General features: G+C 72.5%; 36 protein-coding genes. 12 read left to right on the top strand and 24 right to left on the bottom strand.

Annotated features, from left to right (window positions below; all coding sequences use genetic code 11):
• Positions 1-2,123: ATP-binding protein (locus AB1460_RS19755; RefSeq protein WP_368963139.1), on the bottom strand; the 2,123-nt coding region annotated here is incomplete at its 3' end.
• Positions 2,124-3,200: 1,077 nt separating this feature from the next.
• Here AB1460_RS19755 and AB1460_RS19750 point away from each other — a divergent pair.
• A complete protein-coding gene (locus tag AB1460_RS19750; protein WP_368963138.1) occupies positions 3,201-3,950 on the top strand; it encodes a GNAT family N-acetyltransferase in 750 nt (249 codons plus the stop codon).
• Positions 3,951-4,086: 136 nt separating this feature from the next.
• Complete coding sequence (locus AB1460_RS19745; RefSeq protein ID WP_368963137.1) at positions 4,087-4,623, top strand: glutathione peroxidase; 537 nt, start codon at positions 4,087-4,089, stop codon at positions 4,621-4,623.
• Between the two features lie 129 nt (positions 4,624-4,752).
• On the opposite strand, the gene AB1460_RS19740 is transcribed toward AB1460_RS19745, so the two are convergent.
• Positions 4,753-5,199 carry a winged helix-turn-helix transcriptional regulator gene (locus AB1460_RS19740; protein WP_368963136.1) on the bottom strand — a complete coding sequence of 149 codons (447 nt, stop codon included), beginning with the start codon at positions 5,197-5,199 and terminating at the stop codon, positions 4,753-4,755.
• A 646-nt stretch (positions 5,200-5,845) separates the two neighbouring features.
• Between AB1460_RS19740 and AB1460_RS19735 the strand changes: the two genes are divergently transcribed.
• From AB1460_RS19735 to AB1460_RS19720, 4 genes are all read left to right on the top strand, one after another.
• Entirely contained in the window at positions 5,846-9,055 is a 3,210-nt protein-coding gene (locus tag AB1460_RS19735; RefSeq protein ID WP_368963134.1) for a DUF2309 domain-containing protein, read from the top strand.
• Complete coding sequence (locus AB1460_RS19730) at positions 9,052-11,313, top strand: proton-conducting transporter membrane subunit (RefSeq protein WP_368963133.1); 2,262 nt, start codon at positions 9,052-9,054, stop codon at positions 11,311-11,313. Before AB1460_RS19735 ends, AB1460_RS19730 begins: the two co-directional genes overlap by 4 nt.
• On the top strand, positions 11,307-12,752 hold the full coding sequence (locus AB1460_RS19725) for a proton-conducting transporter membrane subunit (RefSeq protein ID WP_368963132.1): 1,446 nt from the start codon (positions 11,307-11,309) through the stop codon (positions 12,750-12,752). The genes AB1460_RS19730 and AB1460_RS19725 overlap by 7 nt, the downstream gene beginning before the upstream one ends.
• A gap of 109 nt (positions 12,753-12,861) precedes the next feature.
• Positions 12,862-14,097: a PP2C family protein-serine/threonine phosphatase gene (locus tag AB1460_RS19720; protein WP_420497319.1), complete on the top strand. Its 1,236-nt coding sequence runs from the start codon at positions 12,862-12,864 to the stop codon at positions 14,095-14,097.
• Between the two features lie 76 nt (positions 14,098-14,173).
• Here the strand turns inward: AB1460_RS19720 and AB1460_RS19715 are convergent, their stop codons facing one another.
• Positions 14,174-16,510 carry a protein kinase domain-containing protein gene (locus AB1460_RS19715; protein WP_368963131.1) on the bottom strand — a complete coding sequence of 779 codons (2,337 nt, stop codon included), beginning with the start codon at positions 16,508-16,510 and terminating at the stop codon, positions 14,174-14,176.
• A 955-nt stretch (positions 16,511-17,465) separates the two neighbouring features.
• Here AB1460_RS19715 and lpdA point away from each other — a divergent pair.
• Positions 17,466-18,866 carry a dihydrolipoyl dehydrogenase gene (gene lpdA, locus AB1460_RS19710; RefSeq protein ID WP_368963130.1) on the top strand — a complete coding sequence of 467 codons (1,401 nt, stop codon included), beginning with the start codon at positions 17,466-17,468 and terminating at the stop codon, positions 18,864-18,866.
• Positions 18,867-18,902: 36 nt separating this feature from the next.
• On the opposite strand, the gene AB1460_RS19705 is transcribed toward lpdA, so the two are convergent.
• The 5 genes from AB1460_RS19705 to AB1460_RS19685 form a co-directional block, all read right to left on the bottom strand.
• The gene (locus AB1460_RS19705) at positions 18,903-19,562 is read right to left on the bottom strand and encodes a GTP-binding protein (protein WP_368963142.1); all 660 of its coding nucleotides are present in this window, start codon (positions 19,560-19,562) and stop codon (positions 18,903-18,905) included.
• 69 nt (positions 19,563-19,631) lie between these two features.
• A complete protein-coding gene (locus AB1460_RS19700) occupies positions 19,632-20,057 on the bottom strand; it encodes a DUF742 domain-containing protein (RefSeq protein ID WP_368963129.1) in 426 nt (141 codons plus the stop codon).
• Between the two features lie 73 nt (positions 20,058-20,130).
• A complete protein-coding gene (locus AB1460_RS19695) occupies positions 20,131-20,580 on the bottom strand; it encodes a roadblock/LC7 domain-containing protein (protein WP_368963127.1) in 450 nt (149 codons plus the stop codon).
• A gap of 7 nt (positions 20,581-20,587) precedes the next feature.
• A complete protein-coding gene (locus AB1460_RS19690) occupies positions 20,588-22,510 on the bottom strand; it encodes an ATP-binding protein (protein ID WP_368963125.1) in 1,923 nt (640 codons plus the stop codon).
• A 621-nt stretch (positions 22,511-23,131) separates the two neighbouring features.
• The gene (locus tag AB1460_RS19685) at positions 23,132-23,758 is read right to left on the bottom strand and encodes a hypothetical protein (protein WP_368963124.1); all 627 of its coding nucleotides are present in this window, start codon (positions 23,756-23,758) and stop codon (positions 23,132-23,134) included.
• Between the two features lie 15 nt (positions 23,759-23,773).
• Between AB1460_RS19685 and AB1460_RS19680 the strand changes: the two genes are divergently transcribed.
• A complete protein-coding gene (locus AB1460_RS19680) occupies positions 23,774-23,986 on the top strand; it encodes an AfsR/SARP family transcriptional regulator (RefSeq protein WP_368963122.1) in 213 nt (70 codons plus the stop codon).
• Between the two features lie 20 nt (positions 23,987-24,006).
• Here AB1460_RS19680 and recQ read toward each other — a convergent pair whose 3' ends face one another.
• From recQ to AB1460_RS19645, 7 genes are all read right to left on the bottom strand, one after another.
• Positions 24,007-25,866, bottom strand: a complete 1,860-nt coding sequence (gene recQ, locus AB1460_RS19675) for a DNA helicase RecQ (protein ID WP_368963121.1) — start codon at positions 25,864-25,866, stop codon at positions 24,007-24,009.
• Between the two features lie 137 nt (positions 25,867-26,003).
• Positions 26,004-27,224, bottom strand: coding sequence for a phosphotransferase family protein (locus AB1460_RS19670; protein ID WP_368963119.1), 1,221 nt, complete (start codon positions 27,222-27,224; stop codon positions 26,004-26,006).
• Positions 27,225-27,317: 93 nt separating this feature from the next.
• Complete coding sequence (locus AB1460_RS19665; RefSeq protein WP_368963117.1) at positions 27,318-28,358, bottom strand: LacI family DNA-binding transcriptional regulator; 1,041 nt, start codon at positions 28,356-28,358, stop codon at positions 27,318-27,320.
• Positions 28,355-29,854: a GH1 family beta-glucosidase gene (locus AB1460_RS19660; protein ID WP_368963115.1), complete on the bottom strand. Its 1,500-nt coding sequence runs from the start codon at positions 29,852-29,854 to the stop codon at positions 28,355-28,357. Before AB1460_RS19660 ends, AB1460_RS19665 begins: the two co-directional genes overlap by 4 nt.
• Before the next feature lie 14 nt (positions 29,855-29,868).
• Positions 29,869-30,711, bottom strand: coding sequence for a carbohydrate ABC transporter permease (locus AB1460_RS19655; protein ID WP_368963113.1), 843 nt, complete (start codon positions 30,709-30,711; stop codon positions 29,869-29,871).
• On the bottom strand, positions 30,708-31,754 hold the full coding sequence (locus AB1460_RS19650) for a carbohydrate ABC transporter permease (RefSeq protein ID WP_368963112.1): 1,047 nt from the start codon (positions 31,752-31,754) through the stop codon (positions 30,708-30,710). Before AB1460_RS19650 ends, AB1460_RS19655 begins: the two co-directional genes overlap by 4 nt.
• A gap of 93 nt (positions 31,755-31,847) precedes the next feature.
• Positions 31,848-33,116 carry an ABC transporter substrate-binding protein gene (locus AB1460_RS19645; RefSeq protein WP_368963110.1) on the bottom strand — a complete coding sequence of 423 codons (1,269 nt, stop codon included), beginning with the start codon at positions 33,114-33,116 and terminating at the stop codon, positions 31,848-31,850.
• Positions 33,117-33,548: 432 nt separating this feature from the next.
• Between AB1460_RS19645 and AB1460_RS19640 the strand changes: the two genes are divergently transcribed.
• Positions 33,549-34,754 carry an ABC transporter ATP-binding protein gene (locus AB1460_RS19640; RefSeq protein ID WP_368963108.1) on the top strand — a complete coding sequence of 402 codons (1,206 nt, stop codon included), beginning with the start codon at positions 33,549-33,551 and terminating at the stop codon, positions 34,752-34,754.
• A gap of 21 nt (positions 34,755-34,775) precedes the next feature.
• Here AB1460_RS19640 and AB1460_RS19635 read toward each other — a convergent pair whose 3' ends face one another.
• Entirely contained in the window at positions 34,776-35,414 is a 639-nt protein-coding gene (locus tag AB1460_RS19635; RefSeq protein WP_368963107.1) for a TetR/AcrR family transcriptional regulator, read from the bottom strand.
• A gap of 106 nt (positions 35,415-35,520) precedes the next feature.
• Between AB1460_RS19635 and AB1460_RS19630 the strand changes: the two genes are divergently transcribed.
• Positions 35,521-36,318 carry an SDR family NAD(P)-dependent oxidoreductase gene (locus AB1460_RS19630; protein ID WP_368963106.1) on the top strand — a complete coding sequence of 266 codons (798 nt, stop codon included), beginning with the start codon at positions 35,521-35,523 and terminating at the stop codon, positions 36,316-36,318.
• 29 nt (positions 36,319-36,347) lie between these two features.
• Here the strand turns inward: AB1460_RS19630 and AB1460_RS19625 are convergent, their stop codons facing one another.
• On the bottom strand, positions 36,348-37,241 hold the full coding sequence (locus tag AB1460_RS19625; protein ID WP_368963105.1) for a helix-turn-helix transcriptional regulator: 894 nt from the start codon (positions 37,239-37,241) through the stop codon (positions 36,348-36,350).
• A gap of 27 nt (positions 37,242-37,268) precedes the next feature.
• The gene (locus tag AB1460_RS19620) at positions 37,269-37,490 is read right to left on the bottom strand and encodes a toxin-antitoxin system HicB family antitoxin (RefSeq protein ID WP_368963103.1); all 222 of its coding nucleotides are present in this window, start codon (positions 37,488-37,490) and stop codon (positions 37,269-37,271) included.
• Between AB1460_RS19620 and AB1460_RS19615 the strand changes: the two genes are divergently transcribed.
• Positions 37,489-38,679 carry an RNA-guided endonuclease InsQ/TnpB family protein gene (locus AB1460_RS19615; protein WP_368963102.1) on the top strand — a complete coding sequence of 397 codons (1,191 nt, stop codon included), beginning with the start codon at positions 37,489-37,491 and terminating at the stop codon, positions 38,677-38,679. The genes AB1460_RS19620 and AB1460_RS19615 overlap by 2 nt on opposite strands.
• 142 nt (positions 38,680-38,821) lie before the next feature.
• Positions 38,822-40,321: an MFS transporter gene (locus AB1460_RS19610; protein ID WP_368963100.1), complete on the top strand. Its 1,500-nt coding sequence runs from the start codon at positions 38,822-38,824 to the stop codon at positions 40,319-40,321.
• On the opposite strand, the gene AB1460_RS19605 is transcribed toward AB1460_RS19610, so the two are convergent.
• The 6 genes from AB1460_RS19605 to AB1460_RS19580 all read right to left on the bottom strand — a co-directional run bounded on the left by AB1460_RS19605 (position 40,308) and on the right by AB1460_RS19580 (position 50,336).
• Positions 40,308-40,949, bottom strand: coding sequence for a class I SAM-dependent methyltransferase (locus AB1460_RS19605; RefSeq protein ID WP_368963140.1), 642 nt, complete (start codon positions 40,947-40,949; stop codon positions 40,308-40,310). The genes AB1460_RS19610 and AB1460_RS19605 overlap by 14 nt on opposite strands.
• A 404-nt stretch (positions 40,950-41,353) precedes the next feature.
• Complete coding sequence (locus AB1460_RS19600) at positions 41,354-46,372, bottom strand: diguanylate cyclase (protein ID WP_368963098.1); 5,019 nt, start codon at positions 46,370-46,372, stop codon at positions 41,354-41,356.
• A 210-nt stretch (positions 46,373-46,582) separates the two neighbouring features.
• A complete protein-coding gene (locus tag AB1460_RS19595) occupies positions 46,583-47,320 on the bottom strand; it encodes a DUF4232 domain-containing protein (protein ID WP_368963096.1) in 738 nt (245 codons plus the stop codon).
• A gap of 239 nt (positions 47,321-47,559) precedes the next feature.
• Entirely contained in the window at positions 47,560-48,801 is a 1,242-nt protein-coding gene (locus tag AB1460_RS19590; protein WP_368963095.1) for a hypothetical protein, read from the bottom strand.
• A gap of 271 nt (positions 48,802-49,072) precedes the next feature.
• Complete coding sequence (locus tag AB1460_RS19585; RefSeq protein ID WP_018635162.1) at positions 49,073-49,219, bottom strand: hypothetical protein; 147 nt, start codon at positions 49,217-49,219, stop codon at positions 49,073-49,075.
• Between the two features lie 148 nt (positions 49,220-49,367).
• Complete coding sequence (locus AB1460_RS19580; protein WP_368963093.1) at positions 49,368-50,336, bottom strand: pirin family protein; 969 nt, start codon at positions 50,334-50,336, stop codon at positions 49,368-49,370.
• Positions 50,337-50,492 lie beyond the last annotated feature (156 nt).

Raw genomic sequence — 50,492 nt, 5'->3', positions numbered from 1 at the left:
TGGGTGCAGTGGTGTGTGTGGTACAGGTGTTGTGCTGGGGCTGTGGACGTGGGGTCTGGCGCCTGGCGCGGAGCGGGGTGGTGTGCGGGTTCGGGTGCGGGCGCGGGTGCGGTGTCGTCCGGGCCGTTGCTGGCGGCTGTCGTCTCGGCGGGCGCTGATTCGACGGGCGTCGCCTCGACGGGCGTGGGCACGCCGGCGACCTCGCCGGATGATGCGGTGAACGGTGTCGTCGGTGCCGGGGTCACGGGCGATGACGCCGTCGGTACCGGGGTCAGGGGCGACGGGGCTGAGGCGGACTCCGCCGGCGCGGGAGCTGGGCGGGCGGGCGTTGTCCGTGTGCTGGCGGATCCCGCCGGGCGCATGGCCCGGCGGAACGCCGCGAAGTTCGCGATGGAGCTGCGGCGGGCCCGGTGCGAGCGTGGACGGGTGGTCGTCGGCGCGGCGGCCCGGCTGGTGCTGGCGGTGAGGGACTGGCCGCGGGCCCGCTTGGGCAGGGTGATCCGCGCGGTCACGGCGCCCGCGTCCACGGCACCGAGCCCGCCGACGGCGCGCAGCGTGCCGCTCATCGCGAACGTTCCCGCGGTGCCGAGATCGGCGGTGGTGGAGACGTCCCCGTCCAGAGCGCGACGGGGCGTGCCCTGGACGTCCGGTGGCAGGTTCCTGGTGGTGCCGCGGTGCTGGAACGCGCCGTGCCCGCGGGTCGGCAGGGATCCCTCGGCCGTCGCGGCGAACGGCCGGTCGGTCCGCTCGGGCTGGTCGGTCCGCTCGGGCTGGTCGAATCGCTCGGGCTGGTCGGTCCGGTCCGCCCGGTCGGAACGCCGTGGCGGGAGGCTGAGGCCACGTAGGTCGGCTCCGCCCGCCGGCCCGGTGCGCGGGACGAGAGTGCTCGCCGCCGCCGCGGCGGCGGGCGCGGGGGGCAGGGCCCGCGGGGCCCTGGCCGTGACGGTGGTGCGCAGGCCGGTGGTGGTCGCGTCGGTCGTGTCCGCGAGCGCGGGCGGGGGCTCCACGGAGCGGGGGGCGGTGATGAGCTGGCGCGGGATCATCAGGATGACCCCGGTGCCGCCCCGGGACGAGGGACGGAAGGACACGGTCAGGCCGTGCTTGCGGGCGAGGACGCCGACCACGGCCAGTCCCAGGCGTGTGCCGGAGAGAGTGGTGAGGTCGAGCGCCTCCGCGGAGACCGCGCGCTCGGCTCGGGCCAGTGCCGCCTGCCCCATGACCAGGCCGCCGTCCTCGATCGTGATGACGACGCCGGTCTGTACCTCCTCGACGTAGACGTGCACTTCCTCGGAGGGCGGGGAGAAGCTGGTGGCGTTGTCCATGAGCTCGGCCAGCGCATGCATGACGCCTTCGGCGGCGTAGCCGACCACCGCCACCGTGCTGGTCGAGTGCAGCCGGATCCGCTGGTAGGCGCTGATCCGTCCCATCGCCCCGCGCAGGATGCTCTCCATGACGATCGGCTTCGTCCACCGGCGGCCGGAGCGCCCGCCGGTGAGCACCGCGATGCTGTCCGCGAGCCGGCTGGCCTGGGCGGTGAGGTGATCGAGCCGCAGCAGGTCGCCGAGGACCTCCTCGCTGTGCCGCTCCTCCATCGCGCGCAGGTCGGCCAGCATGCTGGTGCTCAGCGCCTGCATGCGCCCGGCGGCGCTCGCGCAGGCCGCCATCGCGGCGGATCGCATGCGCTCGCCGCGGCTGACCTCCTCGGCCACCGTGCGCAGGATGTGCAGGTGGGCGTCGTCCGTGCCGCGCGGCGCCTCGGCGAGGGCCGTCTGGACTGTGGTGCCCTCACGCAGACGGGTGACGACGAGGGGGAGAACCTCGCGGGAAAGGCGCTCGGTGTGTGCGGACGAGGTCCTGGCCCGCGACTCGAGGGTGACGATCCGGTTACGTAGCTCGCGGGCGAGCTGGCGGTTGCGGACGGCCATGACGGTTGCCAAACCGACGATCATGGCGGCGACGCAGGCGCAGAACAGCACCGGCCCGCGCGCCCCGGCGGGCGAGGAGGCAGCAGTGGCGAGGCCGATGAGCATCACGGCGAGGACCGACGCGACCGGCGGCCCGATCAGCTCACGCGCGGTCGGTGGCCGCTGCACCTGATGACGAGCGATTGCGTGTTCTGACATCGATCAGGTCCTCGTCGTCGGTGGTCGGTGGCTCAGGACCGGTCCGCCGCGGTCCGAAACAGCCACGGTGAATGCATTCGGCCGCAGCGTGTTCCCGACCTGACCGGTGGCCCCGGAGCCGCTTCCGGGGGGCGCCCCGGAATCCCGATGAAGCGTCCCCGGCCGGTCACAGGCGCTTTTGTTCCAACGTCTGCCGCCGGCGTGGACGAATATGTCTCCCTGGCCGTTCCGCGGTGCATTCCGGTGCTGGTGAGCACCGGTTTGGAGCCCGTCTTCGGCCGTGCTGACCGCGTCGATCTTCGCCCCCTCGCCGTCGCCCCGATGCGCCGCTGCGTCCGGGTCGGTCCCGAGCCGAAACCGAACCATCAGTGCAGGTCATATGCGCGTTGCACATGCTAGGGACAGGTCGGACGGGTTGCCTGGCGGGCGCTTCGGCCCCGCGACGGGCGATAGCCGAAAGTGGTATCAGAGTGTTTCCGTTGTGTTTCTGTAGTGATGGTGGATTGGTTCTGTTTTGCTGGAATCCCGCGCGATCGCCCGGATCGAACGGCCACGGCCGCATGCGGAGTTGACAGTCTGGCATTCTTGCTGGCCGCTCTGGCACGACCGTGTTGTCTGGCGGCTAATCTGGCGACCTGTTTACGCCTCGACCGGCCGCGCCGCTTATGTGCTAAATTCGTTCTCAGTTTCCGCCGACCACGCCACGGGCGGGGCCGCGGCGACGCGGGATTCGCCTGATCCAGGCACAATTCGGGCGCGGTTTCGGCGGGTGGGGTGACCGCGGGCACCTCTGGACGGGGGTACCCGGGCCGGTCCGGAGGAGCCTCGAGCGCCCGAGGTCGGAGGGTTCGGCTGTCGCGTGTCAAGCGTCGTGCGTCCGCGCGGCGCGGCGTGTCGCCGGTCGGAACACCACCTGCGGTCGCCCCCCGGTTGGCTCAGGCGGGCGGCAGGGGCGTCCGTGCGCGGGCTCGTGTGCCGGCGCCCGTGTTACCGGGGTGGGCCTTTCGCGCCGATTCGGCGGCGGCGCATAGTCTGACCGGGGGCGTCCTTCGGCGCCCGTCGCCGGCGGGAGGTTGGATGGGTCCGACGGGCGCGAGCCCGAGCGCGTTGCCGGAGCCACTCGCCGGATCGGTGGCCGTCACCACCCCGGAGTCCGCGCTCGACAACCCGGTCTGGGCATCGCTGTCAGGCGTCCACGCGCATGTCGCCATCGCTCACGGGCGGGCGGCGCGCTACCCACCCGAGATGTCGCCGTTCGCGGCGGTGAGTGACGACAAGGACCCCGACGCCTGGGGAGACCTCGCCGCGCTCGTCGGGCCCGGGGCACTGCTCGGCTTCGCCGGCCTCAAGTCGCTGCCGCCGCCCGGGTGGGACGTGGTGACCGCGGTGCCCGCCGTCCAGCTGCTGGGTGATGATCTGGCGCCCCGGGCCGACCCGGAGGCGGTCCGGCTCGGCGTGGCGGACGTCCCGGAGATGCTCGACCTGGTCGCGCGGACCCAGCCGGGGCCGTTCGGGCGGCGTACCGTCGAGCTCGGCACCTACCTCGGCATCCGCCGTGGCGGCCGGCTTGTCGCGATGGCGGGGGAGCGCATGCGCTTCCCCGGCCGGACCGAGATCAGCGCCGTGTGCACCGATCCGGCGCACCGCGGCGAGGGGCTCGCCACCCGGCTCATCCTGGCGACGGCTCTGCGCGTGCACGCCCGCGGCGACCGGCCGTTCCTGCACGTCGTGGTGTCGAACATGGATGCGATCCGGCTGTACGAGGCGCTCGGTTTCACCGCGCGGCGGGAGATGTCGTTCGTCCAGATGCGCACGCCGCTGGCCTGACGGGCTGCCCGCAGATTTCGCCACCATGGCGGTGACAGAATCCTGGCGGTGCAGGTAGCGTCCGATGTGTCCGCGCCTGTTCGGCGCCCGCCGCCGGGCCCGCCGCCGGGTCCGCCCATCGAGAGCCAGGTCGACCATGACTGTCCATGACTTCACCGTCGAGGCGACGGACGGCGCCCCCCGCCCACTGCGTGACTTCGCCGGCAGGACGCTGCTCATCGTCAACGTCGCCAGCAAGTGCGGCCTCACCCCGCAGTATGAGGGCCTGGAGGCGCTGTACCGCGAGCTGAACGGGCGCGGCCTGGAAATCCTCGGCTTTCCGTGCAACCAGTTCGCCGGGCAGGAGCCGGGCACCAACGCCGAGATCCAGGACTTCTGCTCGACGAACTTCGGCGTGACCTTCCCGCTGTTCGCCAAGATCGAGGTCAACGGCCCCGGCGCGGACCCGCTCTACACCTACCTGCGGGAACAGGCCCCCGGCGACTTCGGGCCCGACTCCGGCTTTCTTTTCGAGCACATCCAGCGCTCGCGGCCCGAGGCGATCGGAACCGACGAGGTGAAGTGGAACTTCACCAAGTTCCTGGTGGACGGGGACGGCAAGGTCGTCCGCCGCTTCGAGCCGAACGTCACGCCCGAGGAGATCCGCGGCGAGCTCGACTCCGTTCTCGCCTGAGCCGGTTCTTCGGAACCCCGAGCGGATTCCGAAGAACGGACAGGCAACAGACGGGCAGGTAGGTCGCCGCCCGGCTCGGCCGGGCGGCGGACCGCGGGCACCCGTCGGCGCGGCCGGGCTACGGGCGGGCTACGGGCGGGCCCTCACCTCACCGAGCCGGGTGACCGTCGTCCTCCGCATGTCCACCTGCTCCCCGCAGTGCGCGCAGACGCACCGGGGGCGCAGCTCCGCGCCGCACTCGTGGGTCCACACCGTCGGCGGCGGGCCGGTGGTCACGTACCGGTCGCCCCAGTCCATGAGGCCGAGCAGCACCGGCGTCAGCGCCCGGCCGGCCTCGGTGGCCGCGTACTCGTGCCGCGGCGGATGCTCGCTGTACTGCTTCTTCTCCAGCACACCGGCCTCGACCAGGGTGCGCAGCCGCGCTGCCAGGATGTCCCGACTCGCCCCGGTGTTCTCGACGATCTGGTCGAACCTGCGCACCCCGAGCAGGATCTCCCGCAGGGTGAGCAGGCTCCACCGCTCGCCGACGACAGCGAGCGCGTTCGCGATCGAGCACTCCCGCGCGGTTCGCCCCATCGTCGGCCTCCTCGCCCGGCCGCGCCCCGGCGCCGGGGCGGCGTGGGCTGCCCGGGGCCGGATCGGCCATGGTCCATACGAAAATCAAACTTACCACCCCCGTAGCCACCTTCCGTTCTCCGGCGCTGCCGATGATGTGGGGCGGGACCTTCGCGCAATCCGCCGGCGGTGCTTGCCGTAAAGCATTGTGCAAGGTCACGCCCTCGACGGGCGACGGAATGCACGGGAATTCCCAGGTGGCCCGGGGCGATGGTCGCCGAAAGCGTTCCGGTGATTCTCGCCACCGCGATGATCGGCACGTGCCGAGTGGGCCCAGAGTCCCCCATACTGATACATGTCGGGCGACCGGAGCGCCGCTGGCGCACCGGTCAGCCTGGTCGGCCCTGGGGTGGGGTGGAGCCGGCCGCGCATTTCTCGCGGGATGCGCGGCCGTCTTCGGCAGGGGTTTTCCGCAGCGCAGCGGTCCCGGTCGGCTCCGCCGGCGGGGAAAGACCGGTGCGGGCCTCCCGTCACCGGCGGAAAAGGCCAGTCGGCACCGTTCCCAGGGCGCCGGGAGGCGCGTATTCGTCCCAGATCACGCGGTACCTGCGGGATCTGGGAGAAAACCGGAGAACCGGGCCGCCACCATCGGGGGACGGGAGGGGACATGGCTCACGTCGAGGACCAGAGCGAGCTGATCACCTGCATTGTCGAGGAGGTGGCAGAGCTTCTGCCGCCGCAGGCCCCCCTCGGGTACTTCTCGCATCACAACCCGCTGCACGCCCTGGAGGAGCTCCCGTTCTCGCGCGCGGTCGAGCACGCCTCGGCGATGCTGGGCACGCAGGCCTTCCAGACGGAGGAGTCGTTCGCCGCCCACCTGTCCTCCGGCCGCATCCTGGCCCGTGACCTCGTCGCCGTTCTGGCGCAGCACGACAGTTCCGCCCCGGCGATCGGGGGCACCGGCACCCGTCCTGGAACCGAGATCGTCCCGGGCGGGCCCAGCTGGGACGACTTCCGGCTCGCCCGGCTCGGGCTGTTCGTCGACGTCCCCCGTGCCGCCGGGGTTCCGTGGCGGCTGTCGGACGGCGGGGAGCTGCGTGAGTTCCACCCGCTGGTCTCCGCGGCGCGCCGCGACGAGCTGACCCGGCAGGCCCGGCGGCGCTTCCCGTCCGAGCGGCGGCGCACCCGGCTGGGCCGCACCACCGCACGCGCCGCCCTGCGGGCCCGGCTGCTGACCGAACTGTGGGCCGACCTGGCGCGTCACGCCCCGCCGGCCGTCCCGCGGCCCGCCCTCCCGCGCCGCCGCGACCAGCTGCTCGAGCGTTTCGGCGTGGACGTCGACGAGGCTGTCCACCCGGTGCTGACAGCGCTGTGCGCGGCCTTCCTCGACCAGGGGATGGCCGCCTGGGACCTGCCGCATCGCGAGCAGGGCCTGCTCACCGCGTTCCGGCACCTCTACGGCACGATGGGCGCCCCTCACGACCCGCTCTGGGCCCTGCTCGGCGGCCATCTCCGTCAGCAGCTCCGGGGCGACTGGTCGGCGCCGCGGACGGTCGCCTGGGCGCTGTGGTCGCTGGGCGTGCCGGTGCATGCCTGGGCGGGCGCGATACGGGCAACGCTGGTGTCGCTGCGCGGCTGGGCGGGGATGGTCCGCCAGTTCGAGTGCCACCCCGACCGGGCCCCGTCCCAGCCGGCGCCGGCGCGCCTCATGGACTATCTCGCCGTCCAGCTGACGCTCGAGGCGGTCGCCACCCACAACCTGCTCGGACGCCTCGTCGGCCCCGATGCCGGCCCCGAGGTCCTTGGCCCCCTCGGCCTCCTTGGCCCCGGCGCGCAGAGCGGGGCGGACCTGGAGCTGGTCTACGAGGCGTTCGTCCTCGCCCAGATCATGGACGTCGACACCGAGCTGCTCGGCGACCCGCGGTGGGCGGGGGCCTGGCTCGGCGCCGTCGCCGGGCTCGGGCCGCGGGAGCGGCGCTGGCTGCTGCACCTCGCGTACGAGCGGCGCTACCGCACCCAGATCCTCGACGCCCTCATCGCGCACGACCAGCGCCTCCCCGGTATCGCCCCGCCCGCCGACTTCCAGGCCGTGTTCTGCATGGACGAGCGGGAGGAGTCGCTGCGCCGGCACCTGGAGGAGATCCACCCGCGGGTCCGCACCTTCGGCGCCGCCGGATACTTCGGTGTCGCGATGGCCTACCAGGGCCTCGACGACGTCCGCCCGCGGGCGCTGTGCCCCGTGGCCATCACGCCCGACACCCTGGTCGTCGAACGTGCCGTGGAGGCCGGCGAGGTGGCGGCCTACGAGCGGTCACGGCGCCGTGACGCCCACCGCCACCACATCCTGACGGCCGCCCGCGGCCGCTCCGGACGTCCCGCCGGGTACGCCGCGGTGGCCGGGCTCGCCGGGCTGGTCCCGCTGGCAGTCGGCGCCGTCGCGCCGAGGAGCGCCGGTGAGCGGGGCCGGCCGCGGGCCAGCGATCACCGGGCCAGCGATCACCGGGGTGACGATCGCCGGGACGGCGAGCGCCCGCGGACGCGCCTCGCCCTCGAAGCCGCCGAGACGGCCGAGGCCGTGGAGACGGTCGGCCTGGTGCCCGGTGTGGGCTCGCGTCCGCTGCGGCCGGGGTTCACCGTGGCGGAGATGGCCGAGATCGTCGACACGCTGCTCACGACGATCGGCATGACCGGTCCGGCAGGGCCACTTGTCTTCGTGATCGGGCACGGCTCGTCCAGCGTGAACAACCCGCATGCGGCGGCCTACGACTGCAGCGCCACCGGCGGCGGCCGCAGCGGCCCCAACGCGCGGGCGTTCGCCGCCATGGCGAACCACCCGCGGGTCCGCGCCGAGCTGGCGCGCCGGGGACGCCCGATCGGGCCGGGCACCTGGTTCGTCGGCGGCCACCACGACACCTGCGAGGGCTCGCTGGCCTGCTATGACACCGACCTCGTGCCCGCGCACCTGCAGGCCCCGCTCGCCCGGGCCACCGAGGCGCTGCGGTCGGCCGTCGAGCTCGACGCGCACGAGCGCTGCCGCCGGTTCGAAACGGTCGGGCCCGACGTGGCCGCGGGTGCCGCGCACGCCCACGTGCGGGGGCGCTCGACCGACATCGCCCAGTCACGCCCCGAGTACGGGCACAGCACCAACGCCACCTGCGTGATCGGGCGGCGCTCGCGAACCCGCGGGCTGTACCTCGACCGGAGATCCTTCCTGGTCTCCTACGACCCCACCACCGATGCGGACGGGTCGGTGCTCACCCGGCTGCTCCTGTCCGCGGGGCCGGTCGGTGCCGGCATCAGCCTCGAGTACTACTTCAGCCGGGTCGACCCCACCGGGTTCGGCGCCGGGTCGAAGCTGCCGCACAACATCAGCGGTCTGGTGGGCGTCATGGACGGGCATGCCTCCGACCTGCGCACCGGCATGCCCTGGCAGTCGGTGGAGATCCACGAGCCGATGCGGCTGCTGGTGATCGTGGAGGCGGAGCCGGAGCTGCTGGCCCGTGTCGTGCGGGACAGCCCGCCGCTGCGCAGGCTCGTCGACGGTGGCTGGATCCAGCTCGTCGCCTGGGATCCGTACTCGCCACGGACCTGGGTCCACCGCGACGGCGGTTTCGAGGCGCACGAACCGGAGAGCCTGCGCCTGCCTGTGGTGGCCCGTTCGGAGCACTACTACGCGGGCCAGCGTGACCATCTGCCGCCCGCGCACGTCCTCGCCGCCTTCGGCACACCGGTTCCCGAGCGGATTCCCGAGCCGGTTCTCGACCCGGTTCCGGAGCCGGTTCCGGAGCCGGGCGCGGGCGGGCGCCGTCAGGCGGCGGTCATCCGGCTGCCCGAACAGGCCCACGAACCGCGACCGGTCCGGCAGGACAGTTCATGACCGGCGACCCGGCAGGCGGAACCTCCGGTGGGCTCCTGCCCGCGGCGCTGGTGACCGCGGTCGCCGCCCCCGCCGTCGCCGTCACGGCGCTCGCCGGCCTCATGTGGTTCGGCCGGGCCCGGTCGGAGCGGCTGACCAGGGCCGTCGTGGCGTCGTCCTTCACCGTCGTGGCCCTCGCCTGCGCGGTGCTCGCCGGCGGCATGCTCCTCACCGGCCACGAGTCGATCGGCGCCGAGGCGGGTCCGTGGTTCGGCGCCGGGGAACACACGTTCACCTGGCAGCTGAGCGCGGACGCCGTCTCCGTCCCGTTCGCGCTCGTCGCCGCCGTCCTCGTCGGGCTGACGGGCGCGGTGTCGGCCCGCTACCTGCACCGGGAGCCCGGCTTCGCCCGGTTCCACCTGCTTCTGCTGCTGTTCGGCGGCAGCGTCGAGCTGACGGTCCTGGCCGGCGACCCGCCGGCGCTGTACTTCGGGTGGGAGCTCGTCGGGCTGACATCCGCGCTGCTCATCGCGTTTTTCGTCGAGCGGCGGGCGCCGGTGCGCCACGGCCTGCGGGCCTTCCTCACCTACCGCGCCGGCGACGCCGGTCTGCTGGTGGCCGCGATCTGGATCGGGCAGCTCGCGAGCTCGCCCGACGGCGGTGACCCCGCGCACGCCGACGGCTGGGACGCCATCCTGACCGCGCCGGGTGTGGTCGCCCACGCGACGGTGCTGTCCTTCCTGCTGCTGGCCGCGGTCCTGGCCAAGTCGGCCCTGATCCCCGTCGGCGGGTGGCTCCCGCGGGCGATGGAGGGACCGACCCCGTCCAGCGCGGTGTTCTACGGGGCGGTGTCCATCCACCTCGGCCCCTACCTGCTGCTGCGCGCCGAGCCGCTGTTCGCGCACGCTCCGGCCGCCCGCGTGGCGGTGGTTCTCGTCGGGGCGCTGACAGCCCTGCACGCCACCGTGGTCAGCCGGGCCCAGAGTGACGTCAAGAGCGGGCTGGCCTACGGGTCGATGACCCAGGTCGGGCTGATCGTGGCCGAGATCGGGCTGGGGCTGCACACGCTTGCGCTCACGCACATCCTCGTCCACGCGACGCTGCGTTGTGCGCAGATCCTTCGCTCACCCAGCGCGCTGCGCGACAGCCAGCGCCTGGAGCAGGCACAGAGTGGTGCCCCCACATCCGCATCCCAGCCGGGACGGATCACGCCCGCGCGGTGGCAGCCCCGGCTGTACCGGTACGCGTTCGAGAGGGGAGACGCAGACGTGGTGCTTCGCCAGGTCGGAGGAGCCGCCGCGCGTGCGCTGACGGCGATCGACCGCTGGCAGCGGCAGGCTGCCGGCATCATCAGCGGGGGGAACGGCACCGCCCTCGCGGCCGCTCACTCCACCACCGCCACCACCGCGGCCGCGGCCGGGCAGGTCGGCGCCGCCAGCGGTCAGGGTGGTTCCGCCGGCGGGCCGGAACCGGTCCACGGGGACTGGTGGCCATGGGCGACGACGGACACCGTGGTGGCACCGGCTCCGCCGCCGGCTGAGCAGGCACTGCCGGCTGAGTCGACACCGCCGGCTGAGTCGACACCGCCGAAGGCCAGCAGCGGGTCGCTGGACGGTGGAGCAGCGCCACAGCACTCGGCACCGGTGACGACGTCCCGCCCGGTGGAACGCCGCGCGCAGGAGGGCTCCGGGCCCTACGGCGCGGACTCGTACACCTTTGAAACCACCTCTGAACCTGAAACCACCTCTGAACCGTCCCCATCGGCGTCGGCCCTCGCGGCGCACCAGATCCCTGGGCAGCCGGGTCCGCTGGCGGTCTCCCGTCCGGGAGCCGTTTCCCGACCCGGAGACCCGCCGGGCCTGCCGGAGACCACCCGGCCATCCGTGCCGCCCCGGCTCCCGGTGCCGCGCCCGGCGGTGGACGATGTCGCCGTCGCCTCCCGCCCCGCCGCCGGACCCGCCTCCGTCGAGCCGGTCGACGCTGATCCCGCGACGGTCGAGCTGGTGGCGGTCGATGGGGTGGCAGCCGAGCTGGTGGTCGAGCCGCCGGCGGAGGATCCCGGGAGGCCTGATCCTGCCGCGGCCGATCCTGCGGTGGCGGAGTCGGTGAGGGCAGCGGACGTCCGACCCGCCTGGCCGGAGAACGAGCCCCCGCGGCGCCTCACCGCGCATCGTGACTCGGCCGGCGGGGGGACCCGCCCGGCGCTGCCCGCGGAGGACCGGCCGCGCTTCCCGACCGACGTCCGCCCTGTCCGGCCGCGCGCGGGCGGGCCGTGGTGACGCTGGCGGTCGCCCCGCTCGCCGCCGCGACTGCCCTGCTGGCGGGTTCGGCCGCGGTGCGCCGGGCCCCCGACGCCCGGGCCGCCCGGGCGGTCGCGACCGGCTGCGTCGCCGTGACGGCCGCCGCCGCTGCCGCCGCGATGGTGGCGGAGCGCGTGGTCCCGCCGAACGGCGTGACCGGGGCGGTGCTGTTCGCGTCCGGTGCCGGGCGCTGGATGCCGCTGGTGACCCTGCTCGCCGGCCTGGCCGCGACGGCGCTCGCCCCCGTCCCGTCCCATAATCGCCGCACGTTCGCCCGGATTCTGCTCATTCTGGCCTGCGGCACCGCGGCCACGGCGGTGACCGCACCCGCGGCGGCTGTCGCGTCCTGGGCAGTGTCCGCCTTCGTCGTCTGGCGAGAGCTTCGCGACGGCTCGCCGGCCTCGGCCGACGTCCTCCCGGCGGCTTTCACCCACACGGACACCGACACCCACACCGGCGCCGTGGGCGAGGGCGAGGGCGAGGGCGGACGCGGGGCGGGTCGGCGCGGCGCGGCGCGGCTGTTCGGGTTGCATCACCTGCTGGGGGTGGGCGCCTGCACGAGCGGCCTGCTGCTGGCCCACCGGCCGGGAACGACCGCGCTGGCCGCATTGCTGGTCACCGTCGGTGTGGGTGTCCGTCAGTGTCTCCTGCCGCTGCACCTGTGGCACGACTCTCTTGCCCGGGCCGCCCCGCCGGGGATCCTGGTCGCGTTCGCGGCGGGGCCGGCGGGGCTGCTGCTGCTCCCCGAGATCACCGCGGCACTGCCCGCGGGTGGTCCGGCCGGCTCCGGCCGGTCCGGGGGGTGGGGTTGGGACTGGGGCTGGCTCGCCGTCGCCGCCGCTCTGGCGACGGCGCTCCTGGGAGCCGGGCTCGGGCTCGTCGCGCGTGACATCCGTACCGCGCTGGCCCAGGTCAGCCTCGCCCTGACCGGCATCGTGACCTGTGGTGCGCTGGCCGGGTCCGGGCTGGCGCAGGCCGGAGCGGTGGTCGCCTGGCAGGTCGGCGCGGTTGCCACCGGCGGCGCGGTCATGATCGCAGCGGCCACGGAGGCCCGCCGCGGCCCGATGGCGCTGCCCGGCCAGGGCGGTTGCTTCGCTCGCACCCCGCGGCTGGCCGTGGCGTTCCTGCTGTTCGGGCTCACCGCCGTCGGCTACCCGGCGACGGTCGGCTTCATCTGGGAGGACCTGCTCCTCGACGGTGTCGGGGGCTGGTTCGTCCCGCTGGCCGGCGCCCTCGTGCTGGCCGTCGCCGGCTCCGGCGCAACCGTCATGAAGTGGTACTTCGCCGGCTACACCGGACGTCGTGACCATCTTGGCGAACACGACCTGACGACCCGCGAGTTCCGGGCCGTCACCCTGCTGCTTGCCGTGCTGCTGCTGGCCCAGGTGCATCCGGGCCTCATCCTGCCCCGGTACTGAGCCTCGCCGGCAGGGGTACGGCCGAGGGCGGCCGGGAACAGGGACAAGGTGGTTCTGGACGAGACACGGCGGAGCGGGGCCCGCTGATGGACGTCACGGGCTGGCCGCGGTGAGCGCGCATCAGGGCGCCGGGCGAACCGGCAGGGTGGCGGCCTGGCGGGCCGCCCGCAGCGCCGGCAGCCCGATGGCCGGGCTCGCGCGCCAGTGGGTCGCGCTGGCGGCTCCCCTGGCGCTCCTGTGCACGATCCTCGCGATCCAGCTGGCCAGTACGCACTGGACGATCCTGGAACTCACCGTGCTGGCCCCGCTGCTCGCCGCGACCCTGTCCGGGCCGGTGCTGACCGCCGCCTACGCCCTGCTGGCCATCTTCGGCAGCACCCTGGTGGGGGTCGTCGACGGCCTGTTCACCGTGCAGGGCGGCGGGCTGCCCGCCCAGATGGTCCGCCTGACCGGCATCCTGCTCGGCGGCGTGATGGCAGTCCTGGTCAGCAGGTACAACACTCGCCGCGAGACCAAGCTGCAGAACGTGACCAGAGTCGCCGAGGTGGCCCAGCGGGCCGTCCTGCCGCTGGCACCGACGGTCTCGGGGGATCTGCGCCTCGCGGTCCGGTACGAGAGTGCCGCCACCGACGCGATGGTCGGCGGTGATCTCTACGAGGTCGTCGACAGTCCGTGGGGAACCCGGCTGCTGGTCGGCGACGTGCGGGGGAAGGGCCTGGACGCGGTCCGGATCGCCAGTCACGTGCTCGGCTGTTTCCGGCTCGTGGCCAAGCACCGGGCCGGTCTCGTCTCCGTCCTCGCCGACCTGGACGAGGAGGTCGCCGACGTCAGCGGCCTGGACGACTTCGTCACCGCCGTCGCCGTGCAGATCCGCGACGGCCGGCTGGACATGGTCAACGCGGGCCACCCCGACCCGCTGCTGGTGCGCGCCGGCACCGCGCGGGCACTCGCCCCGCACGGCCGGAGCTCGCCACTCGGACTTCTCGCCGGCGACATCGACGTCACCTCGTTCACCCTCCAGGCCGGCGACCGCGTGCTGCTGTACACCGACGGCATCGCCGAGGCACGCCACAGTGAGTCGAGAGCCTTCTTCCCGCTGGCGTCAGCCGTGACGGAGACACTCAGTCAGGACCGTCCCCTCGGCGACTGCCTGGACGACCTCGTCCGCCGGGTGCAGCGGTGGACGAGGTCCGCTCTCGGCGACGACGTCGCGCTGCTCGCCGTCGAACTGCCCGCACCGGCGCCGCGCCACCGGCCAGCACCGGCGGCCCGGTCCGACCCGATCGCCGTCCGCGGATCAGGGCCGGACCCGGCCCCCCGACCGGCCGACCACACCCGAACCTGACACCGCACGGCGGCCTGACACCGCACCGCGGCCTGACACCAGCTGTCTCACACCGGTGGTCCGGCACCGGGCGTCGTCAGCGCTCGTCCACGGTGCCGTCGCAGCTGTAGACGAGGATCCGGTCGTCGTCGTTGTCGTCCGTGTGGCTGATCCTCATCGAGCTGGCGCGCACCCAGCCATAGCTCTCGGTGCCGTCGAGCCGCGCCCACCACCAGACGTCGTCCGACTTGGCGACGACGCTGCACCACAGCCAGAACTTCCGCCCGCGGACGTAGGCCGCGCTGCTGTCGCAGCTGTCGTCGGGGCCGTCCCGCAGCTCCGCAATGCCGGTCAGGACGCCGGTTCCGTCGCTGTTCGCCCGGGTCGCCGGCCTCGCCGGGCAGCCCAGCTGCTGGACGGGGCGAGCGGGCGTGCCGGTCGCCCGGTCCTGGCCGTCGGCGGCGGGACTGCCGCTGGCCGGGCCGGGGCCCGTCGCGCCATCGGAGTCGGAGTCGTCGGACGAGTCGGACGCGGACGGGGCGGGTCTCGGTGCGGTGCTGGGTACCGCCTCGCGGCCGCCGCCGCCCGCCACGCCGTTGCCGCGCGACGGCGTGATCACGAGTGCCACCGGCTCGCCGCCGCCCACGGGCTTCGACAGCAGCCAGAAGAACACCGCGCCGACGATGACCAGTACGGTCAACAGGACGGTCACGAACCGGCGCCGACGCCGGCGCCCGCGAGTGCGGCGCGGGTGCGGCGGCGGCTCGGCGGGCCCGCCGGCGGCGGCCTCGCTACCGGCGGATGTCGACGGAACGCCGACGGCTGCGACAGCGTCGGCGGGCCGGTCGCTGCCGTCCGGTGGTTCCGCCGCGGCGGAACCACCGCCTGCCGCCGTTGCCGGGCCGGCAGGCGCGGGTGGGTCACCCGCGGCGTGCGCTCCACCCACAGCTGGTGGGGCCCCCGGGGCGCCGCCCTCGTACGAACGACCATCACCGTCGGAGTGGCGTGCAGCGCCCGGCTGGCCTGCGCCTGTACCCGGGCTACCGACGCCTGCCAGACCACCGCCTGCGGGGCCGCCCGCGCCTGCTCCTGCACCGGCAGCCGCGAGTGCCTCGACGGCGGCGGCGATGTCGGTCGGTGCCCCGGCCGCGGCCTCCAGCGCGCGGGGAGTCGGCGGCGCGCACAGCGCCCGGGGAACCCGCCCGGCGGTGAGCGCCCGGGGTGCGCCGGCCGTGCTGAGTGCCCGAGGGGCCTGGTGGGCCTGGTGGGCCTGGTGGGGCGGCAGAGCCTGGTGGGCCGCGTGTGCCCATGGTGCTGACTGGGCCGGTGCTGCCGGTGCTGCCGGTGCTGCCGGTGCTGCCGGCAGCCCGGGCGCACCGGCGCTGACGGGCGCGCCAGGACCGCTGGGAGTGCTGGGCGGGCGGTGCGGGAACGGCGCGGACGACGGGTGCGGTGCCGCGATCGCGTCGGTCTCGCTGGGGAAAGGAGTGCCGAGGGCGTCCATCGCGTCCGGTGCGCCGGTCGGCGCGGACTGGAACGTCGATGGCGGCACCGGCATCAGCGTCGTCGTCGGAGAGGGCACGGTGGAGATCCGGTAGCGGGTCACCTCGGCCGCCACCGTCGGCGGCAGCCACCCGCCCCCTGTGGAGAGGAACAGGTCGTCGGTGATCGCGGACCGGCACAGATCGATGACCTGCGTGGACGTCGGGCGCTCCGCGGGATCCTTGGCCAGGCACCGGGCGAGCACCTCCCGGACGTTCTCCGGGCAGTGATCCCAGTCGGGCTGCTGGTGCTCGATGCGGTGGAACACCGCGGCGTCGGAACCGAACGGCGGCCGTCCGGTCAGTGCGTAATAGGCGGTCGAGCCGAGCGCGAACACGTCACCCGCCGCGTCGATCTGCTTTCCGCGGACCTGTTCCGGTGACATGAATGCGGGTGTTCCTATGCGTACACCCGTTTGGGTCATTGCCGCGGTTGATGTTTCGATCGCACGCGCCACACCGAAATCAATGACTCGTGGTCCGTCGTCGGCGAGGATGACGTTGCCGGGTTTCAGGTCACGGTGGATCACGCCCGCGCTGTGGATGGACTGCAGCGCCTCGGCGACGCCCGCGATCAACATGAGGACGGTCGCCGACGGCAGGGCGCCCTGGCGGACGACGGCGACCGCGAGCGAGGGCGCCGCGACGTAGGCGGTGGCTATCCACGGGCGCAGGGCCTCGGGATCCGCGTCGATGACCGGCACGGTGTAAGGCCCCTGGACCCGCCGGGCGATCGCCACCTCCTTGGCGAACCGGCTGCGGAAATCGGGGTCGGTGGCGAGCTCCGGGCGGGCGACCTTGAGCGCGATGGGACGCCCGCCGGGGGTGTACGAGAGGTACACCGCACCCATGCCACCCTCGCCGATCCGGGCCCGCAGCAGATATCGGCTCACACTGTGCGGATCATGCGGTGTCAGCGGAGTAAACACCGCATCGCGCACGGGCTCGATCCGACCGGCGGGCGCTGCCGGCTCGCCTGGACCTACCCCGACCGCGCTTGGCGGTGTGTTGTTCATCGTCCCCCTCCCGGGGCCGCGCCCAAATCGAATGACCACGTCCTGGAGAACGAGCGTGTCATCGCAAATGGGATTAAGGCAGTCATCGCATCTTATGGGCGTGTACCAGCGCATCCGCCTGTTCGTGCGGGTGGCGTACCTCCGGTTGCCAGCTGCTCCCGGACCGCCGCTCCGGCTGCGCGGGGGATCGTCGGACGTTCGCGGGCGGCTGCGCCCGGGCCTGTCACCTGCGCCGGACGGGCAGTGTCGGGCAGTGGACAGGCAGAGCCGTCCGTGCTGGTCCGGACCCTGGCGGGATGCCCGTGCGCCGTCCGGGCGAGGCGCCCGTCGCCCCGACGGGCCGCCCGGATGGGTGAGCGCGGGCCGCAGGGCCCGAGCTGGCGCCGGCCTTCCGGCCCTGGCGTCAGGACCGCTGATGTGACCGCCGCTACGGTCGGGAAGCGGGCGGCCACGGTGGCGATCAGACGACGGCCGGCGCATCGTGACCCGGCGGCGGCGGTGACCCACCTGCGGGCTCGGCACCGGGCTCGACACCGGGCTTGACGCCCGACTCGACACCGGTCTCCAGCAGGGACGATGCGGGGCTGTTCCTGATTTCCGGGTGCCGGTCGGCCCGGCGGACTCCCGCGGTCCGCGGGCTGTGAATAGTGCGTCGTAGTGCGTCCGGTCGTCAGTCCGGCCTGATCGCAGTGAGCGCAGGCGGCCGGCCCCGTTTGGCGGTGGGCCCGGCGTGCCCATCTGTGGGCGACTGGAACAGGGCTGGCACCATGCGTGGCTGAAGTCTCCGCACCGCGCCGTGAGCCGGCGTCCAGGACGATCGTAGGGTGGACCTATGGCAGCGCACTTTGATCTCGTTGTCCTTGGTGGAGGTCCGGGCGGCTACGTCGCGGCGATCCGCGCGGCCCAGCTCGGGATGTCGGTCGCCGTCGTCGAGGAGAAGTACTGGGGCGGGGTCTGCCTCAACGTCGGCTGCATCCCCTCCAAGGCGCTGCTGCGCAACGCCGAGCTCGCCCATCTGTTCGCGCACGAGGCCAAGACCTTCGGCATCTCCGGTGACGTGAGTTTCGACTTCGGCGCCGCCTTCGACCGCAGCCGCCAGGTGGCGGACGGCCGGGTCAAGGGTGTGCACTTCCTGATGAAGAAGAACAAGATCACGGAATACACGGGCCGCGGCACCTTCCGTGACCCGAACACCCTGGACGTGGCGCTCTCCGACGGCGGCAGCGACCAGGTGACGTTCGACAGCGTGATCATCGCGACCGGCTCGCGGGTGCGGCTGCTGCCCGGTGTCGAGCTCTCGGACAACGTCGTCACCTACGAGACCCAGATCCTCACCCGCGACCTGCCGCGCTCGATGGCGATCGTCGGGGCCGGGGCCATCGGTATGGAGTTCGCGTACGTCCTGCGCAACTACGGTGTCGACGTCACGATCATCGAGTTCCTCGACCGCCCGCTGCCGAACGAGGACGCCGACGTCTCCAAGGAGATCCTCCGCCAGTACAAGAAGCTGGGCGTCCCGATCCTGACCTCGACCAAGGTCGAGACGGTGACCGACGGCGGCTCCTCGGTGACCGTCGAGTACACCGGCAAGGACGGCGCGCACGGCTCGCTGCAGGTCGACAAGGTCCTGATGTCCATCGGGTTCGCGCCGAACGTCGAGAACTTCGGCCTGGAGAACACCGGCGTCGCTCTCACCGACCGCGGCGCGATCGCGATCGACGACTACATGCGCACCAACGTCGAGCACATCTATGCGATCGGCGACGTCACGGCGAAGCTGATGCTGGCGCATGTCGCCGAGGCCCAGGGCGTCGTCGCCGCCGAGGCCATCGCCGGTGCGGAGACGAAGACGCTCGGCGACTACCGGATGATGCCCCGGGCCACGTTCTGCCAGCCGCAGGTCGCCAGCTTCGGCCTGACCGAGGCGCAGGCCCGCGAGGAGGGCCACGACATCAAGGTCGCCAAATTCCCCTTCACCGCGAACGGGAAGGCGCACGGCCTCGGCGACCCGAACGGCTTCGTCAAGCTCATCTCCGACACGAAGTACGGGGAGCTGCTCGGCGGCCACCTGATCGGCCCGGACGTCTCCGAGCTCCTGCCCGAGCTGACTCTCGCACAGAAGTGGGACCTCACCGCGTTCGAGCTCGCTCGCAACGTGCACACCCACCCGACCCTCAGCGAGGGCCTGCAGGAGGCGATCCACGGCCTCGCCGGCCACATGATCAACCTTTGAGGTGACCCGCCTCCAGGACGCCACCGGGGCCAGACGCTAGGCGCTGGCCCCGGTCTCGTCGGTCCCCTTGGTCCCCCCGGTGCTCCCCTTGTCCGCGGACCTCGCCAGCGCCAGCGTGTGCACGACCAGATCCCGCAGCACCTGCCCGGTCGAGGCCGAATCCCGGGCGTCACAGGTGACGAGGGGGACCTCCGCGCGCAGGCCGAGAGCCTCCCGGACAGCGCCGACGTCGTGCCACAGCTTCCCCTCGAAGCGGTTGACGGCGACGATGAACGGCACCGTCGAGTCGTGCTCGAAGTAGTTCAGCGCGGTGAACGACTGCTCGAGCCGCCGGCTGTCGACGAGGACGATGGCGCCCAGCGCACCGCGTGACAGGTCGTCCCAGAGGAACCAGAAGCGCGGCTGCCCCGGGGTGCCGAAAAGATAGAGGATGAGATCCGGGTACAGGGAGATGCGGCCGAAGTCCATGGTCACGGTGGTCGTGTGCTTCGTCTCGCTCAGCGTGAGGTCGTCGATGCCCTCGCCGGCCTCCGTCAGCCACGCCTCGGTGTTCAGCGGCGGGATCTCCGACACCGACCGCACCAGCGTCGTCTTGCCCACCCCGAACCCGCCCGCGATGACGATTTTCGCGGAGATCGCGGGCGGAGAGTCGCCGGCGGTGGCCGTCGGAGCGTCCTGACCGGTGGAGCCGGCCACGGCCGCCGCGCTGCCGTGTGGAGGGAATCCGTTCACGGGCGTCCGCCCAGGCGCCGGATCCCGCGGCCCTCAGACCGGGAGCTCACGCAGGCCACTGAGAATCCTCTCCAGAACAGTGCGGTCGTGGTGGTAGGTGTGGGCTGTGGGATGCAGCAGCACGGCCCCCTGCGCGGCGAGATCGCTGATGAGCACTCGGACCACTCCGAGCGGAATGGCGAGCATCGCGGACAGTTCGGCTATCGACAGTTGTGACCGTGCGCGCTCGTAGAGCGCCCGGGACTCCGGCATCAGCGTTTCGCTGAGCGTCGGGTCGTAGCGCGGAACGGAGACCATGGTTTCCATCAGGAGGTGGTGCCGGGCCCTCGTCCGCCCGCCGGTGAGGGCGTACGGCCGGATCCGCCTGCTGCGCGGGCCCGGTTTCTCCGGTTTCTCCTGCCCTTCCTGGCTCTCCCGCTTCTCCGGTGAGCTCTGCGCGGCGTCTTCGGACATGCTCATCTGTCTCACGTTCCTGGTTCGTCGCGCCCGGTGTGGTCCGCGGGGGTCTGACGCGCCGCGTCGCCGCATCCGCTCAGCTCAGGCCGGGTAGCTGCGGGCCGACCAGCACGCGGCGCAGGTCCGCGCGGCGGTCCGGAGTGAGGGCGTGGCCGGCGTGCAGGACGAACTGGGTCATCTCGTAGGCGACGACCTTCATGTCGCAGTCCGGCCCGGTCAGCACCGCGAGACCGGCCCCGTCGTTGATGCCCATGAACAGGAAGTAGCCCTTGGACATGCGCACGATGATCTGTTCACAGCTCCCCTTGGAGAACAGCTGCGCGCTGTTGCGGGCAAGACTGATCATCGCGCTCGCGATCGCGGCGAGCTGGTCACGCTCGGCCGACGAGACGCCGTCGGACGCCGCCAGCGACAGCCCGTCGGCGGAGAGGATCAGGGCGTGGGAGACGCCATGGACCTTGCCCACGAAGTCATTGATCAGCCAGCGGAAGTCGAAGTCCGCGGGGCGATGGCTCTGATCCGTCACTGATTTCCTAGTCCCCTCGCTGGTGCCGGTGGGCAGTCTGTTCGCCTTCGGTGAAGGCATTGAGGTCCGCGAGCAGCCTTGCGTGGTCGGCGGCCTGATCCTCGTCCGGGGCCGTCGGCTGCGTCCGATGACCGTTCAGTCCGTTGCTGCCGGGACCGTCGGGACCGGGAGCAGCTGTGTCGTGACCGGCTGAGCCGGTGGGCGCCGACGCCGGCGCATCGACGTCCTCGGCGCTGACCGGACCCGGCACTGTGGTCTCGTCGCCCGCGCCATCCGCAGCCACGCCACTCGCGGCCGTGTCAGCCGTGTCAGCCGTGTGGGTCGGTGGCTTGGTTTCGCCCGCGTCCGGGCTGGGCGTGCCGGCCGTCGTGGGGCTGCCCGCGTTTCCGGGCGGGCCGGAGGGCTGGTCGGTGGCCGCGGTCCGCAGGCTGCGGGAGACCCGGCGGGGGAGGCCCGTCGACGTTGTCCCGCTCGTCAGCGCCTCCGTGGACGGGGGCCCGGAGAGCAGGCCGCTCCGTTGGGCCGCATCCGGAGTGGTGTCGGCGGGCGGAATGGTGTCGGCGGGCGGAGCGCCTGGACCGCCGAACAGCGAGCCCGGTGACCGTCCCGTGGTGCTGTGGGTGGCGTGATCGACGGCCGCGGAGCGGCTGAGGGCCGACAGCCGGAAAGCGCCGTTGTGCGGACCGCCGTTGTGCGGACCGGAGCCCGGCCCCGCGGCGGAACCGGTGCCCGCCGCCTGGGCCGCCGCGGACTCGCCGGTGCCCCCGGTCGGGTCGTTCCGGGCAGCGCTGCCCCGCACCGGGAATCCCCTGCCCGCGGCACCCGCGGGGCGGGGCTGCACCGTCTGGGCTCCCGACCAGTTGCCCTCGGGCAGCTCGCAGATCAGGCCGGGCGGGATCAGTACCGAGGCGGTCGTGCCGTGTGGCTGGCGGGTGTCCAGCCATGTCCGCAGGCCGTGCCGGATCGCCAGTCGGTGGACAACAGCGAGACCCATGTGGCGGACGGCATCATCGTCCAGGACCGGCTCGCCGGCCAGTCGCTCGTTGATCTGCGCGAGCCGCTCCGGCGGGAAACCGATGCCGTCGTCCTCGACGCGCAGCAGCGCGCTGCCGGTCTCCGTCAGGTGGACGCCGACCCGCACCGGCGCGGTGGGCGGCGATGACCTGGTCGCGTTGTCCAGCAGTTCGGACAGGACGCGCCCGACGTCCTCGGCTGCGAACCCGATGACACCGAGCGAGACCACCCTGCCGATCACCACCCGCGAGTAGTGGTCGATGGACGACATCGCCGCACGGACGACGTCGACGAGCGCGGTGCTGTCGGCAGTGCCCCCGCTGGCATCGTGGCCCGCGAGGACGCGCAGGTTCTCGGCGTTGCGGCGCAGCCGCGCCGCGAGGTGGTCGAGACGGTACAGCTCGGCGAGGCGGTCGGCGTCCTCCTCCTTCGCCTCCATCTCCTCGAGCTGGGAGAGCAGCAGGTCGACGAGATTCAGATCGCGCAGCGCGATGTCCGCGCAGATCGCGGCGAGCGCGTCGGAGCCGCTGCCCGCCGCGCTCTGGGCCGCACCGCCGCGGACCGCGGCGGCCGCGGCGCCGGTCCCCTCCCGGTGCGACCTTGCCGTGCGCGGGATCCGTCCCGCGGGCGCCGTCGGTGTGCCCGGCCGCGCGGGCGCGGGCGATGACGGCCCGCGCTGCGATGCGCCGGCGGCGGGAACCCCCGGCCGGGTGCGGGCCCTGGCAGACGGCGAGGCCGGCCGGTCGCCAGGGCCGCTGCTGGTGCCGTCGCTGACGCCGCCGCTGCCGTCACCGGCCGGTTCGGACGCCTGATCGCGTAACTCGACCCCGGCGCCGGGCGGCGGGGACGCACTGTCGCGGGAGGCTCCCAGGAGCGAGCGTGATCGGTTGAGCAGATCTCGTGCTCGCGGCGTCATCGCGTCCCACTTGCTCTCGTCGGGTATGGGACTCTCCTGACACCGGTAGCCCCGCTGGGGAGCTATGCAACCAGAAGCACTGGTTTGTGTTCAACCGCGACTTTCTCGATCATCTGGCTACGGACCTCCGGCGGAACGAGCTGTTTCCCGTTTGATTGGCCCCGGCGGCGTGACGGGCATGAGCCGGGCCGGTTCCCGTGCTGGCGAAGCGGGTTCGGATCGTTGTCCTTGCTACTCCGGAACAAATTTGGGACAAGTTGTCGCCGGTTTCTGTACATCTGCTCGAGCCTGGGATATCAGGATCCTGCCTGTGTCGGTCGACTGGCTGGCCGTGTTGTCTGTTTCCGTGGTCAGCTGGTCCGTGTGCGTGGGTCGCCGCCGGCCGGCCCTTCGTCGCACATATCGCGCCCGACGGGCGCCAGGTCCTGCACGGGCCGCTCGTGCCGTGGGTGCCGCCCTGGGCTCCGGCGGTATGAGCTGGGCGTCCGCCTGGTTGCTCGGGTCAGGGTGAGATGGGCCCTCGCGGGTCGTCGTCCCACGGCGGAACCGTGCCGCGGCCGCCCGGAGCGAGCCGGAGGCGGCTGGACTGCAGATGCGGCGGGCGGGGCTGGCCGCGGGTGGTCAGCGGCTCGTGATCTCGAAGGTCGCCCGGCGGGCACCAGTGACGCCGAGTGGCCGCCGGACGCCGGGAATTCGCAGACTTATGGCGGCGGCGAGACCGTAGTGGCCGGCAGGCAGCCCGGGGCTCGCCAGATGAATCGTGACGGATGACGCGAGAACGGCCCCCTGGGAGCGCAGCGGCGGGTGTTGTCGAACCGGCGCTCCCGTGTCGACGGATTCGACGGCGATACCGTCGTCGAATCCGTTCCCGTTCCCGTTTCCGTATGCTCCGGGGAGATCGACGGGATCGACTCGAGCCACCGCGGAATAGTCAAGTGATCCCCAGGGTGGAAGGGTCTGGTCGTCGACGCGCAGCGCCAGCCAGATGTCAGAAGGCGACCCCGCGCGCGGTGCGGCCGGCTCGACGCGCGCGGGGAGGTGGGCTCCGCCCGGCACGGGTCCGGTGCCGCTGCCCGCGCGGTCGGCCTGCGGGCCATGGCGGACACCCGGCGTGACATGTGTGAGGTGGGCCTCGATGAACGTCGTGAGATTCGCCGGTGCCCACGACGGCCAGCGTGCCTCGATACCCCCGCGGGAGTGTCGGACGCTGGTACTGCGCACCGCTGTTCCCTCCAGGAGCAGCCGCACGACAAAGCTTTCCTCGTGCTGAAGGTCCGGGTGCTGCTGGAGCGCGACCCCTGCCGGGAGGACGCGCACCGCCGCCTCATGCGGTCCTACAGCCGCCAGGGCCAGCCGCACCTCGCCCTGCTGCAGTTCCGCACCTGCGCCGACTTCCTGGCCCGGGAGCTGCGGGTGGGCCCGGCACCGGCGACGGCCCGCCTACACGAGAAGGTCCGCCGCCACGAGCCGATCTGAGCCGCTCCGCCCGGTTCGGGTCATTCCCCAGGCGGCGGTTCCTCCTCCGTGCACAGGCGCAGGATCTCGTCGCCGTACTTGGTGAGTTTGTTCTCGCCGACGCCGTTCACGGTCGCGAGGTCGGCGAGGGATGCCGGCGCTACTGTGGCGATCTCCCGCAGGGTCGCGTCGTGGAAGATGATGTAGGCGGGGATGCTCTGTTCCTTGGCGGTGGCGGCCCGCCAGGCCCGGAGCCGCTCGAACAGCGGCATCGCGTGCTCGGGCAGCTCGACCGGTGCCGCCGCGCGGCGGTTCTTCGCCGTCGCCGCGGCCTTCGCGGGGCGCTGGGGTTCCCGGCGCATCGACACGGTGCGCTCCTTGCGCAGGACCTCCCCGCTCGCGTCGGTGAGCAGCAGGGTGCCGTGATCGCCCTCGACCGTCAGCAGCCCCTGGGCGAGGAGCTGACGGACGACGCCCCGCCATTCGGCCTCGGCGAGCTCGGTGCCGATGCCGAACACGGTCAGGGTGTCGTGCCCGTGCTGGCTGACCTTGGGGGTGCGCTTGCCGAGCAGGATGTCGATCACATGGCCGGCGCCGAACTTCTGCCGCCGCTCGCGATGCAGGCGCAACACGGCGGAGAGCACCTTCTGCGCGGGGACGGTCGCGTCCCACGACTGCTGGGGTTCCAGGCAGGTGTCACAGTTCCCGCAGGGCGCCGACCGCGGCTGTCCGAAGTAGGCCAGCAGCCCGACCCGGCGGCACTCCACGGTCTCGCACAGCGCGAACATCGCGTCGAGGTGGTGGCCGAGCCGCCGGCGGTGTGCCGCGTCGCCCTCGGAGGTGTCGATGAGCCGCCGGAGCTGGACGACGTCCTGCAGGCCGTAGGCGAGCCAGGCGGTGGAGCGCAGCCCGTCCCGCCCCGCGCGGCCCGTCTCCTGGTAGTAGCCCTCCACCGACTTGGGCAGGTCGAGATGGGCGACGAACCGGACGTCGGGCTTGTCGATCCCCATCCCGAACGCGATGGTCGCGACCATGACCAGGCCGTCCTCCCGCAGGAAGCGGGCCTGGTGCTCGGCGCGGACCCGGGCGTCGAGACCGGCGTGGTACGGCAGGGCCGCGATGCCGTTGGTGGCCAGGAAGTCCGCGATCTTCTCGACCGAGGCGCGGGACAGGCAGTAGACGATGCCCGCGTCGCCGGCATGCTCGGTGCGCAGGAACTCGAGGAGCTGGGCCTTCGGCTCCTTCTTCGGCACCATGCGGTACTGGATGTTCGGCCGGTCGAAGTCGGCGACGACATGGCGGGCGTTCTCGAGCCCGAGCCGGGCCGTGATCTCCTTGTGGGTCGCCGGGGTGGCGGTGGCGGTCAGCGCGATCCGCGGTACCTGCGGCCAGTGCTGGCCCAGCTCGGACAGCAGCAGGTAGTCGGGGCGGAAGTCGTGGCCCCACTGGGCGACACAGTGCGCCTCGTCGATCGCGAAGAGCGCGATCTCGCCGCGGTCGAGCAGCTCCACGGTCGACCGCAGCCGCAGCCGTTCGGGCGCCAGGTAGAGCAGGTCGAGCTCGCCCGCGACGAACGCGGCCTCCACGTCGCGACGAGCGCTGTCGTCCTGGGTGGAGTTGAGGAAGCCCGCCTGGACGCCGAGCGCGCGCAGCGCCTCCACCTGGTCCTGCATCAGGGCGATGAGAGGCGACACGACGACACCGGTGCCGGGCCGGACCAGCGCGGGGATCTGGTAGCAGAGCGACTTGCCGCCGCCCGTCGGCATCAGGACCAGCGCGTCGCCTCCCGCGACGACGTGCTCGATGATCTCCTGCTGGCCGCCGCGGAACGACTCGTAGCCGAAGACGCGGCGCAGCACGTCGGTGGCGTCACGCGGGGCGCGCACGGAAGGCAAGGTCACCGGGCCACTGTAGAAGGCGCCTCCCCGGCGGTGGCGAGCCGACCGGTGCCTGTGGACAACGCGTCCTCGATGGGATGGCAGGCGCGTACCACCGGCGCCGCCACCTCCTCGCAGCGCGTCAGTGCCGCTGCCGGCTCCTACGACCAGCCGGTCCGGATCCGCAGCCAGTCGAGTGCGGCTCGCCCCTGGGCGGCCTGGAACGGCCGCAGCGTCGGAAGCCCGGGCGGGGCGGGCTGGCGCGACTGCCGCACGAAGAACCCGACCAGGGCTGCGATGGTCGCGGTCACCGCGTCCGCGTCCGCGCCGCGTGCCACCGGATGGGCATCGAAGACGTCCTCGGGGGCGGGACCGCCCTGCATCCGGACACTCGGCAGCATCGCGAGCAGGTCGAACCACGGCGCCGCGACACACGCCCATGGCCAGTCGACCACCACGACCCGGTCCGGGGTGAGCAGGAGGTTGTCGGCACGCAGGTCGGCGTGGACGAGACTGTCTCCGGTGGCCGCGTCCGCCCACCTGGTCTCAAGATCCGCGAGGGCGTCCAGGTGCCGACAGGCCCACGGGTCCAGAGCGTCAGGATCGTTGTCTCCGATGATGGTGTCCGGTGCCCGCTCAGCCGGCGGCGAGCCAGCGGCGAGGCGGCGCCATCCGCGGAACTCCTCGCCGAACCGCTCGACGACCGTGGGGGCGTCGAGCGGCGACGGTGTCAGTACCGCGGAGAGGTCGGCGAGGGCGGCCAGGACCCGGTCGAGCTGGTCCTTCTTCCAGGGCAGGTCGGGCGGCGCTCCGTCGACGTCCTCGAACACCAGGACCACCCAGCCGTGGGCTTCGAACGTCGCGATCAGGCGCGGCGCGGGCGCGGCCAGCGGCAGTCGCGCCGCGATCCTCCCCTCGGCTCGGTGGAGGACAGGCGAATCGGGGTTGGGCAGCGGCCCCACAGCCTTGGCGAACACCCGTCTGCCGTCGGCGAGCCGCAGCCTGGCGGCGACGCCGGGGGAGAAACCACCGGTCTGGGTGGTCGCCTCGGCCACCGGGGCGCCCAGGTGGGACTGGACCGTGCGAGCCAGCTCTGTCGGCACGCTCGACCAGGGCAGCCGCATGCCGATGGCGGGTGGCGCCGGCGCCGGGTGGGCGGCGACCCAGGCCGCGGCGACGGGAGACAGCTCGGGACGGGTGCTGCCGGGCGGATTCCAGATCAGCCCGCGGCGGGCCAGCGGCCGGGCGGCCACGGTGATGTTCTCGTCGCCGATGGTGTAACGGTCCGAGATCCGTCCGCTGCGCCACCGGTACTCCACGCGGCGTGCCGCCACCGCCCGCAGCACCTGCGCCTCTCCCGGACTGATCCTGATCTCCGCCACCGCCGACCTCCTCCCGCCATTGTCCCCGGTGGCGCGGCGCGCGGTGTCCCCTTGCGCGGCGCTGCGCGCGGTGCCCACCGGGCTGGCTGCTGTTCAGGCGGACGAGCGGACCACCAGCTCGGTCGGCAGGACCACGGCGACCGGCTCACCCGGGCCGTCGCCGATGCGGCGCAGCAGCAGGCGGACCATCTCCTGGCCGAGGCGCTCCACCGGCTGGCGGATGGTCGTGAGCGGCGGATCGGTGTAGGCGGCGGGGGCCGCGTCGTCGAAGCCGATCACGGCGACCTCCTCGGGGACCCGCCGCCCCGCGGCGCGCAGGGCGCGCAGGGCGCCGAGGGCCATCAGGTCGGAGGCTGCGAACAGGGCGTCCAGGGCGGGGTGTTCGGCGAGCAGCCGGGCCGCGGCCGCCCGGCCACCTGCCTCGGTGAAGTCACCGGCCGCGATCCGGGTGGCGGCGTCGGGCAGGCCGGCCTCCAGCACCGCCTCGGTGTAGCCGCGGAGCCGGTCGACGCCGACGCTCATGTCCAGCGGGCCGGCGATGGTCGCGAGCCTGCGCCGCCCGGTCGCCACCAGATGGCGGACCGCCAGCCCGGCCCCGCCGACGTTGTCGGCGTCGACGGAGTCGACCACCTCCCCGGTGAGCAGCCGCCCGGCCATCACCAGCGGCACGCCCGCCTTGGAGACCGAGGTGGCGAGCGTGTCGTCGCCGTGCAGCGAGAGGAGGAGCACGCCGTCGACGTGGCCGTTGCCGACGTAGCGCAGCGCGCGGTCGCGCTGCTGGTCACCCTGCACCTGGAGCAGGACGAGCTGGAGCTGGGTGAGGCTGAGGGCCTGGTTCGCGCCGCGCAGCACACTGGCGAAGAACGGGTCGGCGAAGACGGTGTCCGGCCGCTCGTGCGCGATCAGTGCGATGGTGTCGGTGCGCCGGGTGACCAGGCTGCGGGCGGCCCGGTTCGGGACGTAGCCGAGCGCGGTGATCGCCGCGGTGACCGCCTCGCGGGCTTCGGGAGAGACCCGCTCGGAGTCGTTCACCACCCGGGAGACGGTCGCCCGCGACACCCCGGCGAGCTCGGCGACGGCTTCCAGCGTCGGCGCCCGCCGCTGCGCTGCGGACGGACCCTCGTCGCCGCTCATGACTTTCCGCTTGCCTCACGGCCGAGGAGCCCGGTGTGCCCGTCGCGTTCGCTGCCTGCACTGCGCCCGGTACCGGCACTGCCCGCGCGGTGCTGGCCGATCAGCCGCGAGTACCACAGCCCGCTGGATTTCGGCGTCCGCACAAGGGTGTCGAAGTCGACGTGCACGACCCCGAACCTCATCCGGTACCCCTCCGCCCATTCGTAGTTGTCGAGCAGCGACCAGACGAAGTATCCCCGAACATCAACACCTTCCTCGGACGCCTGCCGCACGACGTCCAGGTGTTCGGTGAGGTACCGCAGCCGAAGCGGGTCGTGGACGGTGCCGTCCGCGGCGACCTCGTCGTCGTAGGCCGCCCCGTTCTCGTGGATGTAGAGAGGGACGCCCGGGTGGTCGGCGCCGAGCCGTCGCAGGAGGCGCAGGAAGCTGGCGGGCCGGACGGGCCAGCCGAGCGCGGTGACGTCGCGGGTTGTCTCGACCCGGGTCACGCCGTCCGCGCCAGCGAACGGGGTCGGCGCCGGGTCGGGGTCCGGGCCCGGCGCGACGAGGTGCGGGGCGTAGTAGTTCACCCCGATCCAGTCCACCGGGGCGGCGATGAGGGCGAGGTCGCCGTCCCGGACCGGCAGCTCGGCACCGGCACGGGCGAAGTCGGCGATCACGTCGGACGGGTAGGAGCCGCGTAGGACCGGGTCCAGCCAGAGTCGGATCTGCTGCCCGTCCACCAGCCGGACGGCGTCCTCGGCGCCGTCGCCGACACCGGAGTCGGGCCCGGAGTCGGGCCCGGTCGTCCCGCCGTCGCCAGCTGAGGGCGGCTCGGCCGGGATGAGGTTGAGGGTCACTCCGACGTCGCCCACGCCGCGGGCGCGCAGCATCGCCGCACCGAGGCCGTGTGCCAGGAGCAGGTGGTGCACGCTGCGAACGGCTGCGCGCACGTCGCGCACACCGGGGGCGTGCCGCCCGGTCAGGTGGCCCTCGAACGCCGAGCACCACGGCTCGTTGAGCGTCGACCAGTGCCGGACCCGGTCACCGAGCGCGGTGACCACGTGCTCGGCGTAGTCGACGAAACGCAGCGCGGTGTCCCGGTTGGGCCAGCCGCCCGCGTCCTGCAGCGGCTGCGGGAGGTCCCAGTGGTACAGCGTCAGCCACGGGTCGATGCCGGCGGTGAGCAGCTCGTCGACCAGCCGGTCGTAGAAGGCCAGGCCACGCGGATTCACCGGCCCCGAACCGGACGGGACGACCCGCGGCCACGCGACGGAGAACCGGTAGGCGGTCAGACCCAGACGGGCCATGAGCGCGACGTCCTCGCGGTAGCGGTGGAAATGGTCGGCGGCGATGTCGCCGTTCTCGCCGTTCCAGGTCTTCCCCGGGGTGCGGGCGAAGACGTCCCAGATCGACGGCCCGCGTCCGTCCTCGTCGAAGGCGCCTTCGATCTGGTATGACGCCGTGGCGGCGCCCCAGACGAAGTCCGGCGGCAGACCGCCGGCTATCCGCGTCACGATCGGTTCGTTCGTCAACCCTTCACCGCGCCTTCCATGATGCCGCCGATGATCTGGCGGCCGAACAGGGCGAATATCACCAGGACGGGAAGCGTCCCGAGAGCGGTCCCGGCGAGGACAAGGGTGTTGTCCCGGTAGTGGCCGGAGGCCAGCGTGCTGAGCGCGACCTGGACCGTCGGGTTCTCGGAGTTCAGCACGATCAGCGGCCACATGAAGTCGTTCCAGGCCTGCATGAACGTGAGCAGCCCGAGCACCGCCAGCCCGGGCCGCAGGGCGGGCAGCGCGACGTGCCAGTACAGCCGCAGGGTGCCGCAGCCGTCCATGCGGCCCGCTTCGAGCAGCTCGTCGGGTACGGCCTGCAGGACGTTCTGCCGCATGAAGACGACGCCGAACGCCGTCACCGCGGTCGGCAGCACCACCGAGATCAGGCGGTTCCCCCAGCCCAGCTCCTGCATCTGGATGTAGAGCGGGATGATGCCGAGCTGGATCGGCACCATCATGGTGGCGATCACGATCAGAAGGAGGGCGTTCCGCCCCCGGAACCTCATCTTCGCGAACGCGAAACCGGCCAGCGAACAGAAGAGAAGTGTGCAGAGGGTGATGGTCCCGGCGACGATGAACGAGTTCATCAGGGCCTTGCCGAAGTTGACGGTGTCGAAGACCCGGGCGGCGTTCGAGAGGAAGTGCCCGCCGGGCAGGAAGGGCGGTGGCAGCTGCCCGACCGCGTCGTTCGTCCGGGACGGGATCATGAAGGTCCAGTAGACGGGGAACGCGGAGAGGAACACGACCACGAGCAGAAGCGGGTAGCGCAGTGGCCCGGAACGATCGCCGGTGCCGCGGATACGGGAGGACGTCAACGGGAACCCCTGGTGAGGCGGGAGCTTTTGCGGGTGACGACGTAGGCCCCGGCTGCGAACACCACGGTCACCAGGAACATGAGCCAGGCGATGGCGGAGCCGTAGCCGAAGTTGTGCAGCCGGAAGCTCTCCTCGTAGAGGAGCAGTGCGAGGGTCTGGAACTGGCGGCTGTTGCCGCCGGAGACACTGCCCGGCGAGGTGTCGAACAGCAGTGGTTCGGTGAAGAGCTGGATCTGCCCGATGATCGAGACGAGTGCGGTGAAGGCGATGGTCGGGCGCAGCGCGGGCAGCGTGATGTGCCAGAGCTGGCGCCAGGTGCCCGCACCGTCCATGGCCGCGGCCTCGAAATGCTCGCGCGGGATCGCCTGCATCGCGGCCAGGTAGATCAGGGCGTTGTAGCCCGTCCACCGCCAGATCACCATCGCCGCGATGGCAATCTTGGACGTCCATTCGCCGGCCTGCCAGTTGATCGGGTCCAGGCCGACCGTGTCGAGCGCCCAGCTGATGAGGCCGAACTGGCGGCCGAAGATCTGGCTGAACACGATGGTCACCGCGACGATCGAGGTGATGTTGGGCAGGAGAACGCCCATCCGGAACAGGGTCCGCCCGCGAAGCCGTGCGTTGAGCGTGTGCGCGAGGACCAGCGCCAGCACCAGCTGCGGAACCGAGGACATCGCCATCAGCAGGAACGTGTTGCCGGCCGCGTTCCAGAAGAAGTCGTCGGACAGCAGGTCGGTGTAGTTGCGTAGACCGACGAACTTCTCGGCACCGGGGCGGAGCATGTCCCGGTCGGTGAGCGATATCCAGGCGGTGTACAGCATCGGAAACAGCCCGAAGGCGATGAAGAGAACGAAGAACGGGGCGATGAGCCAGTAGGGGACCGTCGCCCGCGCGGCCCGCCGCAGCGCGGGCGGCCCGGTCCGGTCGGTCCGGTCGGTCCGGTCTGACCGGTCTGGTCCCGGCAGTCGGGGCGGTGGCGTGTCCGGCCCGGAACGGTCGGTGTGCCCGTCTCGCGCGGCACCCGCCGGTGTTGCGATTGTCATCGCCCTTCTCTCCTTCCCGTTCGGCCCGCCGGGCGCGGCGTCAACCTGGTGCCACGTCCGGCGGACCAACTGCCGCCCGCGGGGCGGGAGATGTCAGCGGGCCGCCCGCTCCGCCTCCGCCACGGCCTCCCGGAAGGCGTCGGCGGGAGCCTGGTCCTCCTGCTCGATGCGCTGGATGCCGTGTTCCATCGCCTGCCGGATGGCGCCGTGCTTGGGCCCCTGGTACTGCGGGGTCAGGCTTACCGCGGACTCGCCGAAGATCCTTCCGGTCGGGGCGTCGCCGAAGAACGGGTTGGTGAACGTCTGGACCGCCGCACTCTCGATCGCCTGCACGCTGGAGGGGAAGTTCCCGGTCTCCTGGAAGATGCGGGTCTGCTGCTCCGGCGCGGTGAGGAAGGCGACCAGCTCGTAGGCCAGGTCCCGGTGGTCGCTCTGGGCGGGGATCGTCAGCCAGGAGCCGCCCCAGTTGCCGCTGCCCTCGGGAATCGCGGCGATGTTCCACTTCCCGGCGGTGTCCGGAGCGTTCTCCTTGAGGTAGCCCTGCATCCAGGCCGGGCAGGTGATCGTGGCGAAGGTCCCTTCCTTCATCGCCGTCACCCATTCGTCCTCGAACGCGACCAACCCGGCGGACTGCCCGTCCGCGATGGCCTGGGCGGTGGTGTCGAAGGCGGCCCTGACCTGTGGGTTCGACCCGACGATCACCTCCGTCGTCCCGGGGGTGTAGTAGCTCTCGTCGATCTGGAAGACCTGGGCGTTGTAGATGTTGGTGGCGGCGTCGAAAAAACTGACCCCGGTGTTCTTCGCTGTGAAGTCGCGGCCGGTGCGGAAGTAGTCGTCCCAGGTCGGCCAGAGCGCGCTCACGGCGGACGGTTCGGTGGGCAGGCCGGCGGCGGCGAGCAGGTCGGTGCGGTAGCACATCGCCAGGCCGCCGACGTCGGTTCCGAGGCCGATCTGCGACCGGCCGTCGGCGGACAGTGACGCCGCCCACTTGAACTCGGGGTAGTCGGATTCCCGGTCGCCCGCGCCGAGGTCGAGCAGGTTGACGAACTGCTCCGGCGTCGCTTTCAGCTGCGCGATGAAACCCTCGTCGACCGCCTCGACATCGGCGGCGCCGGAGCCGGCGGCCAGGTGGTTGACCAGGTTGTTGTGATGGTCGTTGTACTCGCTGACGGTCTCGACGATCTCGATGTCGGGGTGACGTGCCTCGAACTCCCTGTACAGCTCCGTGTAGCCGAAGACGCCGAACGTGTTGACGGTGAGCTTGGTCTTCCCTCCGTCGTCGCCGCAGGCGCTGGTCAGTAAGGCCATGGCCAGGACGGCTGCCCCGGCCATCGCCCCATGGCGACCTCGTCGTGCCTTCATGAAGCCCTCCCTCTGGCTTCACGCCCACCGCACTGATCGCGTGTGAGCGCTCTCATGGCTTCGAAACTGTGGGGCCCTGTTACGAAACTGTCAAGTGGTGGCCACGAACCGATGTCGTGAGCACTCTTGGTTTCCGCATGCCCACCGAGAGGAAGTTCGGTGGATGGGCAGGTGAACCCCTGGACGGGTCGGGATGCCCATGCGACTCTGTGCGTCACGGCGCGTCGACGCGGATATCGGTACCTCCCTCATCCGAATGTCCGTCACGGCTGGTCGCGCGCTGTCGTTGTGGTGCCGTGTGCTCCTGCCGGCGACCCACGTGGTGAACCATGCGCCGCGGCCAGACGGCGGCGCGGTTTCCCTGCTCGGGTGTCCCGGCGAAGCACGCGGGTGTCCAGAAGCACGCGGGTGTCCAAGGGAAGAGGGAGCCCCATGTCCACGATCGAGTTACGCGACGTCACCCTGACCTACGCCGACCGGACCGGCGACGACCGGACCGGCGACGACCGGCCGACCCTCGAGGCGCTCGACCTCGAGATCGAGGACGGGGAGTTCCTGGTCCTGATCGGCCCGTCCGGCAGCGGGAAGACGACCGCGCTGCGGATCGTCGCCGGCCTGCTCGCGCCCACCGCCGGCCGGGTCCTGGTCGGCGGCCGGGACGTCACCGGTGTCCCCCCGGCGGACCGTGATCTTGCGATGGTCTTCCAGAACTACGCCCTCTACCCGCACATGACCGTGCGCCGGAACATGGAGTTCGGCCTGCGGCTGGCCCGCGTCGACCGGGCCGAACGCGACCGCCGGGTCGCCACCGCCGCCGAGATCCTCGGCCTCACCGAGATGCTCGACCGGCGGCCGAAGGCACTGTCCGGCGGGCAGCGCCAGCGGGTCGCGATGGGCCGCGCCATCGTCCGCCAGCCGCGCGCGTTCCTGATGGACGAGCCGCTGTCGAACCTCGACGCCAAGCTGCGTGTGCGGGTCCGCGCGGAGATAGCCCGCCTGCAGCGCACCCTGGGCACGACGACGCTCTACGTCACGCACGACCAGACCGAGGCGATGACGATGGCCGACCGCATCGCGGTGCTGCACGACGGGCGCCTGCAGCAGCTCGGCACCCCGGACGAGCTGTTCAGCCGGCCGGCGAACGTCTTCGTCGCGACCTTCATCGGCAGCCCGCCGACGAACCTCGTCCCCGGTCACCTGACCCTGTCGGGGAACGCTGCGACCCTGCGGGTCGGCGCCCAGACCCTCGAGCTGCCCGCGTCGGTGCTGGCATCGCTCGCTCCGTCGGCCGGCACCGAGGTGATCGTCGGGGTCCGGCCGCACGACGTCCAGACCGAGCCTCCGACCGAACCGGCGCTGATCCTCGACCTCGAGGTCGACCTGGTCGAGCGGCTCGGCACCGAGACCCTCGCCCACGGAGAGCTCGCGATCGCTCCCGCGGCTCCCGCCGCTTCCGCCGCTTCCGCTGGCACCGCCGGCGCCGGCGCCGGCCGGTTCACGGCGGCGCTGCATCCGCGGATCCCGGCGACCGGCGGCGGCGGACTGCGGCTCCACGCCGCTGCCGACCGGCTGCATTTCTTCGATGCCGCGACCGGCGCGACCCTGCGCCGGGAGGCTGCCGCCCTCGCCGCGTCATGACCCGGCAACAGGCGACCCCCGTCAGTCGCCGTCGGTGCGCGGCGCGGCGTACCGGGCCGCCATCATCAGGACGGCCTCGTCCACGACGTGGAGGATGGCCGCCTCGTCTGGTGACCAGTGCGGAAGCAGCATCCGAGGCCAGAACACGAAGTTGGAGATCATTCCGAGGAACTGGGTGGTGGCCAGCTCGGTGTCGTCGACCACGATGGTCCCCGCCGCGCGTTCAGCCTCCAGGTAGCGCCGGACGGAGTCGAAGTAGGGCAGCTTGCCGCGGGTGAACTGGGCCTCGCCAAGCTCGGGAAAACGATGCAGCTCGGCGATCACGATGCGGAACAGGTCGGCCATACCGGGGCGGGTGAGCAGGGCGACGTAGCGTCGGCCGATCGCGGTGAGACCGCGGTGCAGGTCGCCGGCCGGAGGGCGGGCCGCATCGTCGTCGCCGGTCTGCCAGGACGCGGTCACGATCGCGTCGAACAGTGCTGCCTTGGTGGGGAACTGCTTGAAGAGGGTCGCCTTCGACACCTCGGCGCTTTCGGCGATCCTGGCCAGGGAGGTGCCGTCATAGCCGGTATCGAGGAACAACCGGGTGGCGGCCGCCAGGATTGCCGCCCTCTTCTGCTCGGCGAGGCGCCGATGGTAGGCCGAGGGTGCGGTCGTCATGGCGGCATTGTATGCGAGGTGAGTCACTTGACTCGTCTCTCTGGGGGTGGCTACCTTCCGAGGTGAGGCGAGTCGCTCGACTCGCCTACCTGGGAGGAAGATTCCGATGGGACGATTCGACAACCGCACCGTGCTCGTCACCGGCGGTGCCGGCGGTCAGGGCTCCAGCCACATCCGCGCCTACCATGCGGAGGGTGCGAACGTCGTGATCGCCGGTGTCTCGGAAGAACGCGGCCGAGAACTCGCCGACGAGCTCGGTGGGCGAGGTGAACGCGGCGAGCGGGTTCTGTCGGTCCGGCTCGACGTCACGGACGAGGCGTCGTGGGCAGAGGTGATCGCGGCGACCGAGCGGTACTTCGGCCCCTTGTCGGTCCTCGTCAACAACGCCGGTGTGCAGAACCCCGCCGCGCCGGTCGAAGCCACCGACCGCCGGGTCTGGGAACGGATCATCGACATCAACCTCACCGGCACCTTCCTGGGAATCAGGGCCGCGGTCCCGTCACTGCGCCGTGGTGGCGGCGGAGTGATCGTCAACATCGGCTCCACGTCCGGGCTCGGCGGTACCGCGTGCTATGCGCCGTACGTCGCCAGCAAGTGGGCGGTGCGTGGCCTGACCAGGACCGCCGCCCTGGAACTGGGCCGCGACAACATCCGGGTCAACGCCATCCACCCCGGCGTCATCGCCACCCCGTTCATCACGGAACCGGCGGCCGGAAGCGACGCGCCGATCTCGGACTTCTACTCGCCCGAGCCGTTCGCCATCCCGCGCATGGGCGAGCCCGCGGATGTCACCCGGCTCCTGCTGTTCATCAGCTCGGCGGAGGCGTCCTTCGCCACCGGCTCGGAGTTCGTCGTCGACGGTGGCCTCCTGCTCGGGCCGGCCCTCAACTACGAGGCCGCCTGACCACGCCGCCTGCGCCGCCCGCCCCGAGGTCAGTGGTGGTCGTGCGGGGGGTTCGCGGCCTCGGGGTGCTCGCGGATCCAGGCGATGCCGGCCCGGCTGGCGTCGTCGATCGGGGTGTAGATGATGATCCTCGTTCCGGGCTGGGTCGACAGCTCGAGGTTGGTGGAGCGGGTCGCGATGTCGCCGATCCCGGCGTAGCGGAAGACCTTGTTGCACGGCCGCGGCTGGGAGACGTTCTGCCGGGCCCACAGCCGGGCGAAGTCGGGGCTGGCCGCGCACAGGTCCTGGACGAACTCCCGCCAGCCCGGCTCGCCCAGATGCTGGCTGTAGCGGTACCGGAAGATGGCCACGTGCTCGGCGGCGAGTTCGTCGCTGTGCACGACCGGGTTGCAGGACGGCGGAGCGGTGAAGGAGAACCAGGCCGAGTTGCGCGCGTGGGCGGTCGCGCTGACCAGGCAGGGGACGAGCGCGGCGAAGGTGGCGTTGTGGCTCAGCAGGTCGGAGCGGGCGTTGACCAGAGCGGCCGGCAGCGGGTCGAGACTGTCCAGAATGGTGCGGATGTCCTGGGGGAGCGCCTGGGGGTCCTCGTCGGACGCGGGCGGCGGGAGCGGCGTGTCCGCCAGGCGGTAGAGGTGCTCGCGTTCGGCGGGCGCCAGCCGCAGTGTCCGGGCTACCGCATCGAGGACCTGGGGGCTGGCGTTGATGGGTCGCCCCTGCTCGAGCCAGGTGTACCAGGTTACGCCCACGCCGGCGAGCTGGGCGACCTCCTCGCGGCGCAGCCCGGGGGTGCGGCGGCGTAGCCCCGGCGGCATGCCGACGTCGTCGGGGGAGATACGTGCGCGCCGGCTGCGCAGGAAGAGAGCCAGGTCGGAGCGGCGCCGCTGCTCCCTCCGCGGTCCGGGCACGCCTACGATCGTCGTCACCGGAAATCCCGGAGGATGCCCCGGCCTTCAGGCCGGGGAGGAATCCGGCCTCCCGCGGAGCGGGGCAGGAGAAGCCGATTCGCCGCCAGGCGAACCGGCGTCCAACGAGCGGCGTAGCAGGTGAACGATCTGGCCATTGAGGGAGCGGTCCTCTCGCTGGGCCGCCTCGACGAGGCGGGCGTGAAGGTCATCGGGGAGGCGGAGCTTCACCTGCTTCACGACCCCATTGTGGGGTGAGAATGGGGCCATGGCCCGGTACCGGTTCTACCCCGACGCGGCGCGGGAGGATTCCCTCCTGACGCACTGCGGGCATGCCCGGTACGTCTGGAACCTCGCGGTCGAGCAGCAGTCGCACTACCGGGCGTGGAAGGGGCCAGCCCCGGGGTTCGCCGAGCAGAACCGGCAACTGACCGAGGCGCGGCGGCAGCTCGACTGGCTCGCGGCCGGCAGCGTGATCGTCCAGCAGCAGGCGCTGAAGGACTTCGCCACGGCGATGAACAACTTCTTCCGGGGCACGCACCGGCGGCCGACGTTCCGACGGCGTGGCCAGGGCGATGGGTTCCGGGTCGTCGCGGTCACACCGTCCGACGTACGGCGGATCAACCGTCGCTGGTCGCAGATCCGCATCCCCAAGGTGGGCTGGGTGCGTTTCCGCCGCACCCGGGCGGTGCCCGACTTCCGTTCGTTCCGCGTGACCCGCGACCGCGCCGGACGCTGGCACGTCGCGTTCGCCGCGATCCCGACGGAGATCCCGCCGCCCGGCACCGGGAAGGTCGTCGGCGTCGACCGGGGCGTGGCCGTCTCGGTGGCGCTGTCGACGGGCGAACTGCTGCACTGCCCCGGTCTGCGGCCCCAGGAAGCCGAACGGCTGCGCCGGCGGGAACGCCGGCTCGCCAAGGCGAAGCGCGGCGGCAACCGACGGGCCGCCCTCAAGGAGCAGATCGCCCGGCTGAAGGCCCGCGCTACCGACCGGCGCAAGGACTGGGCCGAGAAGACCAGCGCCGATCTTGCCCGCAGGTTCGACGTGATCCGCATCGAGGATCTGCGGGTGCAGAACCTGACCCGGTCGGCCAAGGGCACGGTCGAAGCGCCGGGTCGCAACGTCCGCCAGAAGGCGGGACTCAACCGGGAGATCCTGGCCAACGGCTGGAGACTGCTGGTTCAACGGCTGGAACACAAGGCACCCGGCCGGGTGGAAAAGGTCCCGGCCGCCTACACGAGTCAGCGGTGCTCCGCCTGCGGGCACACGGCCGCCGGTTCGCGCGAGAGCCAAGCGCGGTTCCGGTGCGTCGCCTGCGGCTTCGAGAGCAACGCCGACACCAACGCCGCACGCAACATCGCCGTGGGACGCACGATGAACGCGCGGGGAGGCGGCCCGGTAGGGCTTCCCGTGAACCGCGAACCTCAACATTCCGCACCTCCCCTGGTGGGTGTGTAGGAGTTGGAATCCCCCGCGTTCACGCGGGGGAGGACGTCAACCCTTCAGAGTGTCCGCCCCGGGCGCGGTGTGCCAGGTGGTGCCACTACCAGTATCAGCGGGCTCTCGTTACCAGTGTTCCCGCGCCTGGAAGCTGCTGGTCATGGTTGATGCACTACGGACCCCCGCGGCAGCGGAACCCGCGAGATCCGCCGTACCCGCCGTACCCGCCGGACAGCCCTGGCCGCGGAGGTCGCCCACCCCCCACCGGCCGGCCGGTGGGGCCCTGCTGGCGGTCGTGCTCCTCGGCCAGTTCATGGCGATTCTGGACGTCAGCATCGTGAACGTGGCGCTGCCGACTCTGCGTTCGGACCTGGACGTCTCCGGGGCCGGCCTGCAGCTGGTGGTCGCGGGCTACACCCTTGCCTATTCGGTCCTGCTGATCACCGGGGCGCGCCTCGGTGCTGTGCTGAGCCACCGGCGGGCGTTCCTGCTGGGCCTGGCCGGCTTCACCCTCGCCTCGCTGGCCTGCGGCCTCGCGGTCGGGCCGACCACCCTGATCATCTTCCGGTTCCTCCAGGGCGCCTTCGCCGCGCTGATGACCCCCCAGGTCATGAGTGTGATCCAGCGGAACTTCGCCGGGGCGGCTCGGCTGCGCGCGCTCGGCTACTTCTCCGCGGTGATCGCCGGTGGCGTGGTCGTCGGCCAGGTCGCGGGTGGGCTGCTGGTCAGCGCCGACCTGTTCGGTGCCGGCTGGCGGACGGTCTTCCTGGTGAACGTCCCGATCGGCGCGGTGCTGCTGGCCGTCGGCGCCCGGGTGATGCCGGCCGACGAGGCGCGGCGCGGGGTGGATCTCGACCTGCCGGGGCTGGTCCTGCTCGCCGCGTCCGTCCTGCTGGTCGTGATGCCGCTGGTCCTGGGGCACGAGCTGGGCTGGCCGGCCTGGACGTGGGCGTCTCTCGCCGCCGGGGTCGCGGTGTTCGGGCTCTTCGTGTACGTGGAGGGGCGGCTGGCCGCGCGGGGCCGGCGCCCGCTGATCTCGGGGCGGGTGCTGGCCGCTCCCGGGCTGCGCCCGGCCGCCGCGATCCTCCTGCTGGCCCCGGCGACCTGGGCCGGGTTCCTGTTCACCACCACACTGCACCTGCAGGGCGACCTCGGGCTGAGCCCGCTGATGTCGGGCCTGGCGTTCGTGCCCTGTGTCGTGGCCTTCGCGTTCGTCGGCCTGAACTGGCAGCGGGTTCCGTCCCGCTGGCAGGTCTGCCTGATCCCCGCCGGCTTCATCCTTGCGGCGGTGTCCTATCTCTTCATCGGCCCGCTGGCCGGTGGGGGAGTGCGGTACGAGGCGCTGACGGCGCTGATCGGCCTCGGGCTGGGCGTGATGTCGATCATCATGTCGGTGACACTGGAGCACGTGCCCGTCGAGGATGCGGCCGACGCCAGCGGGCTGCTGCTCACCCTGATGCAGCTCGGCCAGGTCGTCGGTGTGGCGGTGGTGGGGACGGTGTTCCTCACGGCAGCCGGCGACGGCGGCTCGACCCGCCACGCGGAGTACGCGACGGGCCGGGCGCTGGGCGCCGTCGCGCTGGCCGCGGCGGTCGGCGCGCTGGTGCTGGCGCGCCGCCGCTGGGCGGGCCGGCCGGCCGTGGCGCCTACCGCCGGGTGAGCGAGGCCAGCCAGGCGGGAATGCCGGCGGGGTCGATGGTGACGGCCAGGGTGGCCGGCTCGATCGCGTCGACCTGCCAGCCGTCCGCGAAACTGCTCCTGATCTCGGCCTGGCTGATCCGGCGCGGGCCGAGATCGCCCGGGACGCTGTCGCTGAAGCAGAGCATGAAGTAGCGGCCGCCGGCGGGGACCACCGCGCCCAGGGCCAGCACGAGCGCGGCCCGGTCGTCGTCGGTCAGGACGTGGAAGAGGCCACAGTCGAGCACAGTGTCGAAGTTCTCGCCCAGGGCCGGCAGGTCCAGCGCGTCCCAGACGCGGAACCGGGCCGCGAGCCCGCGCTCCGCGGCCTTGGCCTGGGCACGCCCGATCGCCACGGCCGAGGTGTCGACACCGGCGGCGTCCAGGCCGCGGCCGGCGGCCAGCAGGGCGTGCTCGCCGGTGCCGCAGCCGAGGTCCAGCACCCGCCCGCGCAGCACGCCGGCGTCAGCCAGCGCCAGGAACGCAGGCTGTGGACGTCCGATGTCCCAGGGCGGTGTGACCTGGTAGAACTCCTCGAAGTCGGCCGGGCGCCGCGGCCCGTGGGCCAGCCGGGGCCCGGCGGTGCGCAGCCGGCGTTCCGCTGCGGTCATGATCTCCGCGGCGCGCCAGCCGTCCGCCGCCCGCCGTTTCTCGGCGACCGACATCCGGTCGGGCTTCGGGCGCGTGTCGGAGGGCAGCCGGGTGTCCGAGACCGACCGCTTGTCCGACACAGGCTGCCTTCCAGGTGCCGGCTGCCTGCCGGGCGCCGGTCTGCCGGGTACCGGTCGATGGCCGGGTGCCGGCGGTCTGTTCGATGTCAGCGGTACGTCCGGACGTTCGGGAACGGTCATCGTTGCCCTCCTCCGTGTGCCGCTCGGCGACTGCGGGGCAGTTTGTCGACGGTGAGGCATCGGTCACTCTGGGTGCCTGGCTTCTGGAGCCTACGCGGGGGCCGGGGCCGGACTCGCCGGCGTGACCCATCCGGGCGGTAGACCACATTTCGCGGGTGCGGGGCTCACCCCGGTCCGTGCTGCTCGAGGACCACCTCCACCCGGTTGCGTCCACTGCGCTTCGCCCGGTACAGCGCGACATCGGCGCACGTCATGAAGTCGGCGAGGGTGTCGTCGGGTCCGGGAACGATCGCCGTGACCCCGATGCTCACCGTGACGACACCGCTGGCGGCGCGCGGGTGCGCCTCGTCCAGTTCCTCGACGATCGCACGCAGGTGACGGGCGAGCCGCGCGGCGGCCGCCGCGTCGGTGCCCGGCAGCACCACGGTGAACTCCTCGCCGCCGAACCGGGCGGCGACCATCCGGTCGGCCAGGTTCCGGCTGAGGGCTCCGGCGACCCGCTGGAGACACCTGTCACCCGCGATGTGCCCGAAATGGTCGTTGTAAAGCTTGAAATGGTCGATGTCGATCATCATGAGAGCGATCGGGGCCGGCTGCCGCCGCGCATGGCGCCATGCGGCCTCGAAAATCTCGTCCAGGCGCCGCCGGTTCGCCAGCCCGGTCAGCGGGTCGGTCACGGAAAGCCGGCGCAGCTGCCGGTTCGCCGCCGCGAGCTGGCGGGTCCGCTTGGCGACCTTGCGTTCCAGCGAGGCGTACATCAGGGCGTTGTCGAGGGAGACCGCCAGCTGCCCGGCCACTGCCATGATTCCTTCGAGGCGGTCGGCCGAGAAGGCGTGGCGGATCATCCGGTTCTCCAGCATGAGCATCGCCCGGAGCCGCCCGCGGGTTGTGATCGGGATGGCGAGCAGCGAGCAGCGGTCCAGCCCGTGGAAGCACGGGTCGCTGCGGAACCGCTCGTCGGCGGCGGCGTTGGCGACGACGACCGGCTCCCGGGTGCGCTCGGCGTACCAGACGACCGAGGGTGGCAGCAGACGCCGTTGTCCCGCCTCCCGTAGCGGGATGCCGTCCCCGGTGCCGGTCGACACCGTCCAGGCCCCGTGCTCCTCGTCGCGCAGCAGCAGGTGGACGTCGGTGGCGCCCGTCATCTCCGACAGGATCGCCACCACCCGGGTCTGCAGCCCGATCACGCTCGTCTCGGAGCTCAGGGCGCGGGAAGCGGCCACGATGCCCCGCAGGTCGATCGCGCCCGAGGTGAGCACCGACCGGCGGGTGGACCGGTCCGTGAGTCCCTGGACGAACGACTCCTCGACGCTGGGCGTCGACCGCAGCGTCGGACTGCCCCAGTCGAGCAGGTTGACCTTCGCGGTAGCGCCCCAGGCCGCGTAGACCCGCCGGCTCGCGGTGAGGAGCAGGCGGCCGGCCTCCTCCATCCCGTGGGCCAGGTAGAAGCGGGCCGTCTCCTCCAGGATCAGCGCCAGGTGCCACGGCCGTTCCCGCGAGACGGCCTCCCGTTGGGCGGTGTCGAACAGGTAGGCGGCCTGCTGGAAGTCGCCGACCGCCCAGGCCCGCTCCGCCTGCGCCAGGCTCAGCAGGTGCAGGACGTTCTGCGGCGCGTCCGCGGTGCGCGCGGCCAGCCACGCGATCGTCTCGTCCAGCGCCGCCAGCTCGGCGCAGCACGGCTCCGTCTGCCCGGAACGGATCCGCCAGGCGGACGACAGCATCCGCAGCAGGACCGCCGTCAGCGTCGGGTAGGTCGCCTCCATCGGGGGCCACAGCGGTTCCAGCGCGATGAGGTGCCTGTTCAGGTCGTCCGGCCGGTCGAAGATGGCGGCGGTGAACGCCCTGGTGAGGTGGAAGTGCGCCAGCGCGCTGGAGTTGCCCGCCAGCAGCGACAGGTCGGCCGCCTCGTCGGCAGCGGTGTCCTCCGCCTCGCCGCGCAGCACCCTCAGCAGGTGGTGGTAGGTGAGCAGCAGCTCCTCCGCATGCTGGTTACCGGTGCGGACGGTCAGCTCCACGGCTGCCTCGGCCTCGGCGAGGACGACATCCAGCGACGGCGCGGAGTCGAGCAGGTTGAACAGCACGACGTGATGGGCCCAGCAGGCCGACTGGTAGTCGCCGACCTCCAGCAGCCCCGCCAGCGCACGCCGCGCGCCGGCCAGGTTCTCCTCCAACGGCTCGAACCAGTGGCCGGAGCTCGCCGTGTAGACGAGCAGGGCCTGCCACACAGCTGGCTCGTAGCCCCGGGCGTGCCCGACGGCGAGCAGCCGCCGCACGAGCTGATGGCCGGCCCGCCGGTCGCCGCGGCGGGTGGTCGTCACGAACGCCGCGTGGCTCGCCGGGCCGAGCAGGACCTCGGACGGGCCGGACCAGGCCCAGATCTCCAGCGTCATCACCGTGAACCAGGCGCTCATCATCTGGTCGTGCAGGAAGATGGCGGGCATCAGCCGGTAGATGATCGTGGCGATGCTCAGCTGGCGCTGGTCGGTCAGCTCGGGCCGGCGCACGTCGTCCGCGTCGCTGGTGTCGTTGATCCACCGGTCGAGCCGGTCCAGCCCGCGGTCGATCTCCGCGGCCAGGTCCCCGTGCTCGGGGACGCACAGGCCCAGCCGCTGGATCTGGTCGATGCCCAGCTGGATCGCCTCGGTGGCGCGGCCGCGGAAGGTGAGACTGCTGATCTGCGCCCCGGTGGCCGCGGTCCGCCGCACCGGGTCGGCGCACAGCCGGGTGATGGTCCGGTAGGCGGCATCCGCCTCGTCCAGCCGGCCCAGGTTGTGCAGGGCGGCGTGCCGCTCCGTGTGCACGGCGAGCAGCTCGTCGACGTCCGCCGGATCGACGAGCGTCGCCGCGGCGGTCAGGAGGCGCTCGACCTGCGCATGACTGCCGACGGTCCGGGCCTCGTCGGCGGCCCGCCGCAGCAGCGAGGCCACCCGCGGCCGCTCGTCGTCCGCCAGAGCGCCGACACTGGCAACGTCCTCCGGGACGGCCTGCGAACCGTCCGCGACGTTCAGGCCGCCCGAGGCGCCGACGTCGATGACCGCCAGGTACTGCTCGGCCGCGGCGGAGCAGTACTCCGGATGGTCGGCCAGGGCGCGGGCCAGCCGCAGCCGCAGCCGTGCCGTCCGCCGCGGCCGCGCGGTGAGGGCCGCGAGGACGCTCTCCCGCGTGCGGTCATGCACGAAGCGCACCTCGTGCCGGCCGACGGACGCAGACGCGGACGCGATGACCAACAAACCCGCATCGAGTGCCGGGGCCAGACGCCGCTCGACCTCGTCCGCGGGCAGCGCCATCGCCGCGGTCAGGAGGTCGAGATCCACCTGGCCGGCAAAGCAGGCGAGTGCCGCCAGCAGCTCCGCGGCCGGGCCGGGTAACGCCCTGACCGGAGCCGCCAGCATCGCGGGGAGCACGTCGCGGTCGAGCCGGCGGCGCACCACCTGCCGGTCCCAGCGCCAGCCGTCCTGCGCCGGGCTCAGCAGACCCTCGTACCGCAGCGTGTTGAGCAGCTCGACGGTGTCCATCGGGTTGCCCTGGGTGAACGGTGCGATGGTCCGCGCCAGGTCCGCGGCCGGCCCGCGGGCAAGGTGCAGGACGTCCGCCACCATCATCGCCTGCGCCGACGGCGCGAGGTTCTCCAGCCGCAGGTGCCGCGGCGCCGCCGGATCGCGCAGCCATCGGCCGAGCACCTCGGCGAGGGGGGTGGCGGGGTCGAGCACGCCGTTCCGGAAGGCACTGACCAGCAGCAGCCCGTCGATCTCCGCCGCGCCGGTGAAGATCTGGTCGAGCGGTTCCAGCGGTGTCCGGGCGGCCCACTGGATGTCGTCCACGAAACAGACCACGGGCCGCTTCGGCGAGGCGACCGCACGCAGGCCCTCGACCGCGGCGTGGGTGGCCCGGGCCCGGGCCGACATCAGATCACCCGGTTCCGGTGGCACGTCGAGCACCAGCGCCAGCTCGGGGACGGCGGCGGCGGCGAGGCCGGCGTTCGCACCCAGCACCCGGCGCAGCCGGCCACGCAGCTCGCCGAGACGGTCCTCCGGCTCGGCGAGCAGCAGCCGGCCGAGAGCTCGCAGCGCCTGGCGTAGGCCGTCATGCGCCTGGTCCCGGCGGTACTGGTCGAACTTCCCGGTCACGAACCAGCCGTCGTGGCCCGCTGTGATCAGCCGCAGCTCGTCCACCAAAGACGTCTTGCCGACTCCTGGCGGGCCGCTGACCAGCACCCCGCGGGTGTGCCCCGTTGTGGCCTCGGTGAACGCGGTGCTCAGCGCGTCGATCTCCGGCTCACGGCCGAACAGCAGCGTGGACACCAGCGGGCGGGTCCGCAGATCGCCGCTGCCGGGCTCCTCCGGCGGGGTTCCGCTGCGCAGCAGCGCGAGGTCGTGCAGCAGCCCGCCGGCGCTCTGGTAACGATCGTCGGGTTCCTTCTCCAGCAGGTGCGCGATGATGGCCGAAAGCTCCGGCGGCACCGCCGGATTCCGTCGCGCCACCGGCACCGGCACCCGGGCGAGATGATCGTGGATGATGCGCAGCGGCTCCTGGACGCCGAACGGGGGCGTGCCCGTCGCCAGCTCGTAGAGGGTCGCGCCGACGGCGTACAGATCGGCCCGGTGGTCGGACGGGCGGCTGGTCCGGCCGGTCTGCTCCGGCGCCAGGTACGGCACCGTCCCGACGATCGCGTTGTGGTGGGTGAACTCGGGCCGGACCGACGAGTGCGTGGTCGCGAGCGCGAAGTCGATCAGGCACAGACGACAGCCGTCCGTGCTCACCACGATGTTGGACGGGCAGATGTCCCGGTGGACGACACCGCGGTCGTGCACACCCGCCACCGCCCGGGCCAGCGCCTCGGCGATCGTGACCAGCAGCTCCGGTGTGAGCGGCGTGGCCCGCCGGGAGAGCGCCGTGCCGCCGATGTCGACCAGAAGCATGGATCCCGGGAACGCCTCCGCCCCGGCGGCGAGCTGGACGACCCCCTCGGCACCGACGAGGCGGCGCAGGATCTCCCGCTCGTGCCGCAGCCGCACCTCCGCGCCCCGGCCCAGCGCCTCCTTCCTGATCACCGGCCCGCCCGGCCGCAGCACCCGGGTGACCCGGGTCAGCTCGGTCTCGGCGAGCACCTCCGGAGGCGCATCCGGCAGCGGCGCTGCCACCTCCGCCTCCGGCGCCGCCGGTGGATCACGGCCCGGAGTCATCCGCTGGCCTGCTGTTCCGCGCCGTCCGCGCGGAGTTCTGTCAGCCCCACACGGCCAGTCTGCCCCGATGGCGGGGTTGGCACCGTAATGATCAGAGCTCGCGCCCGCCCGCCGCCCGGAGCATGCGCATACGTCCCGACCCGCGCGAACGTAGGGAGGCGGCCATTCGCTCGAAGCGTGAGGCGCCGGGCTCGTCAGACCGCGGGCTCGTCAGGCGCCGGGTTGCAGTGCCGAGATGTACGTCCCCGGGCGGGTGGCGCCGTCCTGGCGCAGCAGCGGGCCGCGGGTCCACGGCACCTGTAGGGACGTCCGCTCGTCGGGTGGGATGAGTACCAGGGTCGCCGGGGCGAAGGCGACCGCGTCGCGCTGCGCGGGATCCAACGGCAGATAGCTCAGCGTCGCGTGTGCCGCCGCTCCGGGCGCCAGCACGATCCGGGTCGCGGGGACCTGCGTGGAGCGCACCAGATCCCAGACCTCACCGCCGGACGTCCGCAGCTGTGTGCCGGGGAAGCCGTAGAGGGTGCACTGCCGCGCCGAGCGGTTCGTGAAGATCACCCGCGCGTGCCGCTGTGCCGTGCCCGTCTCCGGCGTGTCCGGAACGGAGGCGGTCAGGTCCGCCGTCACGCACCGCGTCGGCGATCCGGACGGCCCACCGCTGCTCGGCCGGCTGCCAGTGGTGTTCGCGGAACCCGGCCCGGCGTCCGGCCCGTCGGCGCGGACGGTCGCCTTGCCGCGGGTCGTCGAGTTCCGGGTGGACGAGCTGTTGTTGCACGCGGTCAGGAACACCAGCAGCGGCAGGAGCACCAGCAGCGGCACCGGGAGCAGCGACGGGAGCAGCAACGGGCGGCGGGTCGGCGCGGAACCGCTCCGCGGGCGAGGCCGTACCTGCCGGCGAGGCAGGACCGCGCGGGCCCGTCGCTGCAGCGGTCGGTCGGTTGCCGGGCGCATGGGGTCTCCTTTGCCTGCCGGTCGATTCGTCCCGGTTCTGACTATCGCGCGGGACCCCTTCCGCCGGCGCTCGGAGAGAACGTCCTCGCCGGTCCGATATCTGACACGGGTATCGGCCGCGGTGGCAATGGCCGGAAGCCGCCGGCGGGTTTTCCGGGAGGTGTCAGGGGAAAGCGGGCGACGGCCCGTCCAGCCGTCGACGGAATCAGGTGGTCGACCGCATCGGATGGTCGACGGAATCAGGCGTTCGCGGAGCGGGGCCGGGGGCCGGTGGAACGCATGTTCACCAGCCGTCCCAGCAGGTCGAACCAGAACGGTGCGCCCGCCGTCAGCGCGAAACAGGCGATCGCGATACCGGCGATCTTCAACAGCCATCCGCTGGCGGAGGTCGGAACCTCCCGCGGGTCGTCGCGCCCGTCGTCCGCCTGGACCCAGCCGACCGGGATGGACAGCCCGGAAGCGTCCCGCACCGCCTTGATCGTCCGCTCGGTCGCGGCGCCGGCCCCCTGCTCCCCGGCCGGCGCCTGCCCGGAACCCGCGGCGGCACCAGGCTCCCCGGCTCCGGTCGCGGCCATCTCGGTCACCTCGGACACGGCGGCGGCCACCGCGGCCTCGCGCACGGTGCCGTCCTGCCACAGGGCCCGGGTGATGGAGACCGCGTCCAGGTTGAACACCAGCGACAGCGCGATCGCGTAGCCGAGCAGGAAGGCGCTGATCCGCCGCTTGTACCAGCCGGAGAGGCGGTCCATGGCGTCGTCGTACCAGCGGGCCAGCTCGGCGACGATCTTCTCGCGGTCACCGTCCGCCTGGACGATCGCCGCGGTGAGAGCGGTCCGCGCGGGGGAGGACGGCAACGCCGCCAGGCCCTCCTCCAGGGTGGCCACCGGGCCGGACCCGACGGCGGAGACAAGAGCGGCGGCCACCACCCGCCCCGTCGGGTGGTCCGCCGGCATCGCCTCGTAGAGCGCCTCGGCGGCGCGTACGTCCAGGCCGCGCCGGGCTGTCTCGTAGGCGTGCCGGTAGGCCGCGCGGAGGTCGGCCGGGACGTCGTCGGGCAGCGTGTCCGGGCGCAGCTGGTGCAGCATCACCCGGGCCGGCGGGTCCACGCGGTCGAGCAGCGCCTGCGCGAACGTCGTGGACGGCAGGTAGGACGGCAGCCGTAGCCGGCGGGCGCGATGCATCGAGGCCAGTGCCCCGCCCACGGGCGGATCGTCGGCGACGGGCGCCGGAGTGCTCTGGCGGCCGGTGGTCCGCATGACCCGCAGCGGGCCGTCGAGAAGCTCGGCGGTGACGTCCGGGTGGTCCGTGGCCTGACCCGGACGGGGGGAGCCCAGCAGCACGCGGAGCTCGGCTTCGAGGCGGTTGCCCCGGTAGTGGAACAAGGCCAGCACCGTCTCGTTGATGCGCGACACGGCAAGGCTGAACGCGGCGAAGATGAGCGCGAGTCCGACAAGGACGTCAAGCGCGGACGACTCCGGCATGCCCCGATTCCCGCTTCTCCGACATCCAGGTGCCGCGTGTCCGCCGGCATTCCCGCGGCACCCACACATCGGGACCATCCCGACTGGACCGCGCATTTCTACACCGCGGCCGCGTATCCGTGCGGGGGATCACCGCAGTTGGCAGCGAACTGCCGGGAGACGGAAACCGGTGACGACGGCGCCAGTCACGATGCGGTCCCGGGCTGCGGGCGGGCCGCCGAGGTCCGCCGGCAACGCGCGGGTGGACCTCGGCGTCCGTGGCGCCGGAACCTCAGTACGCGAGGAACAGGATCTGGTCCCGGGTGTAGTCGTGCCCCGGGTGCTTCTCGGCCAGGTGGGCCTGGGTCTTCTCCACGAGATCGTCCTCGTCCTCACCCACGATGAACTCACCGCACGGGCAGCTGAGACGCCGCTTCACCGGTCCTCCTCTCCTGGCGGGCGACGTGTGTCACCCACCACCTGTGTCCGCCTTCAGTCTTCCCCGTCCGGTATGGACCGCGCATCCGTTCGGCCATGGTCGTGGGCCGAGGCCGGGACTGGTACCGGGAGTGCGCTCGCCGGCGCGGTCAGGGCCTTGAGCGGGGCCTGATCCTCGTCCCGGGCAGCGGTGGCGCCGGCAGCCAGGCGGGGCCGCCGCTGTACCCCTCCACCCGGCCGAACCGTTCCGACTGGCGCTGCCACTCCTCGCGGAACGCGGCGATCTCGTCGTGGCTGCGGCCGATGAAGTTCCACCACATCACGATGTCCTCGGTGAAGGGGGCACCGCCGAGCAGCACCACGCGGACGTCCGTGCCGGTGGGGTTCGCCAGCTCCAGGCCCGTGGGGCCGGCCGCGACGAACCCCAGCTCACCGCGCGCGACCGGTCGCCCGGCGAGCTCGAGGATCCCGCTGTCGACGAGGACGCCGTGCTCGTGGCCCGGATCGACCGGCAGGCGCAGGCGTGCGCCCGGCGGCAGGACGAGCTCCGCGCCGAGCAGCGGGCTGAACGTCGGGACCGGGGACCGCTCGCCGGCCAGCTCGCCGAGGAGCACCCGGACCGCCGCACCGTCGATCTCGACGAGCGACGGGGTGTGGTGCTCGAAGTTCGCCGGGGTGTCGCGGTGCGCGTCGGGCAGCGCCACCCAGAGCTGCACCCCGTGCAGGACAGCCGTGCCCGGCGCGGACACCTCGGAGTGGCAGATGCCGTGGCCGCCGGTCATCAGGTTCAGCTCGCCGGGCCGGACCAGCGCGTGCGTGCCCAGGCTGTCGCGGTGCTCGACCACCCCCTCGAACAGCCAGCTCACCGTCTGCAGCCCGGTGTGCGGGTGCGGCGGGACGTTCATCCCACCGCCACCGGCGGAGACGTCGTGCGGGCCGTAGTGGTCGGCGAAGCACCACGCGCCGATCATGGAACGAGTGTGCCGGGGGAGGGTGCGCCGCACCTCCAGGCTGCCGCCGAGAGGCACCCGGTGCGGGGTGATGATCTCCACCCCCGGGCCGGTGGACTCCTCGGCCTGGCACCGGATCTCGGTCGGTATCTCTTCCACATTGCTCATGCCCCACCCCCACTGACCACTCGCCCAACCTAGTAGACTGTCGCCGCTTAGTCCTGGCATGTTTCGTGTCTGGGTGAGAGGGTTGGGCTGGCAGGTCTTCCCGTCCCTCTGCCGGTCAGGACTGTGTCGTGGGTTCGCAGAAGAAGCGGCCGGTCA

The sequence above is a fragment of the Parafrankia sp. FMc2 genome (assembly GCF_041008525.1).
Classification (GTDB): domain Bacteria; phylum Actinomycetota; class Actinomycetes; order Frankiales; family Frankiaceae; genus Parafrankia.
Note: the sequence above shows the minus strand (reverse complement) of the source record. Positions and strands in the feature narration are given on the sequence as shown.

Bases quoted from the DNA above. Each gene is read 5' to 3' on its own strand.
- AB1460_RS19595 (WP_368963096.1), bottom strand. From the start codon at position 47,320: ATGCGCCCGGCAACCGACCGACCGCTGCAGCGACGGGCCCGCGCGGTC.
- AB1460_RS19745 (WP_368963137.1), top strand. From the start codon at position 4,087: ATGACTGTCCATGACTTCACCGTCGAGGCGACGGACGGCGCCCCCCGC.
- AB1460_RS19640 (WP_368963108.1), top strand. From the start codon at position 33,549: ATGTCCACGATCGAGTTACGCGACGTCACCCTGACCTACGCCGACCGG.
- AB1460_RS19615 (WP_368963102.1), top strand. From the start codon at position 37,489: ATGGCCCGGTACCGGTTCTACCCCGACGCGGCGCGGGAGGATTCCCTC.
- AB1460_RS19750 (WP_368963138.1), top strand. From the start codon at position 3,201: ATGGGTCCGACGGGCGCGAGCCCGAGCGCGTTGCCGGAGCCACTCGCC.
- AB1460_RS19690 (WP_368963125.1), bottom strand. From the start codon at position 22,510: ATGACGCCGCGAGCACGAGATCTGCTCAACCGATCACGCTCGCTCCTG.
- AB1460_RS19630 (WP_368963106.1), top strand. From the start codon at position 35,521: ATGGGACGATTCGACAACCGCACCGTGCTCGTCACCGGCGGTGCCGGC.
- AB1460_RS19700 (WP_368963129.1), bottom strand. From the start codon at position 20,057: ATGAGCATGTCCGAAGACGCCGCGCAGAGCTCACCGGAGAAGCGGGAG.
- AB1460_RS19665 (WP_368963117.1), bottom strand. From the start codon at position 28,358: ATGAGCGGCGACGAGGGTCCGTCCGCAGCGCAGCGGCGGGCGCCGACG.
- AB1460_RS19600 (WP_368963098.1), bottom strand. From the start codon at position 46,372: ATGACTCCGGGCCGTGATCCACCGGCGGCGCCGGAGGCGGAGGTGGCA.
- AB1460_RS19620 (WP_368963103.1), bottom strand. From the start codon at position 37,490: ATGGCCCCATTCTCACCCCACAATGGGGTCGTGAAGCAGGTGAAGCTC.
- AB1460_RS19740 (WP_368963136.1), bottom strand. From the start codon at position 5,199: ATGGGGCGAACCGCGCGGGAGTGCTCGATCGCGAACGCGCTCGCTGTC.
- AB1460_RS19730 (WP_368963133.1), top strand. From the start codon at position 9,052: ATGACCGGCGACCCGGCAGGCGGAACCTCCGGTGGGCTCCTGCCCGCG.
- AB1460_RS19735 (WP_368963134.1), top strand. From the start codon at position 5,846: ATGGCTCACGTCGAGGACCAGAGCGAGCTGATCACCTGCATTGTCGAG.
- AB1460_RS19580 (WP_368963093.1), bottom strand. From the start codon at position 50,336: ATGAGCAATGTGGAAGAGATACCGACCGAGATCCGGTGCCAGGCCGAG.
- AB1460_RS19650 (WP_368963112.1), bottom strand. From the start codon at position 31,754: ATGACAATCGCAACACCGGCGGGTGCCGCGCGAGACGGGCACACCGAC.
- AB1460_RS19635 (WP_368963107.1), bottom strand. From the start codon at position 35,414: ATGACGACCGCACCCTCGGCCTACCATCGGCGCCTCGCCGAGCAGAAG.
- AB1460_RS19610 (WP_368963100.1), top strand. From the start codon at position 38,822: ATGGTTGATGCACTACGGACCCCCGCGGCAGCGGAACCCGCGAGATCC.
- AB1460_RS19645 (WP_368963110.1), bottom strand. From the start codon at position 33,116: ATGAAGGCACGACGAGGTCGCCATGGGGCGATGGCCGGGGCAGCCGTC.
- AB1460_RS19590 (WP_368963095.1), bottom strand. From the start codon at position 48,801: ATGCCGGAGTCGTCCGCGCTTGACGTCCTTGTCGGACTCGCGCTCATC.
- lpdA (WP_368963130.1), top strand. From the start codon at position 17,466: ATGGCAGCGCACTTTGATCTCGTTGTCCTTGGTGGAGGTCCGGGCGGC.
- AB1460_RS19605 (WP_368963140.1), bottom strand. From the start codon at position 40,949: ATGACCGCAGCGGAACGCCGGCTGCGCACCGCCGGGCCCCGGCTGGCC.